The organism is Streptomyces sp. NPDC059668, assembly GCF_042734135.1.
In the GTDB taxonomy this organism is placed as follows: domain Bacteria; phylum Actinomycetota; class Actinomycetes; order Streptomycetales; family Streptomycetaceae; genus Streptomyces.
Window position 1 is genome coordinate 124,077 of record NZ_JBHWEL010000005.1, and the last position, 44,678, is coordinate 168,754.

Annotated in this window: 32 protein-coding genes and 1 tRNA gene; 21 read left to right on the forward strand and 12 right to left on the reverse strand. The window is 71.8% G+C overall.

Annotated features, from left to right (window positions below; translation table 11 throughout):
* Positions 1-297: 297 nt before the first annotated feature.
* Positions 298-1,233 (reverse strand): LLM class flavin-dependent oxidoreductase, encoded by a 936-nt coding sequence (locus tag ACFV2J_RS06395; protein ID WP_385082499.1) that lies wholly within the window; start codon positions 1,231-1,233, stop codon positions 298-300.
* 60 nt (positions 1,234-1,293) lie between these two features.
* Between ACFV2J_RS06395 and ACFV2J_RS06400 the strand changes: the two genes are divergently transcribed.
* From ACFV2J_RS06400 to rph, 3 genes are all read left to right on the forward strand, one after another.
* Positions 1,294-1,791, forward strand: coding sequence for a MarR family winged helix-turn-helix transcriptional regulator (locus tag ACFV2J_RS06400; protein WP_385082497.1), 498 nt, complete (start codon positions 1,294-1,296; stop codon positions 1,789-1,791).
* A 238-nt stretch (positions 1,792-2,029) separates the two neighbouring features.
* Positions 2,030-2,117: transfer RNA gene (locus tag ACFV2J_RS06405), tRNA-Leu, on the forward strand.
* A gap of 665 nt (positions 2,118-2,782) precedes the next feature.
* Entirely contained in the window at positions 2,783-5,404 is a 2,622-nt protein-coding gene (rph, locus tag ACFV2J_RS06410) for a rifamycin-inactivating phosphotransferase (protein ID WP_385082522.1), read from the forward strand.
* A 127-nt stretch (positions 5,405-5,531) separates the two neighbouring features.
* On the opposite strand, the gene ACFV2J_RS06415 is transcribed toward rph, so the two are convergent.
* From ACFV2J_RS06415 to ACFV2J_RS06425, 3 genes are all read right to left on the reverse strand, one after another.
* Positions 5,532-7,604, reverse strand: a complete 2,073-nt coding sequence (locus ACFV2J_RS06415; protein WP_385082495.1) for a tetratricopeptide repeat protein — start codon at positions 7,602-7,604, stop codon at positions 5,532-5,534.
* The gene (locus ACFV2J_RS06420; RefSeq protein WP_385437526.1) at positions 7,601-8,818 is read right to left on the reverse strand and encodes a hypothetical protein; all 1,218 of its coding nucleotides are present in this window, start codon (positions 8,816-8,818) and stop codon (positions 7,601-7,603) included. The genes ACFV2J_RS06415 and ACFV2J_RS06420 overlap by 4 nt, the downstream gene beginning before the upstream one ends.
* Positions 8,819-9,732: 914 nt before the next feature.
* Positions 9,733-10,179: a winged helix-turn-helix transcriptional regulator gene (locus ACFV2J_RS06425; protein WP_385094186.1), complete on the reverse strand. Its 447-nt coding sequence runs from the start codon at positions 10,177-10,179 to the stop codon at positions 9,733-9,735.
* 82 nt (positions 10,180-10,261) lie between these two features.
* Between ACFV2J_RS06425 and ACFV2J_RS06430 the strand changes: the two genes are divergently transcribed.
* A complete protein-coding gene (locus ACFV2J_RS06430; protein ID WP_385094183.1) occupies positions 10,262-11,284 on the forward strand; it encodes a GlxA family transcriptional regulator in 1,023 nt (340 codons plus the stop codon).
* A gap of 317 nt (positions 11,285-11,601) precedes the next feature.
* On the opposite strand, the gene ACFV2J_RS06435 is transcribed toward ACFV2J_RS06430, so the two are convergent.
* Positions 11,602-14,361 carry a multifunctional oxoglutarate decarboxylase/oxoglutarate dehydrogenase thiamine pyrophosphate-binding subunit/dihydrolipoyllysine-residue succinyltransferase subunit gene (locus ACFV2J_RS06435; protein ID WP_385437529.1) on the reverse strand — a complete coding sequence of 920 codons (2,760 nt, stop codon included), beginning with the start codon at positions 14,359-14,361 and terminating at the stop codon, positions 11,602-11,604.
* A 320-nt stretch (positions 14,362-14,681) separates the two neighbouring features.
* Between ACFV2J_RS06435 and ACFV2J_RS06440 the strand changes: the two genes are divergently transcribed.
* On the forward strand, positions 14,682-15,125 hold the full coding sequence (locus ACFV2J_RS06440; protein WP_385094178.1) for a DUF6884 domain-containing protein: 444 nt from the start codon (positions 14,682-14,684) through the stop codon (positions 15,123-15,125).
* A gap of 402 nt (positions 15,126-15,527) precedes the next feature.
* Positions 15,528-16,565: a TDT family transporter gene (locus ACFV2J_RS06445; protein WP_385094175.1), complete on the forward strand. Its 1,038-nt coding sequence runs from the start codon at positions 15,528-15,530 to the stop codon at positions 16,563-16,565.
* 76 nt (positions 16,566-16,641) lie between these two features.
* Here the strand turns inward: ACFV2J_RS06445 and ACFV2J_RS06450 are convergent, their stop codons facing one another.
* Positions 16,642-16,929 (reverse strand): SHOCT domain-containing protein, encoded by a 288-nt coding sequence (locus ACFV2J_RS06450; protein WP_385437532.1) that lies wholly within the window; start codon positions 16,927-16,929, stop codon positions 16,642-16,644.
* 287 nt (positions 16,930-17,216) lie between these two features.
* On the opposite strand from ACFV2J_RS06450, the gene ACFV2J_RS06455 reads away from it, so the two are divergent.
* The 3 genes from ACFV2J_RS06455 (at position 17,217) to ACFV2J_RS06465 (ending at position 19,193) form a co-directional block, all read left to right on the forward strand.
* A complete protein-coding gene (locus tag ACFV2J_RS06455) occupies positions 17,217-17,666 on the forward strand; it encodes a hypothetical protein (RefSeq protein WP_385437534.1) in 450 nt (149 codons plus the stop codon).
* A 107-nt stretch (positions 17,667-17,773) separates the two neighbouring features.
* A complete protein-coding gene (locus ACFV2J_RS06460; protein WP_385089976.1) occupies positions 17,774-18,613 on the forward strand; it encodes an SDR family oxidoreductase in 840 nt (279 codons plus the stop codon).
* A 4-nt stretch (positions 18,614-18,617) separates the two neighbouring features.
* Positions 18,618-19,193, forward strand: a complete 576-nt coding sequence (locus ACFV2J_RS06465) for a gluconokinase (protein ID WP_385089973.1) — start codon at positions 18,618-18,620, stop codon at positions 19,191-19,193.
* Positions 19,194-19,388: 195 nt separating this feature from the next.
* Here ACFV2J_RS06465 and ACFV2J_RS06470 read toward each other — a convergent pair whose 3' ends face one another.
* Entirely contained in the window at positions 19,389-19,823 is a 435-nt protein-coding gene (locus tag ACFV2J_RS06470; protein ID WP_385089970.1) for a DUF6325 family protein, read from the reverse strand.
* A gap of 188 nt (positions 19,824-20,011) precedes the next feature.
* Here ACFV2J_RS06470 and ACFV2J_RS06475 point away from each other — a divergent pair, with 188 nt between their 5' ends.
* The 10 genes from ACFV2J_RS06475 to ACFV2J_RS06520 all read left to right on the forward strand — a co-directional run bounded on the left by ACFV2J_RS06475 (position 20,012) and on the right by ACFV2J_RS06520 (position 35,957).
* Entirely contained in the window at positions 20,012-21,409 is a 1,398-nt protein-coding gene (locus tag ACFV2J_RS06475; RefSeq protein WP_385089967.1) for a hypothetical protein, read from the forward strand.
* A 339-nt stretch (positions 21,410-21,748) separates the two neighbouring features.
* Positions 21,749-22,681: a cyclase family protein gene (locus ACFV2J_RS06480; protein WP_385089965.1), complete on the forward strand. Its 933-nt coding sequence runs from the start codon at positions 21,749-21,751 to the stop codon at positions 22,679-22,681.
* 666 nt (positions 22,682-23,347) lie between these two features.
* Positions 23,348-24,925: a GMC oxidoreductase gene (locus tag ACFV2J_RS06485; RefSeq protein WP_385089962.1), complete on the forward strand. Its 1,578-nt coding sequence runs from the start codon at positions 23,348-23,350 to the stop codon at positions 24,923-24,925.
* Positions 24,922-26,340 (forward strand): DUF2252 domain-containing protein, encoded by a 1,419-nt coding sequence (locus ACFV2J_RS06490; RefSeq protein ID WP_385089959.1) that lies wholly within the window; start codon positions 24,922-24,924, stop codon positions 26,338-26,340. The genes ACFV2J_RS06485 and ACFV2J_RS06490 overlap by 4 nt, the downstream gene beginning before the upstream one ends.
* Positions 26,341-26,353: 13 nt before the next feature.
* Positions 26,354-28,177, forward strand: a complete 1,824-nt coding sequence (locus ACFV2J_RS06495) for a glycoside hydrolase family 15 protein (protein ID WP_385089956.1) — start codon at positions 26,354-26,356, stop codon at positions 28,175-28,177.
* A 113-nt stretch (positions 28,178-28,290) separates the two neighbouring features.
* The gene (locus tag ACFV2J_RS06500; RefSeq protein ID WP_385089953.1) at positions 28,291-28,815 is read left to right on the forward strand and encodes a hypothetical protein; all 525 of its coding nucleotides are present in this window, start codon (positions 28,291-28,293) and stop codon (positions 28,813-28,815) included.
* The gene (locus ACFV2J_RS06505) at positions 28,815-30,206 is read left to right on the forward strand and encodes a hypothetical protein (RefSeq protein WP_385437538.1); all 1,392 of its coding nucleotides are present in this window, start codon (positions 28,815-28,817) and stop codon (positions 30,204-30,206) included. Before ACFV2J_RS06500 ends, ACFV2J_RS06505 begins: the two co-directional genes overlap by 1 nt.
* 20 nt (positions 30,207-30,226) lie before the next feature.
* A complete protein-coding gene (locus ACFV2J_RS06510) occupies positions 30,227-31,795 on the forward strand; it encodes a VWA domain-containing protein (protein WP_385437577.1) in 1,569 nt (522 codons plus the stop codon).
* A 248-nt stretch (positions 31,796-32,043) separates the two neighbouring features.
* The gene (locus ACFV2J_RS06515) at positions 32,044-33,156 is read left to right on the forward strand and encodes an AAA family ATPase (protein ID WP_385092980.1); all 1,113 of its coding nucleotides are present in this window, start codon (positions 32,044-32,046) and stop codon (positions 33,154-33,156) included.
* The gene (locus ACFV2J_RS06520; RefSeq protein ID WP_385092977.1) at positions 33,153-35,957 is read left to right on the forward strand and encodes a hypothetical protein; all 2,805 of its coding nucleotides are present in this window, start codon (positions 33,153-33,155) and stop codon (positions 35,955-35,957) included. Before ACFV2J_RS06515 ends, ACFV2J_RS06520 begins: the two co-directional genes overlap by 4 nt.
* 192 nt (positions 35,958-36,149) lie before the next feature.
* On the opposite strand, the gene ACFV2J_RS06525 is transcribed toward ACFV2J_RS06520, so the two are convergent.
* The 4 genes from ACFV2J_RS06525 to ACFV2J_RS06540 all read right to left on the reverse strand — a co-directional run bounded on the left by ACFV2J_RS06525 (position 36,150) and on the right by ACFV2J_RS06540 (position 40,961).
* Positions 36,150-36,914 (reverse strand): YqjF family protein, encoded by a 765-nt coding sequence (locus ACFV2J_RS06525; RefSeq protein ID WP_385092974.1) that lies wholly within the window; start codon positions 36,912-36,914, stop codon positions 36,150-36,152.
* Positions 36,915-36,964: 50 nt separating this feature from the next.
* Positions 36,965-38,701, reverse strand: coding sequence for an LCP family protein (locus tag ACFV2J_RS06530; protein ID WP_385092971.1), 1,737 nt, complete (start codon positions 38,699-38,701; stop codon positions 36,965-36,967).
* 332 nt (positions 38,702-39,033) lie between these two features.
* A complete protein-coding gene (locus tag ACFV2J_RS06535) occupies positions 39,034-40,233 on the reverse strand; it encodes a glycosyltransferase (RefSeq protein ID WP_385437579.1) in 1,200 nt (399 codons plus the stop codon).
* A gap of 275 nt (positions 40,234-40,508) precedes the next feature.
* The gene (locus ACFV2J_RS06540; protein ID WP_385096296.1) at positions 40,509-40,961 is read right to left on the reverse strand and encodes a MarR family winged helix-turn-helix transcriptional regulator; all 453 of its coding nucleotides are present in this window, start codon (positions 40,959-40,961) and stop codon (positions 40,509-40,511) included.
* 183 nt (positions 40,962-41,144) lie between these two features.
* Between ACFV2J_RS06540 and ACFV2J_RS06545 the strand changes: the two genes are divergently transcribed.
* Entirely contained in the window at positions 41,145-42,122 is a 978-nt protein-coding gene (locus tag ACFV2J_RS06545; RefSeq protein WP_385096302.1) for an alpha/beta hydrolase, read from the forward strand.
* A gap of 124 nt (positions 42,123-42,246) precedes the next feature.
* On the opposite strand, the gene ACFV2J_RS06550 is transcribed toward ACFV2J_RS06545, so the two are convergent.
* The gene (locus ACFV2J_RS06550; RefSeq protein WP_385096293.1) at positions 42,247-42,726 is read right to left on the reverse strand and encodes a MarR family winged helix-turn-helix transcriptional regulator; all 480 of its coding nucleotides are present in this window, start codon (positions 42,724-42,726) and stop codon (positions 42,247-42,249) included.
* Between the two features lie 212 nt (positions 42,727-42,938).
* On the opposite strand from ACFV2J_RS06550, the gene ACFV2J_RS06555 reads away from it, so the two are divergent.
* Positions 42,939-44,468 carry an MFS transporter gene (locus ACFV2J_RS06555; protein WP_385437582.1) on the forward strand — a complete coding sequence of 510 codons (1,530 nt, stop codon included), beginning with the start codon at positions 42,939-42,941 and terminating at the stop codon, positions 44,466-44,468.
* Positions 44,469-44,678 lie beyond the last annotated feature (210 nt).

The window sequence follows — 44,678 nt, forward strand, 5'->3', positions numbered from 1 at the left end:
AACTCCCCTCCTCACAGGCTCGGCCCGTCCCCCGGGGGCGCCCGCTGCGCCCGGCCCCCCGCGGCGGCGGCCGTCTGCTTGGCACCCGAGGGGCGGCCGTCTCCGTGGCATCGCGGCGGCGGCCGTCTGCTTGGCGGGCAGCGGCTGTTCCGGTGACGAAGGATCAGCAACCGCTCCGTGGCCACGGGGGAGCGGCAGCCGCCCCGTGACGGAAGAGCGGTACGTACCCGTGCTGGCGGAGCGGGAGCCGTCCCCTTGCCGGCGGAGTGGGCGGCTCCGTGGCCGGCGGTCGCCCGGTCAGGGGCGCCGCCCCCGCTCCGGTACCTCCGCCGGCACCCGCGTGATGATCTCGTCCACCAGCCACCGTGCGACCCCCGGCGGGTAGGGCTGGGGCAGGCCGAGCACGACGTGGTCCGTGCCGACGCCGATGAGGCCGGTGACCGCGGCCCGGGTGGCGGCGGGATCGTCGTAGGAGACGACGACCTGCACCGACCGGGTGATCTCACGCGGGTCGCGCCCGATCTCCGCGCAGTGGGCGTCGAGGACCCGGCCGCGCTCGGCGACGAACTCCACGCCGTTGTGCGGTGGTCCGGGGACGTTCCAGATGTCGGCCTGCTCGGCGACCAGCCGCAGCAGCCGCGTCCCCCAGCCACCGATCAGGAGTGGGGGCCCCGGCCGCTGCACGGGCTTGGGCTCGTTGCGCGTACCCCGGAGCCGGTAGTGGTGTCCCTCGAAGTCGAAGACGTCCTCGGTCCACATGCGCTTCAGGATCTCGACGGTCTCCGCGAGCCGGGCGACGCCCTCACCGGGCGGGACGAGCGTCAGCCCGTACGCCGCGTACTCCGCGACCGCCGGGTTCTCGCCGCTGATCCCGCCCGCGCCCGTCGGCCGGTGGGTGCCGCCGACACCGATGCCCATGACGAGCCGCCCGCCGGAGACCACGTCCACGGTCGAGGCGATCTTCCCGAGCACGGCGGGGGGCCGGACGCGGTTGCTGGTGACGAGCAGCCCGAGCCGCAGCCGCTCGGTCTGGGCGGCGAGAGCGCTGAGCAGCGTCCAGCCCTCGTGCGTCTGCCCGCTCCTGGGACCGCGCAACGGAAGCAGATGGTCCCAGAGCCAGGCGTCCTCGATCTCGGGGAGGGTGTCGGCCTCCTGCCAGACGCGGCGGATGTCCTCGTAGGAGACGTGCATGGGGGTGGTCTTGATGCCGAAGCGCACGCGCTGTTCGCTCATGTCGATCAGCGTAGCCAATCATCAGGAGAGCTGACAATCAGTTCTGGGTACAGTCCTGGCATGACCGGCGAGCAGCCCCCTGGGTCCCCCAAGTCCTCCGTGCCACCTGCGTCTCCTCCGCCTCAGGTGCTCCTCGAGTCCCGGCTCGGCTATCTCCTCAAGCACGCCCAGCAACGGCTGACGCGGGCATCCGCCGAGGCGCTGGCGCCCTTCGGGGTCGACGGGCACGAGCTGGCGGTCCTGGCGGTACTCGCCGCCGAGTACCCGCTGTCGCAGGTCGAGGTGGCGGGACGACTTGGCGTCGACCGGACCACGATGGTGGCGCTCGTCGACGGCCTGGAGGACCACGGGCTCGTCGAACGCCGTCGCAGCCCCCAGGACCGGCGCAAGAACATCGTGGAGCTGACCGCGGTGGGCCGCGACTGCCTGCGCCGGGCCGAACTGGCCCGCCAGGAGACGGAACGGCGCTTCCTCGCTCCGCTGGGCGAGGAGGCGGGGGCGGCGCTCGTGCGGGCGCTGCGGGTCCTGGTGACGGAGGGGAGGGAGGGCGAGCGGTGACGGTTCGGGAGGGCGTTCGCCGACCGGGTCCGGCCAGTTCGTCCTGGCAGGCCGGGGCGAGCCTCGACGACCCTCGGCGACGGTTTCCTCACCCAAGGTCACCGGCGCGATCCACCCGCGTCCGGCCCCGCACAGCCCCTCCCGGGGCCTGGATATGCAGGTGAAAGGCACCCTGAAACCTTGGTATTGTTGTCCATGTCGCCGCGGGGAACACTCCCGGCCGGGCGGCAGACACCTGGTCCGGGTGGCGGAATGGCAGACGCGCTAGCTTGAGGTGCTAGTGCCCTTTATCGGGCGTGGGGGTTCAAGTCCCCCCTCGGACACCAGCTCAGACCCCACTTCATGTGGGGTTTTCTGTGTTCCGGGACCCTTCGATCACGGAGGCACCGGATCCGGCCGAACCGTCGATCACGCCGACACGGCCCACTCCGCCGTCCGACGGGACGCTCATCGATCACCTCCGAGGTCCCTCCGAGGTCCCTCCGAGCCGAGGTTCCGGGGGACCCTTCGCCGGTGCGGGCGCGCTCACCCCTTGTTCGCCGACGCCCCCGACCGGGCACCAGAAGGCCCGCGTGTCCTCGCGCTCGCGCCGCGGGAACGTGTCGACCGCGGGGCGTCACAAACAGAAAGGCAAGGAGAACACTCTCCCTGCCACTCTCAAGTTATAGCGCGCAGGGGGGCTTGCGGCAAGGCCCCGGTCGCGGCGCACAATCGTCGGCCGAGGCCACAACCTGCGGAAATGGGAGCACGGCGTGCGTGTGTGGGTGTCGACGAACGGGGGCGCGGTCATCCGCCGGCGCGGCGGCGGGTGTTCGGCGCGAAGACGCGGGGGGCGCGGGACCCCCGGCCGGGCGGCGCGGCCGCGCGGCGCGTCCAGGGGAAGGCAACCGGGGACGGGGACGTGCACGACAAGTTCGACGGAGTGGGAGGTGCCGGTGATGCGATCGGCCACCGCGGAGCGACGGAACACGACAGCCACGGAGGTGGCGCGGTGACCGGGCGGTACGTGCTGGATCTTCAGGAGGTCGACGAGACGCGGGTCGCGGTCGTCGGCGGCAAGGGCGCGCACCTGGGCGGGCTGTCGCGGATCGAGGGCGTCCGCGTGCCGGCCGGCTTCTGCGTGACGACGGACGCCTTCCGGCGGATCATGGCGGGAGCGCCGTCGATCGACGACCGGCTCGACGAGTTGGCGCGCCTGAACCCGGACGACCGGGAAGGGGTCCGTACGCTCAGTGCGCGGATCCGCCGGAGCATCGAAGACGTCGCCGTCCCGGACGATCTCGCGGCGGCGGTCGTCGGCGCCGTCACCCGGTTCGGCGAACAGGCCGCCTACGCCGTCCGGTCCAGCGCGACGGCGGAGGACCTGCCGACGGCCTCCTTCGCCGGCCAGCAGGACACGTACCTGAACGTCGTGGGGCCGGCGGAGATCCTCCGGCACGTCGGGCGGTGCTGGGCCTCGCTGTTCACCGAGCGGGCCGTGACCTACCGGCAGCGCAACGGCATCGACCACCGTACGGTCCACATGGCCGTCGTCGTGCAGCGGATGGTCCTCCCGCAGGCGGCCGGCGTCCTGTTCACGGCCGACCCCGTCACGGGCGACCGGACGGTCGCCACCGTCGACGCCGGCTTCGGCCTCGGCGAGGCCTTGGTCTCGGGACTGGTGAACCCGGACGTCTTCAAGGTCCGTCACGGCGAAGTCGTCGACAAGGCGATCGCCGCCAAACAGCGGGCCGTTCACGCCCTGCCGGGTGGCGGTACACGGGAGGTGGCGATCGACTCACGGCACCAGGAGCAGCCGTCGCTGACGGACTCCCAGGTGGTGCGGCTCGTGCGGCTCGGACGGCGGATCGAGGCGCACTTCGGCCGCCCGCAGGACATCGAATGGTGCCTCGCCGACGACGACTTCCAGATCGTCCAGAGCCGGCCGATCACGACGCTCTTCCCGATCCCCGAGAGCGACGACCAGGAGAATCACGTCTACGTATCCGTCGGCCATCAGCAGATGATGACCGACCCCATGAAGCCGCTGGGGCTCTCCATGTGGCAGCTGACGGCCATGGCGCCGATGCACGCGGCCGGCGGAAGGCTGTTCGTCGACGTCGCCCGGCGCCTGGCCTCGCCCGCGAGCCGCGCCGCCCTCCTGGACGTCATGGGGAGAGGCGATCCACTGGTCAGGGACGCCCTGGAAACCGTCCTGGACCGCGACGACTTCATCCCCTCGCTCCCGGACGCGGGGCCCGGCGGGCCGCCCGCCGCGCGCGCTGCCGCCCTGACCGGGACCGCCCCGATCGAGACCGATCCGGCCCTCGTCACCGAGCTGATCGAGCGCAGCCAGGCGTCCGTCGCCGCCCTGGAGCGCGACATCCGGACGAAGAGCGGACCGGCGCTGTTCGACTTCCTGCTGGAGGCCTTCGAGGAGCACAAGCGGGTCCTCGGCGATCGGCTGAGCATGCAGGCGATCATGGCGGGGATGGAGGCCACCTGGTGGCTCAACGACCGGTTGGAGGAGTGGCTGGGCGAGAAGAACGCGGCTGACACGCTCACCCTGTCCGCCCCCGACAACATCACCTCGGAGATGGGACTGGCGCTGCTCGACGTCGCGGACGTGATCCGTCCGCTGCCGGAGGTGGTGGCGTTCCTCCGGGGTGTCGAACGCGTCGGGGACGACACCTTCCTGGACGGGCTGGCGAAGCTCGCCGGCGGCACCGAAGCGCGCGACGCCATCGAGGCCTACCTCGACCGGTACGGCATGCGCTGCGTCGGCGAGATCGACATCACGAGGCCACGGTGGCGCGAACGCCCCGCCACGCTCGTGCCCGTGATCCTAGACAACGTCAGGAACTTCGAGGCGGGCGCCGCCGGACGCCGCTTCGAGCAGGGGCGGCGGAAGGCGCGGAAGAAGGAACAGGACGTGCTGTCACGCCTGCGGGCCCTGCCGGACGGGGACCGCAAGGCCGACGAGACCAAGCGGATGATCGACCGGGTCCGCACCTTCATCGGGTACCGGGAGTACCCGAAGTACGGCATCATCAGCCGTTACTTCGTCTACAAGCAGGCACTGTCGGCGGAGGCCGAACGCCTCGTGCGGGCCGACGTGCTCCTGGAGAAGGAGGACGTCTTCTACCTCACGTTCCAGGAGTTCCACGACGCCGTGCGCGCGAACCGGGTGGACCACCGGCTCGTCCAGGAGCGCAAGGACGCGTTCCGCTCGTACCAGGCGCTGACGCCGCCCCGGGTGCTCACGTCGGACGGGGAGGCCCTCACCGGGGCGTACCGGCGCGACGACGTGCCGGCCGGTGCCTTGATCGGTCTGCCGGTCTCCGCCGGGACCGTCGAGGGCAGGGCCCGTGTCGTCCTCGACCTGGCGGAGGCCGACCTCGAAGCGGGCGACATCCTGGTGACGACCTTCACGGACCCCAGCTGGTCCCCGCTGTTCGTCGGCGTCGCGGGCCTGGTGACGGAGGTGGGCGGTCTGATGACCCATGGCGCCGTGATCGCCCGGGAGTACGGCCTGCCGGCCGTCGTGGGCGTGGAGCGGGCCACCCGCCTGATCCGGGACGGACAGCGGATCCGCGTGCACGCAACCGACGGGTACGTCGAGCTGCTGTCCTGACCGACCGGACCGGCAGGCCCCGTCCGCAGGCCTCCGGCCGGACGACGCCGAGCAGTTGACGGCCGTCCGGCCGGATGGCGGAGAGGCGGGGCGGAGACCTCCGCGAGGGCTGCCGCGGACCGCGCTCTCACCGGGCGCTGGACGCGGCGCAGAGCCGGCGCTGCTCCTGGAGTTCGGCGGTGTCGGCGTCCGGCAGCGCGAGTGCCTGGTCGAAGTCCCTGAGGGCGAGGTCGGGGCGGTCGCCGGCGAGGTGGGCGATGCCGCGGTTCAACAGGATGTCGGGGTCGTCACCGACGGCTTCGAGCGCGGCGGTCAGGTCCGCGACCGCCAGTCCCGGGCGCGACTGCCGGAAGTGCGCCACGGCACGGTTGATCAGCGCGGCCGGGTAGCGCGGGTCCTTCTCGAGCGCCGCGTCGAACGCGGCCAGGGCGCCGTCGAGTTGTTCGCGGTGCAGGAGGACCGTGCCCTTCAGGCAGAGCAGTTGGAGTTCGCCCGGGTGCAGACCCAGCCCGGTGTCCGTGTCGGTCTCCGCCGCGTCGAGATCGCCGGTCTCCAGCAGCAGTTCCGCGCGCGCGATGCGGGTGTCGAGGTCGCGCGGCTCCATCTCGAGCACGAGGGCGAAGTCCGCGAGGGCGCCCGGGTGGTCGCCGACCTGCGCGCGGGCGGTGCCACGGTTGTAGTACAGCTCGGGGAACGGAGGCGCGAGCCGCACCGCACGGTCGTAGTCGGCCAGGGCCGCGTCGAAGTCACCGCGGTCGCGCGAGATCCTGGCCCGTTCCGAGAGGTAGTCGGTGTAGTAGGGGTCGATCTCGATGAGTCTGGTGTAGTCGGCGTGGGCCTCGTCCGGCCGGCCGAGCGCCACCAGCAGTCGGGCCCGGTTGTAGAGCAGTTGGGAGCGGTGCAGGGCCCACTGGTCGTCGTCGAGCCGCTCGTCGAGCCGGGTGATGCACGACTCCACGAGCGTCAGGGCGCGGTGCAGGTTGCCGCGGTGCATCTCGACGAGGGCCAGGCCGTTGTCGTGGAAGACGCTGTACGTCAGTCGTTCGGCCGGGTCCGGGAGGATCCCCGCGATGGCGACGGCGTGGTGCTGCCACTGCACGGCCAGTTCGTGGTCGCGGGGTTTCAGGAACCGGGTGTGCAGCATCGCGATGGCGTAGCTGGTCATCATGTGGATCTTGGGATCGGTGAAGCGGCGCAGCAGGCTCTGGTACAGCTCCAGCGACTGTTCCAGGCGCCCCACCGGGATGCAGGCCGCGGCCGCCTCCCGGGTGAACTCCCAGTAGTCGTGCTCGTGCGAGCGCGGATCGGTCAGGCCGCGGCCGCGCAGACCGAGGTCGACCACGGCGGCGGAGAACCCGGTGGCCACGGCATGGCGCTGGGCTGCGAGCAGGGCGGCCCGTCCGGCCCCGGCGGGGTCACTGCCGTGTTCGCGGTGGTGGGCGACGGCGCCCATGCGGATGCCCCAGGTGGCCGTCCGTTCAAGGGAGTCGGCCCGCAGGTCGTGGAGGCGGGCGCGGGTCCGCGGGTCGGCCCGCCGGTATCCGTCGAGGGCGCGGGGGTCGTCGTCGGTGCAGTCGCCGTCCACATGGACGGCGGCCCACTCGTCCGGGGTCCGGTCCTCGACCGGCTGCTCGGCGGTGCGCGGGACGGGCAGGACGGTCACGTCGGCCAGGGCGTCCTGGAGCTCCCCGGGGAACGGGCCGCCGGTCGCCGAGACCACCACGCGCAGCAGGCGGGGGTCCGCCCGGCGGAGCAGCAGGGCGATCAGCTCCTGTGCGGTGGCCTCGGCGGCGTGCGCTTCCTCGAAGGCGATCTCGAAGGCGGTGCCGTCGTGGATGCGCCGGGCGTATTCCAGCAGGAAGCCGACGATGCCCTGGCTCATGCAACGGACCCAGCCCGCGCCGAAGAAGCGGGTGCGTTCCTCGTACGGTGCTTCGTCGGCCAGGGTGCGCGGCGGCGGTCCGATGAGGTGGGCCAGCTCCGGCATTCCGTACAGGAGGGCCACGCGATGCTCCTCGACAAGGTCCGGCCAGCGCCGGTACGCCTCGGGCAGAACCGCCCGTAGCACCGTGTCGACGCCGGTGTAGGGACCGCGCAGCCGCTGGTGGCAGCGGACCACGAGGGCCTTGCCGGTGTGGGCTGCGATGGCGCGCAGACGGTCGTCGCGCCTGTCTCCGACGATCCGCAGATGGCCCGTCATGCGAGTTCAACCTCCGGTGAAGAGGACGTGGGGGAGTGGGCGGACTTCTTGTTCCGGCGCTTTCTCCGGGACAGCACGAGGAGTGCGGCGATCTGGGCCACGTTCATGCACAGGGACAGCACCGCGTCCCAAAAGGCCGCGTCCACGCCGCCGTTGTCGAGTGCGCGCCCGGCAATTCTGACGTATTCGACCGTCACGGGGACGCTGACGAAAACGGTGATAGCGGCGAACGCGCCATATCCCAGGACGATGAAAGGTCCGTAGAATGCGCCGACCCGGCGGTCACGGGGCGTCCAGTTCTCCTCGTCCACGACCCGGTCTGGGCGATTCAGGAGACGCCATACGCGATTCTTCATCAGGGTCATGCCCGCGTCGTGAAGGTCATAGCAGTTCCACGCGGTGGCCGCCACGTAATAGAGATCGGTCCGGAGATAGAGCTGGAGCTGCCAGAGCATGCGCACCGCGACCGTGAAGGCGAGCCCGAGACAGAGCCGCCCGGTCGGCGAGAACGATCCGCCCGGATTCCGGGTCAGGTCGGCGACGAGCCCGAGCACCGCGAATACCACGCCGTCGCAGACGATTCCGGCGAAGAACGGGAGATAGCGTTTCGCCCGGCGCACGCTGAGCAGCCCGTTGATCTGGGTTTCGGCGACGATGTACGTCAGCCGGTTGCTCACGCTCAGGCGCGTGGGCAGACCGAGGCGCCGGCCGGCGAGGATGTGGAAGCTCTCGTGCAGCAGCAGGAGCGGCACCTGGCCGAGGGTGATGACCAGCTGGACCACGAGGAGCGAGTGCGTGAAGAAGATCTGCCCGGGATGCGGTGCCAGGTCGGGCCGCGTGAGCGCGGCCCACGTCCAGCCGCCGACGACGGCGCCGTACAGCAGCCACGCGGGCGGCGAGAAGACGGCCCGGCCCAAGCCGCGCAGACCCACCTCCGGCGCGGGAGCGGCCGGCTGTGCCCGGTCCTCCTCGCCGACGAAACCGAGCTCCCGCAGGGTGGCCACGAAATCCTGGAGATCGGCCTCCTCTCCGAAAGTGGTCTCGTACCAGTCGGCGGCGGCGCCGAGTGTCATTCCCCGCATGAGCTGCCGCAGCAACTCAGCGCCGTCGGCCGGGAAAACCGCGTAGGAACCGGTGTCCAGTCGGCCGACCACCACCTCGTCACCTTCGGGAACGAAACTCAGTTCGTGGAAAACGAGGCCGTCACCGGCCACAGACCCTCCTCCAAAGGAATTCCGGATAAAGAACCCGGGTGCGCCGGCAGGCGGCGCACCCGAGCGTGGTGCAGTGGGGCGATCAGGCCTGGACGGAGTACGGGCACTGACAGGCGGCCGACGTCAGGCGCACGTCGCCGGTGCGGCGCACCGCAATCTTCTTGGAGCCGGCCTTCTTACGCATGGCGACAGTCGACTTCATGACGGTCCTCTCTCGACGGTTCGCGCACCGACCGGCGGTCGGCGGCAATCAAAGATCTTCCAGCCGGACTGCGGGTACAAGGTCCGATCGCGCCAATCGGACAACCGGGAATCCCGGTTCGGCGGAAGGGTTCACAAGAAAGCGTTTCCGCTCTCCTTCATGAGGCCGAGAACGCTGTTCGCCGCTGATTCCGTCGTGCGGGCACCGTCGACATCGTTGCCAAGGGGTACCGGCAGCCTGTTTTCCCACCTGGGGCCGCACGAAGCGCACGTGCGGAAACAGAAATCCATCGACCGTGCCGCGGAAAGCGGAGTGCGCCCCGCCGGATTCCGCTTGTTTCGAGGTGTCTTTTCCTGGACTTAAAGGAGGGCAATGAAATCGTCAAAGTATCGACCGTTCATGCTCCGCGCGCCGTTTCCCCATTCCTTGTACCCGAAGCAGGACAACGGCTTCCGGATACCGGACGCGGCGACCGGACGGCGAGCGCCGCAGCCGGTCGCCCCGCCCTCTCCTCCGCTTGGGTCCCGGACTTCCTGCCGGCATCGCCGCGCCGTCGGGGCCTCACCGGACCCGCACCGCCCGTGGGCATGTCCCCGTCAGCCGACCGCTTTCGGGCTCCCGAGGAGCGGCCGGCGGCGGACCCCGCTCCGACCGCCGTGGCCGATACGGGTCACGCACGGCCGCATCGCCCCACGCGGACCTGCCGGACGGCCTACGACGCCGGACGGCCCTCTTCCCGTACGGTCACCAGACCGCCCCCCTCAAGAGGCTCGCCGCACCGGGCACAGACGACCCGGGTCTCCACGTCGGCGCCGCACGTGTGCAGGAACCGCGGTGCGGGGGGCGGGTCCTGCAGGTGCCGAAGGCCCCATTCGCGGAGCCCGATCAGCACCGGCTCCAGTGCCTGCCCCGACGCCGTCAGGTGGTACTCGGAGCGGGGAGGGCGGTCCTGGTACGGGCGGCGCTCCAGGATGCCCGCGGCCTCCAGTGACCGCAGCCGCTTGGTGAGAACGTCCCGCGGCGCTCCGGTGTTGGCGCGGATGTCGGCGTAGCGCCGGACTCCCATGAACACCTCGCGCAACACCAGGAGCGACCACCGCTCTCCTACGAGGTCGAGGGTCCCGGCTATCGGGCAGGCGCGCGGCTGGGTGTCGGACATGCCGCAATCCTAGTTGGTTTGTTCTACGAACTCACTGCGCATAGCATCGACCGTACGCCCATGTCAGGTCCGGAGGCATTCGATGAACCACAAGCGCGCCGGAACCGACCCGCTCCTCGTGACGATCTTCGTGTTCCCCGGGGTCCGGCTGCTCGATGTGACCGGTCCGATCGAGGTGTTCACCTCGGCGAACGACTTCGGCGGCGACTACCGGTTGAACATGGTCTCGGCCGACGGGAACGAGGTGACGACGTCGGCGGGGACCCGCCTGGGCGTCGACATGGCCGTGGCGGACGCGCGGGAGACCAGTGACGTCCTGGTGATTCCCGGCGGCCCGGACTGGGATCGGATGATCAAGGACGACGCGCTGCTCGACCTCGTGCGCGGGCTCGACGCGAACTCGCGCTGCACGGCCTCCGTCTGCACCGGCGCCTTCCTGCTGGCCGCCGCCGGTCTTCTGGACGGCCGCAGCGCCGCCACCCACTGGCGCCACTCACGGCAGTTGGCCCTGCGCTTTCCCGCCGTCCGGGTCGAGCCGGACGCGATCTTCGTGCGCGACGGCAAGGTGATGACCTCGGCCGGGGTCACCGCGGGCATCGACCTCTCGCTGGCTCTCGTCGAAGAGCACTACGGGGCCGAAGTGGCCCGCGCGGTGGCCAAGGACCTGGTGGTCTTCATGCAACGGCCCGGCGGACAGTCCCAGTTCAGTGTCCGCGCCCGCGCCGCGCACACGCGTCAGGACATGCTGCGCCGGGTGCTGGACGCCGTGGCGGAGGACCCCGCCGCCAACCACACGCTGACCGCCATGGCACGAAGGGCCGGCGTCAGCTCCCGCCATGTGGCCCGGCTGTTCTGCGAGGAGTTGGGCATGACGCCGGCCCGGTACGTGGAACAGGTCCGGCTGGAGGCGGCGCAGGCGATGCTGGAGTGCGGTGACGATCCGATGGCCGTGATCGCCCGCCGCACCGGGTTCGGATCGCCCGAGTCGCTCCGCCGGGCGTTCGTACGGAATCTCAAGGTGACCCCGGGTGTGTTCCGGGCGCGGTTCCACACCACCGGAGTGGCGGATGCGGGGGTGCCCGCGGGGCCGAGGAGCGAGGGTTGAGCGGCGCGCGGACCGGGACACGGCCGGCACCGTGAGCGGTCCGGTCCTCGCGGCAGGCTGAACGGTCCTTGTGGCACGCTGAACGGTCTTCGTGGCATCCGAGGGCGGGACGGACTCGGCGCCCCGCCTCGCGGGCGGAACCGCGACAGGGTGCCGCCGCGGGCTTCCTGGACCTTTCCACCGGGTCCTCGCCCCCACTCCCACGGCGCCCCCCGGGCAGCCCGGCCGCCGCCGTTCCCCGGCGCGGACTCCCCGCGCCACGCCGGGCCGAGCGGTCCCGGGCCGGGCCCCCTGTCCCGGCCGGACCCTCGCGGGCGTCAGGCGAACGCCCGCCCGACGAGGTCGCGCTGTTCGGCGGCGTGACGCCGCGCGGACCCGACCGCCGGAGCCGAGGCCGCCGGACGGCTCACACACTGCACGGGCCCTGCGGTCAGAGGGGCGACACGCGGCGCGACGAACGTCCACGCGCCCTGGTTGGCCGGCTCCTCCTGCACCCAGCGCACCTCGGCGCCGGACGGGTACCGGGACAGCTCCGCCGCCAACTCGTCGGCCGGGAAGGGGTACAGCCGCTCCAGCCGCACGACGGCGGTGCCGTCCTCTCCCGAGTCGCGCCGACGCGCGTCCAGGTCGTAGAAGACCTTGCCCGAACACAGCAGTACGCGTTCGGTCCGTGCGGGGTCCTGCGTGGTGTCCGGGACGACCGGGCGGAAGGAACCCTCGGTGAACTCCTCCAGGCCGGAGGTCGCGGCCTTCGACCGCAGCATGGACTTGGGAGTGAAGACCACCAGCGGCCTGCGTCGCGCGTCGAGGCCCTGTTCCCTGAGCAGATGGAAGTAGTTGGCCGGCAGCGAGGGGTTGGCGACGGTCAGGTTGTCGTCGGCGCACAACTGAAGGAAGCGTTCCATGCGGGCGGAGGAGTGGTCCGGCCCCTGCCCCTCCAGGCCGTGCGGCAGCAGCAGCGTGACGCCCGACCGTTGCCCCCACTTCTGCTCCGAGGAGGAGATGTACTCGTCGACGACCGTCTGGGCGCCGTTGGCGAAGTCGCCGAACTGCGCCTCCCACAGCACCAGGGCGTCCGGCCGGGCCAGCGAGTAGCCGTATTCGAAGGCGAGCACGGCGAGTTCGGACAGCAGGGAGTCGTACGGCGTGAACCGCGCGGCCTCCGCGCCGAGCGCGTTCAAGGGAGTGTGCTGCCGGCCCGTACGGCGGTCGGTGAGGACGGCGTGCCGCTGGCCGAAGGTGCCCCGGCGGGAGTCCTGACCGGACAGCCGCACCGGCACTCCGTCCAGGAGCAGCGATCCGACCGCGAGTGCCTCCGCGGTGGCCCAGTCGACGTTCCCGCCGTCGAACATGGCGGCCCGCCGGTGCAGTTGGGGCAGCACGCGCGGGTGTGGGGTGAAGTCCCTCGGCAGGTCGATCTGGGCGCCCAGGATGTGCCGCAACGTCATCTCGGCGATCGCCGTCACCGGTCGGCGGGCCGGCGGACCCTCGACTTCGGGGGCCGGCGGCGCTCCGGGGCCGGGTGAAGTGGCCCCCGCCGTCTCGGTGAAGGCCCGCTGGAGCTGCTCGCGGTAGCCCTGCCGGGCGCTTTCGGCCTCCTGCTCGCTGATCACGCCCGTGCCGTGCAGCGACTCGGCGTAGAGCTTCCGCACGGACGGCCGCGCGGCGATGCGGTCGTACATGGCCGGCTGCGTGATGGAGGGATCGTCGACCTCGCTGTGTCCGTGGCGGCGGTAGCAGACCAGATCGACGACGACGTCCTTGTGAAACGCCTGACGGTAGTCGAAGGCCAACTGCGCCACCCGGGCGACCGCTTCGGGATCGTCCCCGTTGACATGGAGGATGGGGGCCTCGACGGTCCGGGCGACATCGGTCGCGTACGTACTCGACCGGCCCACCGTGGGTGCGGTGGTGAACCCCAGCTGGTTGTTGATGACCAGGTGGACGGTCCCGCCGGTGGCGTAGCCCGGCAGCTGTGACATGTTCAGCGTCTCCGCGACCACACCCTGGCCCGCGAGGGCGGCGTCACCGTGGACCACCACGGGCAGGACGGAGTGCGGTTCGTGGCCGTCCTCCGCGAGATCCTGCCGCCCGCGGACGACCCCCTGCGTCACCGGCCCCACGATCTCCAGGTGAGAGGGGTTCGCCACCACGGAGACCGCGATCGCGTGACCGTCCGGGGTGTGGAAGGTGCCGGCGGCACCGAGGTGGTACTTCACGTCGCCGGAGCCCTGTACGGACCGCACGTCGACCGCGTCCTCGAACTCGTCGAAGATCTGGGCGTACGGCTTGCCCACGATGTTGGCGAGCACGTTCAGCCGGCCGCGGTGCGCCATCCCGATGACCACCTCGCGCATGCCCAGCCGCGCGGCGCGTTCGAGCACCGTGTCCAGCAGGACGATGGCCGACTCGCCGCCTTCCAGCGAGTACCGCTTCTGCCCGACGTACTTGGTGTGCAGGAACGTCTCGAACGCCTCGGCGGAGCCCAGCCGGTACAGAATCCGCAGTTGCTCGGCGCGTCCCGGACGCGGCGGCGGAACCTCCACGCGGCGCTGGATCCAGAGCCGCTCCTGCTGGTTCTGGATGTGCATGTACTCGATACCCGTAGGACCGCAGTACGCGTCACGAAGCGTCTTCACGACGTCGCGCAGCGTCATCAACTGGTTCCCCGCGAAGCCGTCGACGGGGAATTCGCGGGCGATGTCCGCGCCGTCGAGGCCGTGCCCCGACGGCTCCAGGTCCGGATGGCCGGCGGACGGCTCGGCGGACAGGGGATTGGTGGCGGCCGCCAGGTGTCCGCGGACGCGATACGAGTGGATCAGCGCGGCGACGCGGACCGCCTTGACCACGAGGTCGGCGTCGCTCTCCCGCTCCCGCGCCGCCGGCCCGGGCGCCGTGGCTCCGGCGGGCGCGGGTACGGCCTCCGGCGCCGAGGCACGGAAGAAGTCCCGCCAGACCCGGTCGACGGAGTCGGGATCACGGAGATACCGCTCACGGAATTCGTCGACGAGCCATTCGTTGATACCGAATTCCGCCTGGTGCGGGATCGAGAGAGCACTGCCTGAAGGTGATACCACGGCGTAGAACGCCTTCTTTCCACATACGGAGACCGTCGCGGGCGGCGTGGCCAGCCGACCACGCCGCCGTTGGGGCCGAGGTGGTCCGCGGCGATGAGGACCGTCGACCTCGTGCGCTGTCCACGAGACTACGAGGGCCCTGCGGCACGGCAGGAGACGCGAGCGTGCCAGGACGGCGGCAGATCAGGACGTGTCCCCGCGCGCGTCCACGGCATGTCCGGATGTGAGGGCCCCGTGTCCTCCGGCACGGCCATGACCGTGCCCCCGAGCCGTGTTCCACGGGGGAAATCCGTCCTCAAACGGACCTGGGAGGGACCTGCATGACCCCGGACGAACACACCGACGGCGTCACCCCGGAACTGATCGTCATCCCCTGCGGAGCACGCAAACTGGACCATCGCGCCCGGGCGGCGGACCTCTACACCGGTTCGTACCACCGCGCGTGCCGAAGGGCCGCCGAGGCGCTCCGGCCGGACCGGCTCCTGATCCTCTCCGCCCGCTACGGCCTGCTCGGTCTCGACGACGAGATCGAACCGTACGACACGCCGCACGGTGCCGCCGACGCGGTGACCGCCCGCCTGCTTCGGGACCAGGCGGCGGAGCGCGGCATCACGGACCTCGACCCCGTCGTGGTGCTGGGCGGCGCCCGCCACGTCACTCTCGCCAAGGCCGTGTGGCCGCACGCCCTGACCCCGCTGAGCGGAACGCGCGGCATGGGCGAGCAGGTGGCGCGCCTCGCGGCGATGGCGCGCTCGGCGGGCTGACGGATTCCGCGGGACGTGTCACGCGGGATGGTCCGAGGGGCACGATCCGCGCGAGGTCCCGCACGACGTGAGCCGTCGTGTCCCGGGTCCGGACGGCGGTCCTCGCCAGGTCCTGATGTGAGGGCGTTGTGGCGCTCGCCGTTGTGCGCCAGGAACGGGAGGCGGCCATAGCCTCGTGGGGCCGACGGGCCGACGGACTTGGCCGCGACCCGCGTTCTGCTGGGCTGCGGCCGCGGTCGGCCGGTTCACGACGGTGATCCCCAAGACGAGAAAGAGGCGTTCCACCCCGTGACACCCCAACCCAGCAGTGCCGGAGCCGTCCCGATCGAGGGCGACGTGGCCCCTGGAGATCCCCTTCCCGCCCGTCCGCGCCTGCCCACGGCGCACGTGAGGGATCGTCCGGTGTTCGGCCCCAGTTGGTTCGCGGCCGTCATGGGCACCGGCATCGTCGCGAACGCGGTGGTCACCCTGCCCCGCGGCCTTCCCGGCCTGCGGACCGTCGCCACGGTGGTCTGGTCCGGAGCCGGCGTGCTCCTCGTCGTCCTGGCGGTCGGCTACGCCCGTCAGCGGTCGCTGCGGCTGCACGCCGCCGATCCGACGCAGGCCCAGTTCTTCGGCGCTCCGGCCGTGGCCTTCCTGACGGTGGGCGCCGGCGCGCTGCAGCTCGGTGGTCCGGTGATCGGTGAACGGGCCGCGCTGGACGTCGACTTGACGCTGTGGTCGGTCGGTACGGTGCTCGGTCTCGCCACGGCCGCGACGGTGCCGTACCTGATGGTCACCCGGCACCGGTTCGCCCCGGACGCGGCGTTCGGTGGCTGGCTCATGCCGGTGGTACCGCCGCTGGTGTCCGCGACGACGGGCGCGCTGCTCGTCCCGCACATGCCCGCGGGGCAGTTGAGGCTGGCCCTGGTGCTCGGCTGCTACGCGATGTTCGGACTCGGACTGGTCGCCGCGTTGTTGGTGCTGGCCATGGTCTACAGCCGGTTGGTGCACCATGACGCGCCCACCGGCGCGATGGTGCCCACCGTGTGGATCGGACTGGGGGCGCTGGGGCAGATCGTGACGGGACTGGGCGCGCTGGCCGCCGCCGCGCCGGGCGCGCTGCCCTCGACGTACGTGCACGGCACGGCGGTCCTCGCGCTGCTGGGCGGAGTCGGGGTGTGGGGCTTCGCCATGCTGTGGCTGGCGCTCGCCACGGCGCTGACGGTAAGGGAGTTCAGATCGGGGCTGCCCTTCGCACCCACCTGGTGGTCGTTCATCTTCCCGCTCGGCGCCTGCGTCACGGGCACCGCGGCCCTCGCGGCCCGTACCGGGTCCCAGGTGTTCGTCTGGGCCGCGGTCGCCCTCTATGTACTGCTCGTCGCCGCGTGGGCGGTGGTGGCCTACCGCTCACTGCGGCACGCCGCCGCGCATGCGGGTGGGTCGCGGGGGCGGGCGTAGTCCGTCGCCAGGGGAGGGCTCGGTCGCCGTCCCCGTGACGAGGAAGCGCCGGGCGCCACCTCGCGCCCGGCGTCCGTCAGTCGCTCAGGATCCTGCGCTTCTGGTCCGCGAACTCGGCCTCGGTGAGCACGCCCTGGGCCTTGAGTTCGCCGAGTCGCTTCAGCTGGTCGATCTTGTCGTTCATGTCGTCGGTCAGCGGGGCCGACGGAGGGAGCGGGGGAGTGGCGACGAGGGAGGCCGCGGCTCCGGGCGCGGCCTGCTGGGCCCAGCGGCCCTGCTGGCGGCGTGAGACACGGTTCGACACAGCCGTCGCCGTGCCCGCCACCACGGCCGTGCGGGCGACTCCGCGGAGAAGACCTGGCATGGTGTTTTCCTTTCTCCCAGGAGCCGTGCGGATGGGAACAGCTCCGCCTTTCGGTGCGCGCATCCCGGCGCGGGACACGTCCGTGAGACGCGTCCATGAGGCACGTTCATTGGACCACCGTGGGAATTCCCGCGCACTTCCGTACCGCGAGTTCCCGCCCTGGGTCCGCCTTATGCGCAGCGCCGGAATGGAGCCGTTCTGCCGGTCGGTGATTCTCGTGGCAAGCTGAAACGTGGCCACCGGCCGGTGACAGGTCGGTGGCGAGGCCTATGCGGGAGGAGCTCGAAATGGCCACCACCGGAATGCACCAGCACGACACCGGAAGCCGTAGCGAAAGCCACGGCGGAGGAATCTGGGTGTCCAGCTGGACCGCCTTCGCCGCAGTCATGATGATCTTCGGCGGAGCGATGGCGATATTCCAGGGGATCGCCGCCATCGTCAAGACCGACGTCTTCGTCGTCACCCGCAACTACGCCTACACCTTCGACATGACGGGCTGGGGCTGGATCCACCTCGTCCTCGGTGTCCTGGTCGTCCTCGCCGGTGTCGCCCTCTTCCGCGGGGCGATGTGGGCGCGCATCACCGGAATCGTGCTGGCGGGCCTGTCGATGGTCGCCAACTTCCTGTGGCTGCCCTACTACCCGGTCTGGGCCATCGTGCTGATCGCCGTGGACGCCTTCGTCATCTGGGCGCTGTGCATCGGAGCGCGGGACGCCCGCGACGCCCGTACCGCGTAGCAGGCCGCCCCGTCCCGGACGGCCCGACGACCCGCCGGACGGGTGTCGGGCCGTCCGGCTCGGACCGGGCGTTGCGGCCCACCGACCGCACCCGGAAGGAGAGACGCGTGGAGAACAGCGGCAGTGAGGGTCGCCCGCCTTTTGCCCACCAGCTCCTCAAGGGGCAGAAGGCGCTGGTGACGGGCGCCAATTCCGGCATCGGGAAGGCCACCGCGATCGGCCTGGGGCGGGTGGGCGCCGATGTGGTGGTGAACTACGTGGCAGGGCGGGACGAGGCGCAGGACGTGGTCCGCGAGATCGAGTCCTTCGGCGTCCGTGCCTACGCGCACGAGGCGGACGTGTCACAGGAGGACCAGGTCGTCGACATGGTGTCGCACATGGTCGGGGAGTTCGGGACCATCGACGTCCTGGTCGCGAACGCGGGACTCCAGCGCGACGCCGCCCTCACCGACATGACCATGGCGCAGTGGCAGAAGGTGCTGGACGTCAACCTGACCGGCCAGTTCCTCTGTGCCCGCGAGGCGGCCAAGGAGTTCATACGCCGGGGCGTCGTCCCGGAGGTGTCCCGTTCCGCCGGGAAGATCGTCTGCATGAGCTCCGTCCACCAGATCATTCCCTGGTCGGGCCACGTGAACTACGCGTCCTCCAAGGGCGGAGTGCAGATGCTCATGGCGACCCTCGCGCAGGAGCTCGCTCCGCACCGGATCCGGGTGAACGCCGTGGCCCCGGGAGCGATCCGCACCCCCATCAACCGCAGTGCCTGGGACACCCCCGAGGCCGAGGCCGACCTGCTCCGGCTCATCCCCTACCGCCGCGTCGGCGACCCGGAGGACATCGCGAACGTGGTGGCGGCGCTGGCCTCCGACCTCTTCGACTACGTCGTGGGCACCACGGTCTACGTGGACGGCGGAATGACCCTGTTCCCCGGGTTCGCCACGGGCGGCTGACCCCATCGGCGGCCACCCGGCGCACACCGCGCACCCCACGTCCGGAGTCCGGAGGAGGCCCCCGATCGTCGTGGTGCTCGGGGTGTCGGGTTCCGGTAAGACCACCGTCGGCACGGCGCTCGCGGAGGAGTTGCGCGTGCCGTTCGTCGAGGGCGACGCCGCCCATCCCGCCGCGAACATCGCCAAGATGGCCGCCGGCCACCCGCTGGACGACGCCGACCGCGAGCCCTGGCTGCGGACCCTCGCCGCGCGCGTCCGCAGGTCGGCCGAGGCCGGGGAGGGGCTGGTCCTCGCCTGTTCGGCGCTCAAGCGGCGGTACCGCGACGAACTGCGGGCGGCCGCGGGCTCCGGGCTCTGGTGTCTCTACCTCGCCCTGGACCGGGACACCGCGCGCGACCGTGTGGCACGGCGCACCGGTCACTTCATGCCCGCCCGGCTGGTCGACTCCCAGTTCGAGACGCTGGAGCCCCTGGAACGGGACGAGCCGGGCCTGACCGTCGACGCCACCGCCGCCCTTCCGGCGAACCTCGCCCTGGTGGGGGCCGCCGTGGGGCACTTCGTCGGGCGAGCGGCCGACTGAGGCGTGAACCCGGTCGGCTGAAGGGGTGGCACGGTCGGCCGAGGGGGCAGCCGGTGTCCGCTGGTCGGTCCATGTCGCGCCGATGCCACTTCGGCCGGCCCGGCCCGGGCCAGGCGGCCGCGGAGGACGGCCACGGTACCGCCGGGCCCTTCCCGGCCGAACAGCCGCTGAGCCTCGCTCCCGGCCCGGCAGGCGTCAGGCCCTGGCCGGCCGAGCTCCCTCGGTCGCGTCCAGCGCGGCCAGGACGTCCGGTACCGGGATCCGTCCGGAGGCCACCATCTGCGCGCCGCCGCGGCGCAGGGCCGCGGCGAAGGGCGCGGCCCAGAGGTTCTCGTAGACCAGGATCCCGGCGGAGTTGCCCGGTTCCAGGGCGTGGCCCGCCTCCTCGATGTCGTCCTCGTCCAGCAGGCCGGAGGACACGCCTTCGAAGACGGCGAGGTCGAGAGCCCCGTCACCGGTGAGGTCGGCGATCTCCAGGCCCGTCACCGACCCGTCGTCCTCTTTTCTGACGAACATCAGATCGAGGATACGGATGAGGCCGCGGTCCACCAGATCGACGAGCAGCGGAAATCCCTCGCCGGTCGTACGGCCGCCGGGAAACTCGATCACCACGTAGTCGATCGGCCCCATTTCGACGAATTCATCGCGCACGGATTCGCTCACGGCTTCACCCCTGGATGGTCATGGAGTCCCCGGAATTCCCGCTGTTCCCGCATGCCATTCCAACATCGGACGGAACCGGTCGCACCTCGGTGCGGCGTTCACCCGCCGGACCCGTCCGGGTCGCCGGATCGGGGCCGTGGGGCTCTCGTTGACCCATGACCAGCAGCGCGCCCGAGCCCGATCCGGACCGGCATCCCGTGGCCCCGCCCGGCGGAGAGCCGCGTCTCTCGGCGGGGGAGCGCACCGAGCTGGACGAACTGCGGCACCGGGTCAGCGCTCTCGAGGGCGCCGGGCCGGCGGGGGCCGCGGGGCACCACTGGCTGCGGTCGACGGGTTCGGTCCTGCTGATCCTCGTCGCCGCACTGCTGTCGCTGCTCTCCGTCGTGGCGGTCTGGGCGGACAGCATCGTGCGGGACACGGACCGCTACGTCGCCACGGTCGCCCCGCTGGCGCGCGATCCGGAGGTCCAGAAGGCGGTCACCAACCGCGTCACGAGCGCGGTGCTGGCCCAGATCGACGTGGAGAAGCTGGTCAAGGACCTGGAGCGGGCGGCGGCGGAGAAGGGCGCTCCGACGGGGGCGGCCAAGCTGCTCGGCGGCCTGACCGGCCCCCTCACCAGCGGCCTGAAGGCCCTGGTCGGCGACACCGTGGAGCGGGTGGTCTCCAGCAAGGCCTTCGACACCGTCTGGGTGGACGCCAACCGCAGGGCCCACGCCGCGCTGGACAAGGCACTGACGGGCGAGTCCGGAGGCGCGGTGTCCGTCGAGAACGGCCAGGTCGCCATCGACGTGGCACCGCTCGTCCAGCAGGTGAAGGACCGGCTCGTCAGCGCCGGTCTGCAGCCCGCCGCGCTGATCCCGGCCGTGCACACGGACTTCGTGGTGTTCGCGTCGAAGGACATCGGCAGGGTCAGGACGTATCTGAGGGTGCTGGAGATCGTCGGCAGCTGGCTGCCGGTCGTCGCCGTGCTGATCGCCGCCCTGGGCGTGTACCTGGCGGTCAACCGCCGCCGGGCCCTGATCGGGGCCGCCCTCGGCGTGTTCGTCGCCATGGTGGTGCTCGGCGTCGCGCTCACGGTCATGCGGGCGGTCTACCTCGACCATCTGCCCGTGGGAGCGTCGGAAGGCGCCGCGGCCGCCGTGTTCGACGCCCTGGTCAGGTTTCTGCGGGCCGGCGTACGGGCGGTGGGCGCGCTGGCTCTGGTGACGGCCGCCGGAGCCTTCCTCGTCGGGCCGTCGCCCGTCGCCGTCCGCGTCCGTACGGGCTGCGGCAGGGGGATCGGGGCCGTGCGTGACGTCGCCGTGTCGGCGGGACTCCCGCTGGGCGCGGTCGGCCGCTTCGTGCACCGCTTCAAGCGGTGGATCGGCGTCGTGATCCTGGCGGTCGCCGCGATCGTCCTGTTCACCTGGAGCTACCCGACCACGGCGGTGGTGGTGTGGACCCTGGTGATCGTGCTCGCCGCCTTCGCGATCCGCGAGTTCCTCGACACCGGCCCCGGCCCCACCGCGGGGTCCGCTCCCGGTTCCGTACCGTCTGCCACCCCGTCGGCCTGACGGCGCGTCGGCGCCGCTCGCGCGCCGAGGCGACGACGGGTTCGAGCCGACGACGGGTTCGAGCCGCCGACGCGTCCGAGCCGACGACGCGTCCGTGCGGGCGTCCGGGAGATTCGCCGCCGGGGCGCACGTGGCTTTCGGCCGGACCCACGGCCCGCGCGGCGCCCCCCGTTCGCGGCTCCGGTCAGGACGACGCACTCGCCGCCGTGGACCCGACCTCCGTGGGCCCGGGCGGTGCGCCGGCTCGCGGTCCGGCGGGCCGTCCCGCACCCGGCGCGGTGGTCACGGGGCCCGGCGACTCGGCGTGCCGGACTCCGGCAGCTGTCGGATGGTGGGGACATGCGGACGTCCGACGAGCTCAGCGAGGCCGAATTCCGGTCGCTCCACCGACACCTGCGCGCCGTGGCCCCCGGCGCCTCCACACCCCGGGGCGCCCTGGACACGATCACCGAGGAGCAGGTGCTGGCGGCGGTCGCCGAGGTGCGGTCGGGACGTACGGTCTCGCTCGCCGCCACCGTGGAGACCCGTACCGAACCCGATGACGCCGAGCCGGCCGAGCACCGGCTCACCGCCCCGCCCGACGGCAAACCGGCGCCGAGCGGCCTGGACTTTGCGCGCGACCAGTTCGCCATGAACGTCCACGGCGACGCGGACAGCCACCTCGACGCCCTGTGCCACGTCATCTACGACGGCACCCTGCACGGTGGCATACCGGCGACCGACGCGCTGTCGCCGGACGGATCGAGCGCCCTGTCCGTCGAGCTGGCCCGGAACGGCATCGTCGGACGCGGTGTCCTCCTGGACATCCCCCGGCTCTACGGCCTCTCCTGGCTCGAACCCGGAGCGAACGTGACCTGCGACGACCTCATCGCCGCCGAGGCACGGCAGGGGATACGGGTGCGCCGGGGCGACATCGTCCTGGTACGGGTCGGGCACCGCAGGCGCCGCGAGGAACTGGGACCGTGGGACGTGGCCCGCGCGCGTGCCGGACTGCACCCGACGGCCCTGGAGTTCCTGGCCTCGCGGCAGGTGGCCGTCCTCGGCAGCGACGGCAACAACGACACGGCGCCGAGCGCCGTACAGGGGGTCGCGTTCCCGGTGCACGTGCTCGCCGTCCACGCGATGGGGCTGCACCTCCTCGACTATCTGCGGTTCGAGGACCTCGCGCCGATCTGCGCGCGGGAGGGCCGCTGGACGTTCCTCTGTGTGATCGCCCCCCTCCGCCTGCCCGAGGCGACGGGCTCCCCCGTCAACCCGCTCGCGATCCTGTGACCGGGTGAACCGCTCGGGCTGCCGGGCCCGACCGGTTCGGGTGTCCCGGCCGGCCGGTGGATGCTTCCGGACAGGCCCGCACATCCGTGCCCGCACCCGTCCTTCGCCGCGCACGCCTCACCCGTACGGCGCAACGGTGCTCGCGTCGCGGGGCCGCCGCGTGACGGGACGGGCGGCCGGCGGGGGCGACCGGCGGATCTCGGGACCCGGCTGCCGCGGCTGCGACAGACCGTCCTGACACGGTTCCCGGTGATCACCCGCCTCGCCTCCCACCTGATCGCCGTCGACCTGCCCGACTCCGCGACGCGGTCGGCGGCCCAGGCCTTCCTGACGGCCGTCCCGCTGCTCTTCATGGTCGCCGTCCTCGCGCTGCTGTCGTGGCTGGTCCCGCGCTGGTCCCGCTCCGCGTCGTCGTCGCCCTGGGCATCACCGCCGGGGCGGTCGTCGCGCGGGAACCCGCCGTGTCGCGGCGCCTCGGCTCACCCGACTGGCCCAACTCGCCGGGACCATCACCCAGGGATACCTTGGTCGTCGAGGAGGTCGTCGAGGAGGTCGTCGAAGAGGTCGTCGAAGAATTCGTCGGGGATTGTCGCGGAACGTGTCGGGTAATTCCCCCTCCCGAGCCGCCCGGCAGGACCGGACCATGTTCCGAGGACGGTGGCCGGCATGACCGATAAGCACTACGACGTCATCGTCGTCGGAACCGGCGCGGGCGGAGGCACCCTCGCCCACCGGCTGGCGCCCACCGGGAAAAGCATCCTCCTTCTCGAAAAGGGCGGCTATCTACCCCGCGAACGCGACAATTGGGATTCCACCGCGGTCTTCGTCAGAGGGAAATACCGAGCTCCGGAGTTCTGGTTCGACAAACACGGGGACAGATTTCCGCCCGAGGTCAACTACTACGTGGGCGGCAACACCAAGTTCTACGGCGCCGCTCTCTTCCGGCTGCGCCCCGAGGACTTCGGTGAACTCCGCCACCACGACGGCATCTCGCCGGCCTGGCCGCTGCGCTACGACGAACTCGAGCCGTACTACACCCAGGCCGAACACCTCTATCGCGTGCACGGCCGGCACGGCGAGGACCCCACCGAGGGCCCGGCCGGCGCCCAGTACGCGTACCCGCCCGTCCAGCACGAGCCGCGGATCCAGCAACTCGCCGACGACCTGGAGAAGCAGGGCCTGCACCCCTTCCACCTGCCCATCGGCGTCGACCTGACCCAGGACGACCGGGGCCGGGCCGCACACGGCAGCGCCTGCATCCGCTGCGACCGGGTCGACGGCTTCCCCTGCCTGCTCGGCGCCAAGTCCGACGCGCAGGTCATCTGCGTCGACCCCGCCCTCGCCCACACCAACGTCGAGATGGTCACCCACGCGGACGTGCGGCGCCTGGAGACCGCCCCGGGCGGCCGGAGCGTCACCAAGGTCGTCGCCACGGTGGGTGACGGCTCCACCGCCGAATTCCGCGCCGACATCGTGGTCGTCGCCTGCGGTGCCGTCAACTCGGCCGCCCTGCTGCTGCGTTCGGCCGGCGACCGGCATCCGCGAGGCCTGGCCAACAGCTCCGACGTGGTCGGCCGGCACTACATGCGGCACAACAACCTGGCCCTGATGGCCATCTCCAGGGAACCGAACGACACCACGTTCCAGAAGACCCTGGCGCTGAACGACTGGTACCTGGGATCCGACGAGTGGGACTACCCCCTCGGTGGCATCCAGATGCTCGGCAAGTCCGACCCCGCGCAGATCCACGGCGAGGCGCCGCGCTGGGCCGCGGCCGTCACCCCCGACATGCCGTTCGAGGTGATCGCCCATCACGCCGTCGACTTCTGGCTGTGCGGAGAGGACCTGCCCGCCGCCGGCAACCGCGTCACCCTGGACCGGGACGGCGGCATCCACCTCACCCTCGACGAGCAGAACAACGTCGCCGGACTCCAGCGGCTGCGGCACAAACTCCAGGGGATGCTGGGCCGGCTGGGCATGCACGAGCACCATCTGCTGTCGCACAGCATCTACCTGCACAAGGGCATGCCCATCGGTGCCACCGCGCACCAGGCGGGCACCGTCCGCTTCGGCACCGACCCCCGCGCCTCGGCTCTCGACGTGCACTGCAAGGCCCACGACCTCGACAACCTCTACGTCGTGGACACCAGCTTCTTCCCGAGCATCGGAGCGGTCAATCCCTCACTGACCGCCATCGCCAACGCCCTGCGGGTCGGCGACCACATCGCGGAGCGACTGCGGTGAACTCCCCTCCCACGGCCGACAGCGGCACCCGGCACCGCACACCGCGGGAACGAGCGGCACTCGGCAAGGACGCCCGCTCCCGCGTGCCCCGCTCCAGCCACGCCGAGTTCACGCCCACCGCGAAGCGGCCCGACCCCGTGGACGTCATCGAGGCCCAGTCGGCGGCCCGGGTGCCCGAGCTCGTACCGATCCGCTACGGCAGGATGACCGAGTCGCCGTTCCGCTTCTACCGGGGTGCCGCGGCCGTCATGGCCGGCGACCTCGCCGACACCCCGCGGACCGGCATCAGGACACAACTGTGCGGCGACGCCCACTTGTTGAACTTCCGGCTGCTGGCCTCGCCCGAGCGCCGCCTGATGTTCGACATCAACGACTTCGACGAGACACTGCCCGGCCCCTGGGAGTGGGACGTCAAACGCCTGTCCGCCAGCTTCGTCATCGCCGGCCGCGCCAACGGCTTCAGCGCCAAGGAACGGGCCACCATCGTGCGGTCGACGGTACGGTCCTACCGCGAGTGGATGCGGCACTTCGCCGAGATGGGCAATCTCCCCGTGTGGTACGCCCAGTTCGACGAGAACTGGGTGTGGACGCACTTCGTCCAGGACGTGGGCGCGCGGGCCCGCGACCGCTGGGCGCAGTCGGTGGCCAAGGCCCGCACCCGCGACAGCCTCCAGGCCTTCGGCAAACTCACGCACCTCGTCGACGGGAAGACCCGCATCGCCGCCGCCCCACCGCTGATCACGCCGTTCGAGGACCTGCTCGCGGACGTGGAACGCGGCGCGCTGGAGAAGCAGATCCGCCGGATGGTCGAACGGTACGGCCGGAGCCTCCAGTCGGACCGGCGGTTCCTGCTGGAGCAGTACCGCCTCGTCGACATGGCCCGCAAGGTGGTGGGGGTCGGCAGTGTGGGAACGCGCTGCTGGATCGTGCTCCTGCTCGGCCGCGACGACAGGGATCCGCTGCTCCTCCAGGCCAAGGAGGCGGGCGAGTCCGTCCTCGCGCCCTTCGTCGGCGCCGGCGGCCACCGCACGCAGGGCGAACGCGTGATCTCCGGCCAGCGGCTGATGCAGGCCACCAGCGACATCTTCCTGGGCTGGGAACGTGCCGAGGGCATCGACGGCAGCCGACGGGACTTCTACATACGGCAGTTGCGCGACTGGAAGGGCATCGCCGAACCCGGGGCGATGGTGCCGGCCGGGATGCGCGCCTTCGGTGAACTGTGCGGTGCCACGCTGGCGCGCGCGCACGCGAGGTCGGGCGACCGGATCGCCGTCGCCGCGTATCTGGGCGCGGGCGACGTCTTCGACCGGGCGCTGGTGACGTTCGCCGAGCGCTACGCCGACCAGAACGAGAGGGACCACCAGGCACTCGTGGACGCCGTCCGTACGGGGCGGGTGACGGCCGAAGCGGCCTGAGGAGGAGACCAGCATGGACCGTTACCCGCCCATCGCCGACCACGGGCTGATCGGGGACCTCCAGACCGCGGCGCTGGTGTCCTCGCACGGCGTGATCGACTGGTTCGCGGCGCCGCGCTTCGACTCGCCCAGCGTCTTCGCGGCCCTGCTCGACCACGACGACGGCGGTCACTTCGTGCTCGCCCCGGACAGCCCCGAGGGAACCTGGAAGCAGCTCTACTACCCGGACAGCGCCGTCGTGGTGACCCGCTTCATGTCACCCGACGGGGTCGGCGAGATCATCGACCACATGCCGGTCCGGCCGGGCCCCGCGCCGACCGACCGGCACAGCATCGTCCGGGTCGTCCGCGCGGTACGCGGCACCGTGCGCTTCACCCTCGAATGCCGGCCACGGTTCGACTACGCGCGGCTGCGCCACGAACTCGACCTGACCGCCGACCTGGCGACGTTCCGCGCCCCCGGCGTGACCGCCCACCTACAGGCCACCATGCCGCTCGAACGGGACGGGCACGACGTCCGGGGCGGCGTCACCCTCAGCGACGGGGAGACGGCGGCCGTGGTGTTCAGCACCTGCGCGCCGGGCGGTGAGGCACCACCGCCCCCCACCGACGAGGGGATCACCGAAGGCCTGTGGGAGAACGTCGACTTCTGGCAGAGGTGGGTGCGCACCTCGCGCTACCGCGGCCGCTGGACGGAGATGGTCCACCGCTCCGCGATCACCCTCAAGCTCCTCACCTACGCCCCCACGGGCGCGCCGGTCGCCGCCGCCACCATGGGACTTCCCGAACAGGTCGGCGGCGAGCGCAACTGGGACTACCGGTACACCTGGGTGCGGGACGGCTCCCTGTCGGTGCGGGCCCTGCTCGACCTCGGCTTCGTGGAGGAGGCGACCGACTTCACCCGCTGGCTCGGCGACCGCCTGGAAGCAGGGGAGGGACCGGACGACGAACCCCTCCAGATCATGTACCGCGTCGACGGCGACCCCCGTCTGACGGAGGAGATCCTGGGGCACTTCGAGGGCTACCGAGGCTCCTTCCCGGTCCGGGCCGGCAACGCCGCCTCGGACCAACTCCAGCTCGACATCTACGGCGAGGCCCTGTACGCGCTGGCCGAGAGCCGCTCGGTCGGCGAACAGGCCGGCTACCACGGGTGGAAGGGCCTGGCCCGCACCCTGGACTGGCTGGCGGACTCCTGGGACCGGCCCGACGAGGGCATCTGGGAGACCCGCGGCGGACGCAAGGACTTCACCTACAGCCGGGTGATGTGCTGGGCCGCCTTCGACCGCGGTCTGAAGCTGGCGGCCGAGTTCAGCAGGCCGGCCGACACCGTCCGCTGGACCCGGGCCCGGGACGAGATCCTCGAACAGGTCATGGAGCGCGGCTGGAACGAGCGGGAACAGGCCCTGGTCCAGCACTACGGCGGTGACGTCCTGGACGCCTCCCTGCTGCTCGCCCCCCGCGTCGGGTTCCTGGCCCCCCGCAGCCCCGCCTGGCTCAACACGCTCGACGCCATGGACCGCGTCCTCGTCTCCGACAGTCTCGTCTACCGCTACGACCCCGAGGCGTCCCCCGACGGACTGCGCGGCTGCGAGGGGACGTTCAGCCTGTGCACGTTCCTGTACGTCGACGCCCTCGCCCGCGCGGGACGCCTCTCCCAGGCCCGCTACGCCTTCGAGAAGATGCTGACGTACGCCAACCATGTCGGCCTGTTCGCCGAGGAGATCGGCCCCAGCGGCGAGCAACTCGGCAACTTCCCACAGGCCTTCACCCATCTCTCGCTCATCATGGCCGCGACCACGCTGGACGAGGCGCTCGACGCCCTCCACCTGCGCCGCTGAACGGGTTCGGACACGCCGCGGGCCGTGGCCCGGCAGACCCCGTCGTGACCGGCGTTGTCAGTGGTCGCCAGTAGGTTCGTCCGTGTCCCCGCCGCTGCGGCGCGGACGTCCCCATGGCGCGAGGAGATGGTGAGTTGTCGGACTGGGAGAGGTCGAGCACGGCCCGGGTGACAGTACCCGCGCGGCCGCGCAAGCTCGCCAAGGTTCCGTTCGTCGAGCTGGCCGACGGACGTCTGCAGGGTGTCGTGTCCAGCGGCTCCGACGTCGAGCGGGTCTATGTCTCGTCGGTCGCGGCGGGCACGTACACGTTCGCCTGCAGCACCAACAACAACCGGCCCTGCGGCGGGGCGCGCGGCGGGTTCTGCAACCACATCAGGGCCCTGATCGCCGAGGCGGTGCTGCAGTACGGGCCCGAGCGCGTCGCCCGCTACCTGAGGGCCGAGAGCACGGACGGGGAACCGACCGCGCAGACCCTCGCCGACGGCATCAGCGCCACCCGCCCCTCGCAGGGGGACACCAAGGCCGCCGCGCCCGTCTTCAGCCGGTTCCTGCGTCACCTGGCGTACCTCGAACTCGCCCCGACCACCGCGCCGTTGCCGGAGATGCAGTGGTTCCCGCCGACCAGGACGGTGGCGTGATGCGCGCCGACCTGCTCGCCGAACCCGTCGCCGGGCTCGACGAGGTCCTGACGGCCGTCGACGCCTTCGACCTGGCGCTCGCGGGCGGCCTGCTGCGACCCCGGCCGGCCCAGGCAGCGGGCCTGACGGACCTCGCGGACGCCGTCGCGGGGACGCCGCTGGCCGGCAGGGTCGCCGAGGCGGCCGGGAAGGCGGCGGCCGGAGCCGCGGGCGAGGACGACTTCGTCGCCCTGGCCGCCGCCCGCGCCGCCCTGCTCGGCTCCGTCCACGACGCCCTCGTGACCCGCCTCGACGAGGTGACGGGCCGCGCCCGCGGCCGGGAGACGGCCCCGCCGGCCGCCGACCGGCAGCCCGCGAACCTGCTCGCCGCCGCCCGCTCCTGGCTGTCCGACCTGGCACGCTGCGGGTGGCAGGGCATCGACCACGAGGTGGTGTCCGGGGCGGCGCACGTCGTCTCCGCGATGCTTCCGGACCCGGCGCTGCGCCGCCAGGCGACGCTCCTCGACGGCTTCGCCGCCGAACTCGCCGCGTCCTGCCCGGGTGCGTCCCTGGACCGGGTCCCGCTACGCCGCTGGGGCGACCTGTGGGCACGCGCGATGCTGCTGACGGTGCCCGGTGCCGCGCCGGCGCCTCCGGCCGGCACGGCCACCGGCCGCCTGCTGCCCCTCGGTGTCGACGTGCAGGAGCACGCGACCGCCGTGCAGGCCCAGGTGCACGCGGTGTTCGAGCCCGCGGACGGCGCCGCGCCCCGGCTGGTGCGGGCCGCCGTGTCGGTGCCGAAACCGGACACGGTCGTCGGAGCCGGCCTGTGGCAGCTGCTCCGCCCGCACATGTCGCTGCTGACCGCCGTCGGCGAGGGCCGGGCGATGGACCTCACCGACATGCCGGTGACCACCGAGGGCGACCTGCTCTGGAGCGACGCGCGGGCACGTCCGGGGGAACCCGCCGACGCGTTCGCCACCGCCCGGGTCGTGCTGCCCACCGCGGGCGACGCGGCGACCGCACCCCTGGACCGGCATCCGGCGCGTATCGCGGTGCCCGTCTTCCTGGAGGGCTACACGGTGCGGAAGGCCGACGACGGCGTGCTGACGTTCACCGTCGCCGGACACAGCCTCGCCGTCGACACCGACCGCATGCCCACCGCCGGGCCGCTCACCCCCGAGGCCGTCGCGGCGTCCGGGGCGTGCATCGGACTGCTGCGCTGGGACGCCGGGACGTTCGGTGTCCAGCCGCTGGCCGTCGAGACGACCGTCCGGAAGAAGGCCGTCGCGATCCACGCCGGGGGATGGGCCGGAGGCACCACCGACAAGGCCGGCGTCCGGGCCGAGAAGGCCGCCACCGACGCCGTGGCCGTGCTGCGGGAGCGCGCGGGAAGGCTGCTGCGGAAGTGACCGAGAACTTGACCGGGCACATGACCGGGCTCACGGCTGATCGGACGGCCGGGCACATCGGTGAGCACACCGCCGGGCACCGGACGGATCAGACGACCGGTCCGGCGTCCGAGCGCAGGGACGAACCGCAGATCACGGGCGGCACCGCGCCCGGAGCGGACCCCCACGACAACCGTCGTCAGGCTCTGTACTGGCGGCTCCTCGCCCGGCTCTTCGACCACGAGGAACAGGCCGCGCTCGAATCCGCGAGCCTCGCCGTCGTCGAGGACATCGGTCTCCCGTCCGCGCTGCTGGACCCGCAGGCCTCCGTCGACTCCGTCGTGCAGCGCCACCCGGAACTGGCCGCCGAGTTCGACGGGCTGATGACACCCGAGCCCGGATCCGGGTCCGAGCCCGGTTCGGAAGACGGCGGCGACGTCGGAGGCGGCCGCGACCGGGCCGCCGAAGTACGCCGCGCCGCGCTGGTGTCGAAGGTGCTGCTGAACGTCTTCGCGTCCGGCTCCGGAGCGGTCACGGCAGGCCAGCTGGCCCGCTGGCAGTCCGACGCGGGCTGGCTGGAGCGCGCGCTCGGCTGCCGGCCGGGTGACCTGCGCGGCGGACGCGCGGCAGGCGGAGCCGGGACGGCCGGCACCGGACCCGGGGCCGGCCCGACGGGTACCGGTGGCCGCGGGACGACGCCCGACCTCGGCCGGCTGATCCCGGAGATCGGCCCCGAACTCGGCGCCATCGAGGCCGACCTCGTCAAACGGATGCGTCTGCGCGAGGTACTGGCGGACCCCCGGCTCGCCGCGCAGCTGACCCCGAGCATGTCGCTGATCGAGCAGCTGCTGCGGGACAAGAACAACCTCTCGGGCGTGGCCCTGGCCAACGCCAAGGCCCTGATCCGCCGCTTCGTCGACGAGGTCGCCCAAGTACTGCGCACCCAGGTCGAGAAGACCTCGGCCGGCGTCCTGGACCGCTCCGTCCCGCCCAAGCGGGTCTTCCGCAACCTCGACCTCGACCGCACGATCTGGAAGAACCTCACCAACTGGAGCCCGGAGGAGGAGCGGTTGTACGTCGACCGCCTCTACTACCGGCACACCGCCCGCCGGACGACACCCCAGCGGCTGATCGTCGTCGTCGACCAGTCGGGTTCGATGGTCGACTCGATGGTGAACTGCACGATCCTGGCGTCGATCTTCGCCGGGCTGCCGAAGGTCGACGTCCACCTGATCGCGTACGACACCCAGGCGCTCGACCTCACACCATGGGTGCACGACCCCTTCGAGACCCTGCTGCGCACCAACCTCGGGGGCGGCACCGACGGCACGGCCGCCATGGCACTGGCCCAGCCGAAGATCGACGAGCCGCGCAACACCGTCGTCGTGTGGATCTCCGACTTCTACGAATGGCGGACCGAGGAGCTGTTCCGCAGCATGGTCGCCCTGCACCGTTCGGGCGCCAGGTTCATCCCGGTCGGCTCCGTGACCAGCTCCGGGCGCGGCAGCGTCAACCCGTGGTTCCGGGAGCGCTTCAAGGACCTCGGCACACCGGTGCTCTCCGGACACATCCGCAAACTCGTCCACGAACTCAAGACGTTCCTCACCTGAGGGCCGTCCCGTGATCCCCGGCGGGCGCACGACGACAGCTACGGCACCTCGCCGCGTTGTCGGACCGCCCGACTACACCCGGTACGAGGACGACCCTCCGCCTCGCGACGCACCGCATCCGACGCCGCGCGCCGATCCACCGGGGATCACGGGACAGCCCCTAGGTCGTGCCGCGAAAGTCCCGCCTGCCTCGCGACGTGGGGCAACACGCCCTGCTCGCCTGCCCAGCACTTGAGAAAGGCCCTCACATGTCCGACCTGTTGCGCGCCCCCGCCGAGATCAAGTACGCCGAGGAACTCGACTGGCTGGAGTCCGTCGACGACAACCCCAAGCCCTTCTCCTGGCGCCTGTCCCCGAAGATGGTCCGCCTGTTCGTCCTGGGCTCCGAGCGCTCCGACGGCCTGGACCGGGAGATCTCCCCGAAGTGGTTCGGCGACCGCAGCTTCGTCGAGCGCTCCATCGTCACCCTGGCCTCCGACCGCGGACTGCTGCTCATCGGCGACCCCGGCACCGGAAAGAGCTGGCTGGCCGAGCTGCTGTCCGCCGCGATATGCCGCAGCTCCACCCTGGTCGTGCAGGGAACGGCCGGCACCACCGAGGACCACATCAAGTACTCCTGGAACGTGTCCATGGTCATCGCCAAGGGCCAGTCACGGGAGTCGATGATCCCCTCACCGATCATGACCGCGATGGAGACCGGCGCGATCGGCCGTTTCGAGGAACTCACCCGCTCCACCAGCGACGTCCAGGACGCGTTGATCTCCATCCTGTCCGAGAAGTACATCTCGGTCCCCGAACTCGACAGCGACGGCATCGTCTTCGCCAAGCCCGGCTTCTCGATCATCGCCACCGCCAACAGCCGTGACCGGGGCGTCAACGACCTCTCCTCGGCCCTCAAACGCCGCTTCAACTTCGTCCGCATCCCGGTGGTGACCAACAAGAAGAGCGAGGCGGAGATCGTGCGCTTCCGCACCGAGGAACTGCTGCGCCGCCACCGGATCGAACTGGACGTCCCGCCCACGCTGCTCGACGTGCTGCTGCAGAGCTTCGCCGACCTGCGCGCGTCGGCGGCCGCGGCCGGCAGCGACGACGAGAAGCTGGAGTCCGCGCTGTCCACCGCCGAACAGATCGGCGTGCTGGAGGACGCCGTCCTGCACGGCAACTTCTTCGGCGAACGCTCCCTGACCGCCCACACGCTGGCCTCCTCGCTCGTCGGGTCGCTGGCCCGGCGCGAGCCCGAGGACCTGGCCATCCTCAACAAGTACCTGCACGGCGTCGTCGAGCCGCGCAGCCGGGAAGAGGGCGGATCCTGGCCGGAGTTCCTGGAGGGCGGCCGCGAAGCGATCGCCACCCTGTCGTGACCGGCACGACCGAGGGAACCTTCACGGCCCTGCGCACGCAACTGCGGGAGGCCGCCGCGACGTTCGCCGGCGGCTCCGACGCCCTGGAGGGCATCCTCCTCGGCCTCGTCGACGACGTCGACCGCGCGGCACGCGAACCGCTGGAGATCTTCCCCGTCTGCCACCACTCGCCGGCCTCGGCGATCGCGATGGCACGCCGCCTGCGGGAGAAGCAGCCGAAGGTCGTGTACCTGGAGCTGTGCGAGGACATGGCGCCGCTGCTGACCGAACTGCGCAACTGCCGACTCCCCGTGGCGGTACAGGCGTTCGCGACCGAGACCGACGGCTTCCCGGCCGAGTGGTCCCCGCTGTCGGTGGTCGCGCCGATCACCGAGGCCTCCGCCGAGTACCAGGCGATCGCCTACGCACTGGACACCCCGGGCGTCGAACTGGTCCTCGTCGACCGCTCCTCGGACCACGTCTTCCAGTGGGACGAACGCGGCACGCAGGACACGGAGCCCGCCGACCCGGACGCACCGGCCGCCGAGGAGGAGGCCGCCCTGCACGGCGACGCGGTCGGCGTGGAACTGGGGGGCCTGCGCCCGCGCTTCGCCGAACTGGAGGAACACCTGCTGCGCCACGGCAAGGTGCGGCACTGGTCCGAGTGGTGGCACCAGTACGTCGAACTCCCCCTCGGCGACAGCGACCACGACACCTACCGTCAGGTCATGCTCCTGATCGGCAGCCTCTTCAGGCGACTCGCCCCGGGTGATTCCCACCGGGTCCGCGTGGACGAGGACCGTGAGCGCCACATGTGGACGAGGATGCGCGAACACCTCGCCGCGACCGGCACCGACCCCGCGGACTGCCTCTACGTCTGCGGAGCCTTCCACGCGGCCAGCCGGGTCGAGGAGTTCGGCCTCCACGGCACCGACACCTTCGAGATCGGCCCGCGCACCGCCACCAAGTGGCAGCACGGCCTGATCCCGTCCAGCCACGCGGCGATCGAGGCCCAGTTCGGCCTCGCCGCCGGCTCCGTGTCGATCGCCGCGACACTCTGGGCGAAGAACGTCAGGCGCACCCGCGTGCAGCCGTACCGGCTCGCCGGACAGACCGGTGCCGGCGGACCACGGGCACGGAAGACCGTGGCGGCGACGGCTCCCGTACCGGGGCTCCCGCCGGCTGACCGGCTGACCGGCTTCCTGCGCAGGCCGCCCGCCCTGGACCCGCTGGACGAGGCCGAGCTGCTCGGCTGGTCGGTGGAGGTCGTACGCGCCGCGCGCCGCAACGGCTACCTCGCCTCCACCGCCGACGCCATCGCCGTCTTCGAGACGTCGATCCTGCTGGCGGGGATGCGCGACCGGGCCAAGCCGACGCCGTACGACTTCCAGGACGCGGCCGTCACCTGCATCGAGAAGGACACCGTGCCCGGCCGCCGGGACGTACGCCACATCGTGGCGATCATGATGGGCGGCGACCGGGTCGGCCAGGTCGGTTACGACGCGCTGCCGCCCCTGGCCCGCGACGTGCACGACCGCCTCGCGCCCCTGGGCATGAGGCTCCAGCAGCGGGGCGTGCAAAGGGCGTTGCTGGACATGACGGGCCGGCCCGAACTGGAGCGGTGCTCCGACGTGCTGTGGATGCTGCGCAGGCTGCTGCCGCAGGGCGCCGCACGGCCGATCATGGGCGAGCGGAGCCTGGGGGAGCGGTCGATCCAGGAGTCCTGGGACCTGGCACTGGGCACCCATCAACGGGCGCTCATCGAGCTCGGCTACGAGGGCGTCAGCGTCGAGCAGGTCCTCGAACAGCGGCTGCGCCGCACGGCGTACGCCCCGCAGGCCACCACGGCGACCGTCCTGGAGGCCGTCGAGGACGCGACGCTGTATCTGCGCGGCCGCCGCCTCCCCGACGAGCTGGGCACCCGCGCCCTGGAGGTGCTCTCGGCCGAACGCGGCGTGGACGGCGCGCCGGAGGTGCTGCGCCGGGTGCGGCGGCTGCTGGCGTACTACCGCACCGGGGAGCCCGCGCTGCCGCCGTGGATCGAGTCGTTCGTCAAGGCCGGATACGCGCACTACTGCACGCTGCTGCCGACGGCGTTCACCGACGAGGACGCCACCGTGCGGCAGGTGGCGGCGATGCTGGGCTTCCTGTTCAGCATGGAGAGCCTGGCGCTGTCGCTGGGCTGCGACCGGACCCAGCTGGAACTGGCGGTCGCCCAGTCGCACCCGCGGGATCCGTCGAGGACGGCTCTGCTGTGGGCGGCCCGGACCCAGCTCGGGCAACTCTCGCGCGCGGACCTGCGCGCGAAGTGCGACGAACTGCTCGGCAACCCCTTGGTGGTGCCCGCCTATCCGCGCTACCTCAGCGGCTTCGTGCACGCCCTGGAACCGGTCCCGGGCCTCACCGACTTCGTCGTGGAAGCGGTGTCCAACGCGTTCGCACGGCTGCCGGACCCGGTGCTCCTGCCGTGGCTGCCGACGCTGATCACCACGCTGCGCTCGGGCGGTGCCGAACTGGCCCCGCTGCTGATCCGTGAGGCCGGGCGGATCTTCCCCGGACGGCTCGCCGCACTGGACGAGTGGGTGCCGCCGTGGCGGGCCGAGGCGGAACCCGCGGCGGCCCGTACGGCGCGGCGCGCGGCGGCCGGCGGCGCGGGCCGGACCCTGCTCGCCGCCCACCCCGCGACGTGCGACGCGGTGGCGACGCTGCTGGGCTGCGAGGGGACGTGGCAGGCGGCGGACCCCGGCCCCTCGGGCGCCGTACTGGCCGCACGTCATCCGGACACGGCGGTGGCGCTGGAGGCGTTGCTGACGGCCGGCTGACCCGGGGAGAGGGGCGGACGGAGGGGCGGATTCCCGCGACCGGGACGCCTCTCCGTCGGTCGCGCGGCCCACGCCTGCCGACGGTGCGCGCGGCGCGGGACGGAGTACGGGCGGCCAGCGGGTGGGCGGGGTGGCCGACATGGTGCGGCGGGGTGGTGGTGCCGTCCGGACAGGCGGGCGGCCCCCCCGTGCTCAGGGTGTCGGAATGCCCGCCGGTCGGACCGGGCGGCCGAGCCGGACCGGGACACCGGGGGAGTAGAGCACGCTCACCGGTTCCCCCTGTGGCGCGGGTACGCCCGCGGCCTCGACGAGGTTCTCCTCGCACGTGAGCAGCGTGGCGCGGTGCAGGGGCCAGCCGGGATGGTCGTTGGGCAGGTATCCGACCTTGCCGAAGAAGGTGTTGTGCATGCCCCAGCGCGCGGTCAGGAAGTGCTCCAGCTCGCTGGGTTCGCGGATCGGCTCGCCCCTGCGCAGGACGATCCGGCTGTGCGCCCCGCGCGGTCCCGGCCAGCGCCGCGAGCTGGTGTAGGTGATGACGTCTTCCTGCGCGCGGACGTTCATACGGGACCACACGTACGGAAGCCGGAAACCGGCCCGGCCCATCAGTACGGGTACCAGCCGGGCGGCGTCCATCGACCGGAAGACCACGCCGCGCCGCCCGTGCGGGTCCACCGAGTACAGGCGCACGTTCGTCTCCGGGAACGTGCCCAGGTAGGGCACTCCGGGGGAGCGGAGCCAGCCGACGCGGTGCATCCGGAACGCGACCAGGCCGACGTAGGTGACTCCGTCGAGCACGTCGGGGACGGTTCCCCCGGGCAGCAGACCGGCGACGCTGTCAGGGGCCACCGCCCAGTGGACGAAGGCGAGATCGAGCCACTGCTGGGTGAGCAGCGGCCTGGGCAGGGCCCTGGGCGCGTACGGGGTGACGGGCTCCGGCAACCGCGGTGTGGTCGGCACGGGGCCAGCATCCCAGAGGGGGGCGGAGGCGGCGCGTGACGGTCAGGGCGTCAGGGTGCCGAGTCCTTCTTGCCGACGGCCGCCGCGTAGGCCTGGGACGGGGTCATGGGGACACCGTTGAGGCTGACCGTCCTGTACGTGCTCACCTTGGCGCAGGACTTCGACTCGTCGGCGGTCTGGGAGTGGGCGTCGGCCTTGGCGGCCTTGGTGTCGGCCGGAGCGCCGGCGGTTCCGGAGCCGCCGGGGAAGCTGGTACCGCTGGTCCAGTCCGCACCGATCACCAGGGTCAGGCGGCTGCCCGTGCCCTGTTCGAGGTGGGAGGAGGAGAGGCCGAGCGCGTGGGCGACGGTCTGGGCCTCCGCCTTCTTCCCGGTGCCGTACGCGAGCGTGGTGGTGGCCGCGCCGCCGGGGGCGTTGCCGGTGGTCGTACCGGAGCTGAAGCCCTGGCCGATCAGGACGCCGGCGACGGCGGAGGCGCGGCCGCTGATGCCCGTGCCGTTCTCCACCGTGACCGCGATCCGCGCGGCGGGCACCGTGGAGGCCGTGGCCGTCGCGGTGGCCGCGGAGGCCGTCCCGCCGGAGGCGCTCGTCAGCGACTGGTCGTGCGCGATGGTGGCGAACAGGCTCCGGGAGGCCGGGGCGGCCACGACCCGGTCGGCGTTGTGCGGGTCGGGCGCCGTCTGCATGGTGGCGAACGTGATGCGCTTGGCGGGGACCTTGTCCAGGTCGGTGGCGAGCCCGACCAGCTTCTTGACGCTGCCCAGCCCGGTGTCCACCGTCAGGGCCTTGGTGGCGGCGTCGGCCAGCCGGTAGACGGCCGCGGGGTTGGTGAGGGTGCCCGCGCTCTTGAACTTGCGGATCATGGAACTGAGGAAGATGTGCTGGGCGTAGGTGCGCCCCAGATCGCTGCCGTCGCCGAAGCCGTGCCGTGAGCGGACGAACTCCAGAGCGGCGACACCCTTGAGGGTGTGGGTGCCCTTGGCGAGCTTCAGATGCGAATAGGTGTCGTAGACGTCGGCGTCGACGCAGGCGGACACCCCGCCCACCGCGTCCGACATCTTCACCACGCCGGAGAAGTCGAGCTGGACGAAATGGTCGATGGGGATGCCGGTGAGCCGGTGCACGGTGGCCACCTGGCAGGCCGGACCGTACTCCAGGGCGCTGTTGACCATGCCGGAGTAACCGGCGGTCGAGGTACCCGTCGCACTGTTCTTGCAGGCGGGGACGGTGGTCACGGTGTCGCGGGGGATGCTCATCACGGTGGCGTTGGACCGGTCGGCGGAGATGTGCAGCACCATCTCCACGTCCGCGTTGCCGCTTCCCGACTGCACGCCCGTCCGTGAGCACCCGCCGCCGAGTTTGCAGTCGCTCGCGCTGGTGCGGCCGTCGCTGCCCATCACCAGGATGTTGATCGGGGTCCGGCCGAAGGAGTCGGCCTTCTCCTTGCCCGCGCTGTCGGTCGCCGTGCCGTCGGTCAGCGGGACGCTGTGGAGGTTGCCGTTGAGGTGTTCGTAGAACCACCATCCGGCACCCGCGGTGACCAGGACGAGGAGCGACAACGATATCGCGGCGGTCCGCAGGATCCGTCTGCCGCGTCGGGCGCGGCGCCGTGACGCGCCGCGGCGCGTCCGGCCATGCGCCACGGACCCGGCACGGGGCGCGGAGCGGGAGGCGGCCCGGCCGCCCGTTCCCGGCGCGCCGGAGTCCTCTCCCGCGCGCTGCTCGGGCACCGACGGCGCACGGCGGCGCGTGGCCCGGCCGACGGGGCCGTCCCCTGGGTCAGTCATCTCGCACTCCCACGAAACGGTCGGGCCGTTCAGGCCGTCGGTGCTGTGGCGAAGGGGGATTCCGGGGGATTCCCGCTTGCTTGCGTGGTTGCGCAATATAGCAATCGCATATGACAGCCCTCGGGGCGACCGGCTTCTCCTTGGTGAACGGCCTGCTCCACGCCCCCTCGGCGGCCGATCCAAGCACTGATTCCTGTGGACGTGCTGGGAGGGGTGGCGTGGGCGGACGGGTCGCCGAGGGGGGCGTGGAGTCGGTGCGAGGGGACGGTCGAAGGGGCGTCGGGAAGGCGTGGCGTGGAGGTGCGGCGCGGGGGCCGCGGAGTCCGCTGGATCTAGAACGGCTCCGGGAGGGGCTCGGCGACGGTCAGGGGCACCCGGCCCGACCCGCCGCGGACCCGTTCGATGAGTCCGGCGTACGCGGCGATCATGCGGGTGCGGCTGAACCGCTCGCGGCTGAGGGCGAGGGCCGGGGCGAACTCGGCGCCGCGTTCCACCGCCTCGCACCAGGCCTGCGCGATCGCCTCGGCGTCGAGCGGCGTGAGGAAGCCGTGCCCGGCGACGATCGACGCGCAGTCGCCGACGTCGGTGGCGACCGGGACGGCGCCGCACATCATGCCCTCGATCAGCGACAGCGGGGCCGCCTCTCCGCTGGAGGAGGTCAGGGACACCACGTCGGCAGCGGCGTAGACGATCTCCATGTCGTCGCGTACGCCGAGCAGCGACACGCGGTCGGCGAGCGGGATCTCGTCACCGAAGGCGGCGGCCATGTCCTCCCGCAGGCCGGCGTTGGCGCGCGTCATCCCGGCGCCGCACATCAGGACGCGGCCCTCGGGCCGCCGGCGCAGCCAGGCGCGGGCGGCCCGCAGGAACAGCGGCACGTTCTTCATCCCGGCGTAGCGGGCCGCGAAGACGATCACGGGCGCGTCCGCCGGCACCCCCAGCGACGTCCGCAGCAGAGCGCGCCGGAAGGGGTCGGGGCGGAAGCGCAGGAGGTCCACACCGTTCGGGATCACGTGCAGCAGCTCCGCCGGTATCCCGGCGGCGGCGTACGCCGCCGCGGTCGACTCGGCGCAGCAGACCGCGGCGGCGATGCGGCCGTCGGTGACCGCGGTCCGCAGCTCGTCCAGGGCCGCTCCCTGGTTCTCCGGGTCGGAGCGGTGCAGGCACACCACGACGGGCCGCCGGGGCAGTCCGGCCTGGTTGAGCAGGCCGAGCGGCTGCTCCTTGAGCGACAGGACGACGTCCGCGCCCGCCATGGCCCGGGCGGTGGCGGCGAGTTCCGGCCCGGTGAAGCCGTCCGTGCCGTCGGGCGCCCCGTGGCTGCGGCCCAGGGAGGTGACCGGAATACCGGCTCCGGTCAGCGAGCGGAAGCAGGCGTCGTCCTCCATCCGCTGCCGGGTCGCCTCCCGATACATCTCGCCATTCAGGCTCAGCACCGAGTGGCGCTGACCGCCCTCATGGAGCCCCGTCACGACATCGCTGTGCACGATCCGGGCCCCGCCCGAAAAGAATCCTTCGTAGATCGACAGCACACGCAGTTCGTCCATCACGCGCACCTCACGGCCCGTCTCGCAGAAAGGGAGGAAACCTTTTCGACCCCTGTGATCTGCGGGTTAGCCGCTATGGACACAAGAGAAACTTGCGCGCTTGTGAACTCGTCGTTTCGCATTCGGACACGTTCGGTTACGTCGCACCGTGCGGGCCGATGAGAGGGAGGAGGGCGGGAGGTGCGGAGGGGTACGACGCCCTCACACACGCTCGGGGGTAAAGAACAGGCCAGATTTCCGGCGGCCGGAAAGGCGGCCGCTCAGCGCTCCGAGACGTTGGCGGTGAGCAGACGCAGGAGGTGTTTGGCCGTGGCGTCCTGCTCGGGTGTCAGCCCCATCGCGTCGCCGATGGCGAGGGGGACCGAGTCCGCGCGCTCCCGCATCCGGGCCCCGGTCTCGGTGAGCCGGATGGCCACGGACCGCTCGTCCTCCGCGCGGCGCTCGCGGCGGAGCAGACCGGCCGCCTCCAGGCGCTTGAGCAGCGGGGAGAGCGTGCTCGACTCCAGCTGGAGCGCGGTGCCGAGGTCGCGTACGGAGATCGAGTCCTGCTCCCACAGCACGAGCATGACCAGGTACTGCGGGTAGGTCAGCCCCAGCTCGTCCAGGAGCGGCCGGTAGCGCGCCGTCACCGCCCGGGACGCGGCGTAGAGGGCGAAGCAGAGCTGGTCGTCCAGCAGCAGGGAACCCCCCCGCGGTGGTTCGGCTGTGCTCATGGTGCGGCTCCCGGTCCGTGTGCCTGTGGGGCGATCCCATCCTATCTTTCAGGTCCCCTCGATTGTATCGAGTCCAAATAAGTTGTGCACGACTTAGTCGAGCGCTACTCTCATGCCGTGCCGCTCTCCGGGCGAAGACCGCTCATGGAGACTGCCCGCGGCACCAGATCCGAGGAGATCGCCATGACCGGCGCCACCGGCACCACCGGCAACCGTCCCGTTCTCGAACCCGCCGCCGCGGCGTTCGCGGAGGCGACCGCGAACCCGCCCTACCTGTTCGACCTCGCCCCGGCGGACGGCCGCAAGGCCGTCGACGAGGTGCAGTCCGGCGCGATCGAGATGCCGAGCGTCGACGAGGAGTGGATCACCGTGCCGGGCGGTCCGACCGGCACGGTACGGGTACGTGTCGTGCGCCCGGCGGGTGCCACCGGCACGCTGCCGGTGATCGTGTACATCCACGGCGCGGGCTGGGTGTTCGGCAACGCCCACACCCACGACCGCCTGGTGCGCGAACTCGCCGTCGGCGCGCGTGCCGCGGTCGTCTTCCCCGAGTACGACCTGTCGCCCGAGGCCCGCTACCCGGTCGCCATCGAGCAGAACTACGCCGTCGCCCGCTGGGTCGTCACCGACGGCGCCGGGCACGGCCTCGACGCGTCGCGTATCGCGGTGGCCGGTGACTCGGTGGGCGGCAACATGACCGCCGCGCTCACCCTGATGGCCAAGGAGCGCGGCGACGTCCCGCTCGTCCAGCAGGTGCTCTTCTACCCCGTCACCGACGCGAACTTCGACACCGGCTCCTACCACCAGTTCGCCACCGGCTACTTCCTGCGCCGCGACGGCATGCAGTGGTTCTGGGACCAGTACACGACCGACGAGGCCGAACGCGCCCAGATCACCGCGTCTCCGCTGCGCGCCACCACCGAGCAGCTCACCGGCCTGCCCCCGGCCCTGGTCGTCACCGGCGAGGCCGACGTCCTGCGCGACGAGGGGGAGGCCTACGCCGGCAAGCTCCGTGAAGCCGGCGTCCCCGTCACCGCCGTCCGCTACCAGGGCATCATCCACGACTTCGTGATGCTCAACGCCCTGCGTGGAACACACGCCGCCGAGGCCGCCATCGCCCAGGCGATCGCCACCCTGCGGGCCGCCCTCGGCACGGCCTGACCTCCGCCCGGAACCCGGGTCCCGAACCCGGTGTCACCGACCCCGGCTCCCGCACGTCAAGGGTGTCCGGGGTCGGTGGTGTCCCGGGGTCGGCGCCGCCCGGTCGGTGGCCGTCCCCGGTCGCTCAGAAGTGAACCTCGTCGGCCCGGAACAGCCGGGAGAGGAGGCTGTCGAGGGTGGCCCGCTCCTCCTCGCTCAGTGCGCCGAGGGACTGGTGGGTGGCGTGCATCCCGTCGCGGACGCGGGTCACGACGGCCGCGCCCTCCTCCGAGAGGATGACGTTCTTCACGCGGCGGTCGGTGGGGCTGGCCTCGCGGTGGACGAGACCGCGGGCCTCCAGACGGTCGATGATCCCGGTGATGTTCGACGCGTCGCAGCGGAGCGTGTCCGCGAGGGACCGCATGGGGACGGGGCCCTGGCGCAGCACGTTGAGCGCCTTGGCCTGGCTGTAGGTGAGGCCGTGGGCGGCGGCGGCGGTGGTGAGATCCGCGTAGAGGCTGACCATGGACGCCCAGAGGGTGTCGAGCAGGACGGCGTGGGAGACGCCGGGGTGCCCGTCGTCCGGCGCCTCGGTGGAGTGGCTCGTTCCAGGTGTCGCGGACATGGGGCCAGCGTAACCCGGAACTTGACTACCTCAACCTTCGATGCTTACCTCTGTCCGGTTACTTGAAGACATCAACCTTCAAGAACTTGCAGCTTTATGCGACCCCCCAGCTTGTGCTCCTAAGGAAGAACGCCGTGACACCCTCCGATCGCGTGGCATCCAGACGCCCCGCAGGCGACCTCTCGCTCGTCCTGGTCCTCGGCCTCGCGGCCATGATCGTCTCGATGATGCAGACCCTCGTCGTGCCGATCCTGAGCATCATCCAGAGCGATCTCGGCACCAGTACCGCGAACGTCAGCTGGGTCACCACCGCGACCCTGCTCTCCGCCGCGGTCTTCACCCCGCTGCTCGGCCGCTTCGGCGACATGCACGGCAAGAAGCCCACGCTGGTCGGGGTGCTGCTGCTGATGATCGCCGGATCGGTGCTGGCCGCGACCACCACCTCGCTGCTGTGGCTGATCGTCGGCCGGGTCCTCCAGGGCGCCGCCACCGCCATCTTCCCGCTCGCCCTCTCGGTGCTGCGGGAGGAGATGCCCCCGGCGAAACTGCACGGCGCGATGGCGATGGTCAGCGGAACCCTCGCCGTCGGCAGCGGGCTCGCCCTGGTGGCGGCCGGGCTGCTCACCCGGGGCGCGGATCCCGACTACCACCGTGTGTTCTGGCTCGCCGTGGCCCTCGCCGCCGTGGCCCTCGTCGGCGTCCTCCTGCGCGTTCCCGCCTCGCGTTCGACGACCGGTGGCCGTACCGACTGGCTCGGCGCGGTGACGCTCGCCGCGCTGCTCGTCCTGCTCCTGCTGCCGATCTCGCAGGGGCACGAGTGGGGCTGGTCCTCCGCGCGCACCATCGGTCTGTTCGTCGCGGCCGTGGTCATGGCGGCCGTCTGGGTGTTCGTGGAGCGGAACGTCCGCGGGCCGATGGTGGACCTGCGGATGTTCGTCCACCGTCCGGTGCTCTTCACGAACCTCGCCGGTCTGTTCCTCGGGTTCGCGATGTTCTCGCAGTTCATCGGCGTGGCCTATCTGGTGCAGATGCCGAAGGGGCTCACCGGGTACGGATTCGGCGCCTCGGTGCTGCGTGCCTCGGTCGAGTACCTGCTGCCCACCACGGTCGTCTCACTGCTCGCCGCTCAGTTCGGCGGGATGCTCGTCGGGCGGATCGGGGCGCGGTTCACCCTGACCGCCGGCGCCGTGTTCGGCGTCGCCGGGTTCGCGTGGCTGACCGCCGCGCACGACACCTCCGCCTCGATCATCCTCGCGGGCCTGCTGATCGGCGTGGCCGTCAGCTTCGGGTACGCGGCCATGCCGGCGCTCATCGTGGCGAGCGTTCCGCACCACCAGACCGGCATCGCCAACGGACTCAACTCCATCTCCCGTTCCGTCGGCAGCGCGATCGCCAGCGCGGTGATCACCTCGCTGCTGGCGTCCAGGACGATCGCGCACCTGCCGGCCGGAGTGCCCGCACTGCCGGCCGAGAGCCAGTTCACGCTGAGCTTCGCGATCGCCGGCGTCGCGTTCGTGCTGATCGTGGCGGTCGCGCTGGTCGGGCTGACCCGGGGGACGACGCCCGCGTACGTGGTCGACGAGATCGGCGAGAGCGCCTCCCCCGCGGAAACGGCGACCGGACCGACGGCCGGACCGACTGCCGGACCGACTATCGGGGCGACCGCCGACGAGGTCGCTGAAGTCGTCGCCGAATCCGCGGGGGAGCGGGCCGAGGAGAAGGCGGACGCCGCGACGGCCTGACCGGGAGCGCCCCTCGCATCCCCAGGTAGTCCCGTGGGACCGGGAACGTCCGAGAACGGCCGGGAACGCCGCGCACCGCCCTTCGGCGGGCGTGAGCCGTTCCCGGCCGTGGGGGCGGGGCGGGCGGGACTGCGGGGGGGGGGGGGCGGGGTGGGCCTGGTTTGGCAGTGGGTGTGAGTGTGGCGGGGAGGGTTCTCGGGGGGGGGTTGT

Bases quoted from the DNA above. Each gene is read 5' to 3' on its own strand.
- ACFV2J_RS06395 (WP_385082499.1), bottom strand. From the start codon at position 1,233: ATGAGCGAACAGCGCGTGCGCTTCGGCATCAAGACCACCCCCATGCAC.
- ACFV2J_RS06400 (WP_385082497.1), top strand. From the start codon at position 1,294: ATGACCGGCGAGCAGCCCCCTGGGTCCCCCAAGTCCTCCGTGCCACCT.
- ACFV2J_RS06415 (WP_385082495.1), bottom strand. From the start codon at position 7,604: ATGACGGGCCATCTGCGGATCGTCGGAGACAGGCGCGACGACCGTCTG.
- ACFV2J_RS06425 (WP_385094186.1), bottom strand. From the start codon at position 10,179: ATGTCCGACACCCAGCCGCGCGCCTGCCCGATAGCCGGGACCCTCGAC.
- ACFV2J_RS06430 (WP_385094183.1), top strand. From the start codon at position 10,262: ATGAACCACAAGCGCGCCGGAACCGACCCGCTCCTCGTGACGATCTTC.
- ACFV2J_RS06440 (WP_385094178.1), top strand. From the start codon at position 14,682: ATGACCCCGGACGAACACACCGACGGCGTCACCCCGGAACTGATCGTC.
- ACFV2J_RS06450 (WP_385437532.1), bottom strand. From the start codon at position 16,929: ATGCCAGGTCTTCTCCGCGGAGTCGCCCGCACGGCCGTGGTGGCGGGC.
- ACFV2J_RS06455 (WP_385437534.1), top strand. From the start codon at position 17,217: ATGGCCACCACCGGAATGCACCAGCACGACACCGGAAGCCGTAGCGAA.
- ACFV2J_RS06470 (WP_385089970.1), bottom strand. From the start codon at position 19,823: ATGGGGCCGATCGACTACGTGGTGATCGAGTTTCCCGGCGGCCGTACG.
- ACFV2J_RS06475 (WP_385089967.1), top strand. From the start codon at position 20,012: ATGACCAGCAGCGCGCCCGAGCCCGATCCGGACCGGCATCCCGTGGCC.
- ACFV2J_RS06480 (WP_385089965.1), top strand. From the start codon at position 21,749: ATGCGGACGTCCGACGAGCTCAGCGAGGCCGAATTCCGGTCGCTCCAC.
- ACFV2J_RS06485 (WP_385089962.1), top strand. From the start codon at position 23,348: ATGACCGATAAGCACTACGACGTCATCGTCGTCGGAACCGGCGCGGGC.
- ACFV2J_RS06495 (WP_385089956.1), top strand. From the start codon at position 26,354: ATGGACCGTTACCCGCCCATCGCCGACCACGGGCTGATCGGGGACCTC.
- ACFV2J_RS06500 (WP_385089953.1), top strand. From the start codon at position 28,291: ATGGCGCGAGGAGATGGTGAGTTGTCGGACTGGGAGAGGTCGAGCACG.
- ACFV2J_RS06505 (WP_385437538.1), top strand. From the start codon at position 28,815: ATGCGCGCCGACCTGCTCGCCGAACCCGTCGCCGGGCTCGACGAGGTC.
- ACFV2J_RS06510 (WP_385437577.1), top strand. From the start codon at position 30,227: ATGACCGGGCTCACGGCTGATCGGACGGCCGGGCACATCGGTGAGCAC.
- ACFV2J_RS06515 (WP_385092980.1), top strand. From the start codon at position 32,044: ATGTCCGACCTGTTGCGCGCCCCCGCCGAGATCAAGTACGCCGAGGAA.
- ACFV2J_RS06530 (WP_385092971.1), bottom strand. From the start codon at position 38,701: ATGACTGACCCAGGGGACGGCCCCGTCGGCCGGGCCACGCGCCGCCGT.
- ACFV2J_RS06540 (WP_385096296.1), bottom strand. From the start codon at position 40,961: ATGAGCACAGCCGAACCACCGCGGGGGGGTTCCCTGCTGCTGGACGAC.
- ACFV2J_RS06545 (WP_385096302.1), top strand. From the start codon at position 41,145: ATGACCGGCGCCACCGGCACCACCGGCAACCGTCCCGTTCTCGAACCC.
- ACFV2J_RS06550 (WP_385096293.1), bottom strand. From the start codon at position 42,726: ATGTCCGCGACACCTGGAACGAGCCACTCCACCGAGGCGCCGGACGAC.
- ACFV2J_RS06555 (WP_385437582.1), top strand. From the start codon at position 42,939: ATGATCGTCTCGATGATGCAGACCCTCGTCGTGCCGATCCTGAGCATC.